The sequence below is a fragment of the Alkanindiges hydrocarboniclasticus genome (assembly GCF_001982605.1).
Taxonomy (GTDB): domain Bacteria; phylum Pseudomonadota; class Gammaproteobacteria; order Pseudomonadales; family Moraxellaceae; genus Alkanindiges; species Alkanindiges hydrocarboniclasticus.
The window spans coordinates 1-57,671 of the sequence record NZ_MLCN01000034.1; the positions used below are offsets into that span (position 1 = coordinate 1).

General features: G+C 46.8%; 47 protein-coding genes, 1 other RNA gene and 1 pseudogene (1 of these 49 running past the window's edge). 14 read left to right on the top strand and 35 right to left on the bottom strand.

Features of this window, described 5'->3' with window-relative positions:
* Nucleotides 1-133: 133 nt before the first annotated feature.
* From BKE30_RS12630 to BKE30_RS12655, 6 genes are all read right to left on the bottom strand, one after another.
* Nucleotides 134-3,181, bottom strand: a complete 3,048-nt coding sequence (locus BKE30_RS12630) for a TnsA endonuclease N-terminal domain-containing protein (protein ID WP_083698574.1) — start codon at nucleotides 3,179-3,181, stop codon at nucleotides 134-136.
* The gene (locus tag BKE30_RS12635; protein ID WP_264754308.1) at nucleotides 3,182-4,579 is read right to left on the bottom strand and encodes a PD-(D/E)XK nuclease family protein; all 1,398 of its coding nucleotides are present in this window, start codon (nucleotides 4,577-4,579) and stop codon (nucleotides 3,182-3,184) included.
* Complete coding sequence (locus BKE30_RS16495) at nucleotides 4,534-5,517, bottom strand: GmrSD restriction endonuclease domain-containing protein (RefSeq protein ID WP_076878952.1); 984 nt, start codon at nucleotides 5,515-5,517, stop codon at nucleotides 4,534-4,536. Before BKE30_RS16495 ends, BKE30_RS12635 begins: the two co-directional genes overlap by 46 nt.
* 120 nt (nucleotides 5,518-5,637) lie before the next feature.
* Nucleotides 5,638-6,678, bottom strand: a complete 1,041-nt coding sequence (locus BKE30_RS12645) for a YqaJ viral recombinase family nuclease (protein WP_076878953.1) — start codon at nucleotides 6,676-6,678, stop codon at nucleotides 5,638-5,640.
* A gap of 154 nt (nucleotides 6,679-6,832) precedes the next feature.
* Nucleotides 6,833-7,876 (bottom strand): DUF932 domain-containing protein, encoded by a 1,044-nt coding sequence (locus BKE30_RS12650; RefSeq protein ID WP_076878954.1) that lies wholly within the window; start codon nucleotides 7,874-7,876, stop codon nucleotides 6,833-6,835.
* Between the two features lie 71 nt (nucleotides 7,877-7,947).
* A complete protein-coding gene (locus BKE30_RS12655) occupies nucleotides 7,948-8,235 on the bottom strand; it encodes a hypothetical protein (RefSeq protein ID WP_076878955.1) in 288 nt (95 codons plus the stop codon).
* Nucleotides 8,236-8,609: 374 nt separating this feature from the next.
* Between BKE30_RS12655 and BKE30_RS12660 the strand changes: the two genes are divergently transcribed.
* Nucleotides 8,610-8,927: a hypothetical protein gene (locus BKE30_RS12660; RefSeq protein ID WP_076878956.1), complete on the top strand. Its 318-nt coding sequence runs from the start codon at nucleotides 8,610-8,612 to the stop codon at nucleotides 8,925-8,927.
* A 23-nt stretch (nucleotides 8,928-8,950) separates the two neighbouring features.
* Nucleotides 8,951-9,592: a hypothetical protein gene (locus BKE30_RS12665; protein ID WP_076878957.1), complete on the top strand. Its 642-nt coding sequence runs from the start codon at nucleotides 8,951-8,953 to the stop codon at nucleotides 9,590-9,592.
* 63 nt (nucleotides 9,593-9,655) lie between these two features.
* Here BKE30_RS12665 and BKE30_RS12670 read toward each other — a convergent pair.
* The 3 genes and pseudogenes from BKE30_RS12670 to ssrA form a co-directional block, all read right to left on the bottom strand.
* Nucleotides 9,656-9,931, bottom strand: a pseudogene (locus BKE30_RS12670) (YagK/YfjJ domain-containing protein); the annotation flags it as partial.
* On the bottom strand, nucleotides 9,882-10,988 hold the full coding sequence (locus BKE30_RS12675) for a tyrosine-type recombinase/integrase (RefSeq protein WP_076878958.1): 1,107 nt from the start codon (nucleotides 10,986-10,988) through the stop codon (nucleotides 9,882-9,884). The pseudogene BKE30_RS12670 and the gene BKE30_RS12675, both read right to left, overlap by 50 nt.
* 181 nt (nucleotides 10,989-11,169) lie before the next feature.
* Nucleotides 11,170-11,527: a transfer-messenger RNA gene (gene ssrA, locus BKE30_RS12680) on the bottom strand.
* A gap of 137 nt (nucleotides 11,528-11,664) precedes the next feature.
* Here ssrA and glpK point away from each other — a divergent pair.
* Entirely contained in the window at nucleotides 11,665-13,152 is a 1,488-nt protein-coding gene (gene glpK / locus BKE30_RS12685) for a glycerol kinase GlpK (protein WP_076878959.1), read from the top strand.
* Between the two features lie 147 nt (nucleotides 13,153-13,299).
* Here glpK and BKE30_RS12690 read toward each other — a convergent pair whose 3' ends face one another.
* Both BKE30_RS12690 and BKE30_RS12695 read right to left on the bottom strand, forming a co-directional pair.
* Nucleotides 13,300-13,758, bottom strand: coding sequence for a hypothetical protein (locus BKE30_RS12690; protein WP_076878960.1), 459 nt, complete (start codon nucleotides 13,756-13,758; stop codon nucleotides 13,300-13,302).
* 249 nt (nucleotides 13,759-14,007) lie between these two features.
* Nucleotides 14,008-14,595, bottom strand: coding sequence for a hypothetical protein (locus BKE30_RS12695; RefSeq protein WP_076878961.1), 588 nt, complete (start codon nucleotides 14,593-14,595; stop codon nucleotides 14,008-14,010).
* A 408-nt stretch (nucleotides 14,596-15,003) separates the two neighbouring features.
* Between BKE30_RS12695 and carA the strand changes: the two genes are divergently transcribed.
* From carA to dapA, 4 genes are all read left to right on the top strand, one after another.
* On the top strand, nucleotides 15,004-16,176 hold the full coding sequence (gene carA / locus BKE30_RS12700; RefSeq protein ID WP_076878962.1) for a glutamine-hydrolyzing carbamoyl-phosphate synthase small subunit: 1,173 nt from the start codon (nucleotides 15,004-15,006) through the stop codon (nucleotides 16,174-16,176).
* A gap of 14 nt (nucleotides 16,177-16,190) precedes the next feature.
* Nucleotides 16,191-19,421, top strand: coding sequence for a carbamoyl-phosphate synthase large subunit (gene carB / locus BKE30_RS12705; protein WP_076878963.1), 3,231 nt, complete (start codon nucleotides 16,191-16,193; stop codon nucleotides 19,419-19,421).
* 108 nt (nucleotides 19,422-19,529) lie between these two features.
* Complete coding sequence (gene greA, locus BKE30_RS12710) at nucleotides 19,530-20,009, top strand: transcription elongation factor GreA (RefSeq protein WP_076878964.1); 480 nt, start codon at nucleotides 19,530-19,532, stop codon at nucleotides 20,007-20,009.
* Nucleotides 20,010-20,412: 403 nt separating this feature from the next.
* Nucleotides 20,413-21,306, top strand: a complete 894-nt coding sequence (gene dapA / locus BKE30_RS12720; RefSeq protein ID WP_076878966.1) for a 4-hydroxy-tetrahydrodipicolinate synthase — start codon at nucleotides 20,413-20,415, stop codon at nucleotides 21,304-21,306.
* Between the two features lie 160 nt (nucleotides 21,307-21,466).
* Here dapA and BKE30_RS12725 read toward each other — a convergent pair whose 3' ends face one another.
* From BKE30_RS12725 to BKE30_RS12755, 7 genes are all read right to left on the bottom strand, one after another.
* Complete coding sequence (locus tag BKE30_RS12725) at nucleotides 21,467-22,051, bottom strand: TMEM175 family protein (protein ID WP_076878967.1); 585 nt, start codon at nucleotides 22,049-22,051, stop codon at nucleotides 21,467-21,469.
* A gap of 193 nt (nucleotides 22,052-22,244) precedes the next feature.
* Nucleotides 22,245-22,943 carry a hypothetical protein gene (locus tag BKE30_RS12730; protein ID WP_143253733.1) on the bottom strand — a complete coding sequence of 233 codons (699 nt, stop codon included), beginning with the start codon at nucleotides 22,941-22,943 and terminating at the stop codon, nucleotides 22,245-22,247.
* A gap of 120 nt (nucleotides 22,944-23,063) precedes the next feature.
* Complete coding sequence (locus BKE30_RS12735) at nucleotides 23,064-24,272, bottom strand: MFS transporter (protein ID WP_076878969.1); 1,209 nt, start codon at nucleotides 24,270-24,272, stop codon at nucleotides 23,064-23,066.
* A 289-nt stretch (nucleotides 24,273-24,561) separates the two neighbouring features.
* Nucleotides 24,562-24,882 carry a hypothetical protein gene (locus tag BKE30_RS12740; RefSeq protein ID WP_076878970.1) on the bottom strand — a complete coding sequence of 107 codons (321 nt, stop codon included), beginning with the start codon at nucleotides 24,880-24,882 and terminating at the stop codon, nucleotides 24,562-24,564.
* A 111-nt stretch (nucleotides 24,883-24,993) separates the two neighbouring features.
* Nucleotides 24,994-25,935, bottom strand: coding sequence for a KPN_02809 family neutral zinc metallopeptidase (ypfJ, locus tag BKE30_RS12745; RefSeq protein ID WP_076878971.1), 942 nt, complete (start codon nucleotides 25,933-25,935; stop codon nucleotides 24,994-24,996).
* Between the two features lie 146 nt (nucleotides 25,936-26,081).
* Nucleotides 26,082-27,017, bottom strand: a complete 936-nt coding sequence (locus BKE30_RS12750) for a DUF808 domain-containing protein (RefSeq protein WP_076878972.1) — start codon at nucleotides 27,015-27,017, stop codon at nucleotides 26,082-26,084.
* Between the two features lie 205 nt (nucleotides 27,018-27,222).
* Complete coding sequence (locus BKE30_RS12755; protein WP_076878973.1) at nucleotides 27,223-27,831, bottom strand: hypothetical protein; 609 nt, start codon at nucleotides 27,829-27,831, stop codon at nucleotides 27,223-27,225.
* A 255-nt stretch (nucleotides 27,832-28,086) separates the two neighbouring features.
* On the opposite strand from BKE30_RS12755, the gene trpS reads away from it, so the two are divergent.
* Both trpS and ykgO read left to right on the top strand, forming a co-directional pair.
* Nucleotides 28,087-29,103: a tryptophan--tRNA ligase gene (trpS, locus tag BKE30_RS12760; protein WP_076878974.1), complete on the top strand. Its 1,017-nt coding sequence runs from the start codon at nucleotides 28,087-28,089 to the stop codon at nucleotides 29,101-29,103.
* A 165-nt stretch (nucleotides 29,104-29,268) separates the two neighbouring features.
* The gene (ykgO, locus tag BKE30_RS12765) at nucleotides 29,269-29,394 is read left to right on the top strand and encodes a type B 50S ribosomal protein L36 (protein WP_076878975.1); all 126 of its coding nucleotides are present in this window, start codon (nucleotides 29,269-29,271) and stop codon (nucleotides 29,392-29,394) included.
* 81 nt (nucleotides 29,395-29,475) lie between these two features.
* On the opposite strand, the gene BKE30_RS12770 is transcribed toward ykgO, so the two are convergent.
* Nucleotides 29,476-30,702: an MFS transporter gene (locus BKE30_RS12770; protein ID WP_076878976.1), complete on the bottom strand. Its 1,227-nt coding sequence runs from the start codon at nucleotides 30,700-30,702 to the stop codon at nucleotides 29,476-29,478.
* 164 nt (nucleotides 30,703-30,866) lie between these two features.
* Entirely contained in the window at nucleotides 30,867-31,052 is a 186-nt protein-coding gene (locus BKE30_RS12775) for a hypothetical protein (protein WP_076878977.1), read from the bottom strand.
* Nucleotides 31,053-31,131: 79 nt separating this feature from the next.
* On the opposite strand from BKE30_RS12775, the gene pgaB reads away from it, so the two are divergent.
* Entirely contained in the window at nucleotides 31,132-33,132 is a 2,001-nt protein-coding gene (pgaB, locus tag BKE30_RS12780; RefSeq protein WP_083698575.1) for a poly-beta-1,6-N-acetyl-D-glucosamine N-deacetylase PgaB, read from the top strand.
* Nucleotides 33,133-33,371: 239 nt separating this feature from the next.
* On the opposite strand, the gene pgaD is transcribed toward pgaB, so the two are convergent.
* From pgaD to sdhC, 12 genes are all read right to left on the bottom strand, one after another.
* Nucleotides 33,372-33,893 (bottom strand): poly-beta-1,6-N-acetyl-D-glucosamine biosynthesis protein PgaD, encoded by a 522-nt coding sequence (gene pgaD, locus BKE30_RS12785; protein ID WP_076878978.1) that lies wholly within the window; start codon nucleotides 33,891-33,893, stop codon nucleotides 33,372-33,374.
* Nucleotides 33,894-33,977: 84 nt separating this feature from the next.
* The gene (gene pgaC / locus BKE30_RS12790; RefSeq protein WP_076878979.1) at nucleotides 33,978-35,255 is read right to left on the bottom strand and encodes a poly-beta-1,6-N-acetyl-D-glucosamine synthase; all 1,278 of its coding nucleotides are present in this window, start codon (nucleotides 35,253-35,255) and stop codon (nucleotides 33,978-33,980) included.
* A gap of 39 nt (nucleotides 35,256-35,294) precedes the next feature.
* Complete coding sequence (gene pgaA, locus BKE30_RS12795; protein WP_076878980.1) at nucleotides 35,295-38,405, bottom strand: poly-beta-1,6 N-acetyl-D-glucosamine export porin PgaA; 3,111 nt, start codon at nucleotides 38,403-38,405, stop codon at nucleotides 35,295-35,297.
* 331 nt (nucleotides 38,406-38,736) lie between these two features.
* A complete protein-coding gene (gene sucD / locus BKE30_RS12800) occupies nucleotides 38,737-39,627 on the bottom strand; it encodes a succinate--CoA ligase subunit alpha (RefSeq protein ID WP_076878981.1) in 891 nt (296 codons plus the stop codon).
* 11 nt (nucleotides 39,628-39,638) lie between these two features.
* Complete coding sequence (gene sucC / locus BKE30_RS12805; RefSeq protein WP_076878982.1) at nucleotides 39,639-40,802, bottom strand: ADP-forming succinate--CoA ligase subunit beta; 1,164 nt, start codon at nucleotides 40,800-40,802, stop codon at nucleotides 39,639-39,641.
* A gap of 177 nt (nucleotides 40,803-40,979) precedes the next feature.
* Entirely contained in the window at nucleotides 40,980-42,431 is a 1,452-nt protein-coding gene (gene lpdA, locus BKE30_RS12810; protein ID WP_076878983.1) for a dihydrolipoyl dehydrogenase, read from the bottom strand.
* 128 nt (nucleotides 42,432-42,559) lie between these two features.
* Complete coding sequence (odhB, locus tag BKE30_RS12815; RefSeq protein ID WP_076878984.1) at nucleotides 42,560-43,825, bottom strand: 2-oxoglutarate dehydrogenase complex dihydrolipoyllysine-residue succinyltransferase; 1,266 nt, start codon at nucleotides 43,823-43,825, stop codon at nucleotides 42,560-42,562.
* Between the two features lie 2 nt (nucleotides 43,826-43,827).
* Entirely contained in the window at nucleotides 43,828-46,683 is a 2,856-nt protein-coding gene (locus BKE30_RS12820) for a 2-oxoglutarate dehydrogenase E1 component (RefSeq protein ID WP_076878985.1), read from the bottom strand.
* Between the two features lie 703 nt (nucleotides 46,684-47,386).
* The gene (locus BKE30_RS12825) at nucleotides 47,387-48,097 is read right to left on the bottom strand and encodes a succinate dehydrogenase iron-sulfur subunit (protein ID WP_076878986.1); all 711 of its coding nucleotides are present in this window, start codon (nucleotides 48,095-48,097) and stop codon (nucleotides 47,387-47,389) included.
* A gap of 13 nt (nucleotides 48,098-48,110) precedes the next feature.
* Complete coding sequence (gene sdhA / locus BKE30_RS12830; RefSeq protein WP_076878987.1) at nucleotides 48,111-49,955, bottom strand: succinate dehydrogenase flavoprotein subunit; 1,845 nt, start codon at nucleotides 49,953-49,955, stop codon at nucleotides 48,111-48,113.
* 12 nt (nucleotides 49,956-49,967) lie between these two features.
* On the bottom strand, nucleotides 49,968-50,333 hold the full coding sequence (gene sdhD / locus BKE30_RS12835; RefSeq protein WP_076878988.1) for a succinate dehydrogenase, hydrophobic membrane anchor protein: 366 nt from the start codon (nucleotides 50,331-50,333) through the stop codon (nucleotides 49,968-49,970).
* Entirely contained in the window at nucleotides 50,333-50,737 is a 405-nt protein-coding gene (sdhC, locus tag BKE30_RS12840) for a succinate dehydrogenase, cytochrome b556 subunit (protein WP_083698576.1), read from the bottom strand. The genes sdhD and sdhC overlap by 1 nt, the downstream gene beginning before the upstream one ends.
* An 818-nt stretch (nucleotides 50,738-51,555) precedes the next feature.
* Between sdhC and gltA the strand changes: the two genes are divergently transcribed.
* Complete coding sequence (gene gltA / locus BKE30_RS12845; protein WP_076878989.1) at nucleotides 51,556-52,842, top strand: citrate synthase; 1,287 nt, start codon at nucleotides 51,556-51,558, stop codon at nucleotides 52,840-52,842.
* 315 nt (nucleotides 52,843-53,157) lie between these two features.
* Here the strand turns inward: gltA and BKE30_RS12850 are convergent, their stop codons facing one another.
* From BKE30_RS12850 to BKE30_RS12860, 3 genes are read right to left on the bottom strand one after another with little or no spacing between them, the layout of a single operon-like run.
* Complete coding sequence (locus BKE30_RS12850; RefSeq protein WP_076878990.1) at nucleotides 53,158-53,571, bottom strand: ExbD/TolR family protein; 414 nt, start codon at nucleotides 53,569-53,571, stop codon at nucleotides 53,158-53,160.
* Entirely contained in the window at nucleotides 53,572-54,198 is a 627-nt protein-coding gene (locus BKE30_RS12855; protein WP_076878991.1) for a MotA/TolQ/ExbB proton channel family protein, read from the bottom strand. It abuts the gene before it with no gap.
* 16 nt (nucleotides 54,199-54,214) lie between these two features.
* Complete coding sequence (locus BKE30_RS12860; protein ID WP_143253734.1) at nucleotides 54,215-54,961, bottom strand: energy transducer TonB; 747 nt, start codon at nucleotides 54,959-54,961, stop codon at nucleotides 54,215-54,217.
* Between the two features lie 514 nt (nucleotides 54,962-55,475).
* Between BKE30_RS12860 and BKE30_RS12865 the strand changes: the two genes are divergently transcribed.
* The 3 genes from BKE30_RS12865 to BKE30_RS12875 all read left to right on the top strand — a co-directional run.
* Entirely contained in the window at nucleotides 55,476-56,402 is a 927-nt protein-coding gene (locus tag BKE30_RS12865; protein ID WP_076878993.1) for a patatin-like phospholipase family protein, read from the top strand.
* Nucleotides 56,403-56,564: 162 nt separating this feature from the next.
* Nucleotides 56,565-57,017, top strand: coding sequence for an NfeD family protein (locus BKE30_RS12870; protein ID WP_076878994.1), 453 nt, complete (start codon nucleotides 56,565-56,567; stop codon nucleotides 57,015-57,017).
* 34 nt (nucleotides 57,018-57,051) lie between these two features.
* A protein-coding gene (locus BKE30_RS12875) for an SPFH domain-containing protein (RefSeq protein WP_076878995.1) crosses the window boundary here: on the top strand, nucleotides 57,052-57,671 show its 5' portion. The gene runs 232 nt beyond the window's last position; the window shows 620 of its 852 coding nt (coding positions 1-620); its start codon is at nucleotides 57,052-57,054; the stop codon falls past the right edge of the window.

Sequence of the window (57,671 nt, forward strand, 5' to 3'; positions counted from 1 at the left end):
GATGGAGATGGTGACAGTTTACCTAAGTATTTAAATATCTAAATTATATTATTTTTTAAAAACTGAGTTACCCAAATTTACCCTATCAAAATAAAAGAGACCGTGGCTAAAGCCACGGTCTCTTTTATTACTTTTAATTTAGGAGATTTCCTGCTTTCTCCGCAACCGTTCCACCAGCTATCAAATGCTGATACAAGTGTGCTACAGCATCTGTACCTTTAATCATTCGATATTCAATATCACTCATACTCGCGTACTCCTTTGCTGCTTTAGCTTTAGCCAATACAGTAGGGTCTTCATATTGATGATCCCCTTTCACTTCCACAATGACGTATTGACCATTTTTCAATTGCACCAAGAAATCAGGATAGTAGTTTCTAAGAGCATAAGAATCTGGATCAATATATTGGAAGTAAAACTCCGTTTTTGATTTATCAGTAAACATACCCGTAAAGTAAATTTTCTCTACACCTTCATCCTTTAATAAATCCCAAAATAATGCGTATTCTGGATTCGAATCGAAACTATAAGTATCGAGATTGAAGCTTTTATCTCTCAATTCTGCTTGAGTATTTGCATAAAAAGCTATACCACCTTTACCTTCAGAGATTTCATAGAAAGATAAACCGCCGACTGTAGGAGGTATGATCAGCTGAACCTCTTTCTCGATCGTCTCTTTCTCAACTTCCGTATCGTAAATAGCATTGAATAGTCTTGGGATCACAACGTCATATAACAGCTCATTGAACGCATTTACACATTCTAGAATTTGCTTTAAACCTTCTTTAGTTTGATCAAGCATAATCTCGATACGAATGGGACTAATGTTCAAGTAACGTGATATCTCAGCAACTAGCGTCAAAGCCGAATATTCAACTTTAGTCTTCTCACTCGTCCGATCTGTCGTCTTACTATATTGAGCTGAATTAAAGTCTCTGGCTTCGAGGTTTGTCGTAGTCACTTGGATGATTTTGTAATCTTTAGTTAACTCATTCCAAGCATCTGTATTTGATGGATCAAGCTCAAGAGCAGTGCCTTTTACAAACTCTTTCTCTTTTAGCTTAATGGTTTGCTTAACATGCTTAAGTTTGATTTTGACATCTTCCCGAACATGAACATTAAGCATATTCTTGGTCTTAGGCTGAGGATCATTAAACTCTGAAGCCGTCATTCTAAAGTTAGCCTGAAGCTCAGCATCAAGGATGTCATAGTTCTCTTTGCTTAGGTAAATCGAACCCGTATATTGTTGTTTGCCAATAGAACGCAAGCAACGCATCGTTGCCTGAAGCACAAAAACTTTAGACTTTGGTGAACGATACATTGCTACGCCAAACAAAGAGCGACAGTTCCATCCTTCTCGGCCTTTGTTCACCAATAAGATGAATTGCTTCTCTGCTCCTTCCGTACCTACAACATCGAGATTATTGAAGTTACGAATATCATCCGACTTGGTAATTTTGTCATCACCAACGTTCACCAAAATCTTATCAGCTGATATACCATGTTCTGCCAACTGACGTTCTAACTCAGGCTTCAACTCTTCTGTAAGTTCTTCAACTGTTGACGCAAAGAAAGCTAGCTTCGGCAATAACCCTTCAGGCTTGATATCTTTTGTCGCATCTAAGAAATCTTTAACAGCGATCTTTACAAACTCTTCAGTACGTGTCGTTGTATAAGAGTGTACTGCTGGGCTTTTTAGATAATGTTCCTGAATCGCATTTTTTAAGTTAAATGCATAGACCACTTCAGGAAGGACATCCTTACCTACATATGGTGTACCCGTATAGTTGAAACATGCAACAACCCGAGTGCCAGCTTCATTCAAATTCTTAGCAAGCTCATCGATCGTTCGACGTAAACTATTATCCGTCTTTGTCGTACCACCCATCATGTCTTTTTTCAAAGCTTGACCAAAGGAGTGGTGCGCTTCATCGACAAAAATACCGAGCTGAGGCAGGCGTGATAGTTTCTCAAAACGTTGGTTTGTCTTTAGGTCATCTTCATTGGCTGGGAGACCTAGATCACCATAAAGCTCTGCGAACGCGCCGTAATCAGGTTGGCTGTTTTCAAATAGTTGCTGTGTCGCTGTCTTTTCAGCATGTTGACGCTTCAAAATAATTTTTTGCGTATTCGATACAATCAAATTGAACTTAGAGCCATCCATCGTACTAAGCGAAGTACCAGCTTCATCAAGGAAGTGAAATTTTAAGTTCGCATCAAAAATACCCACATACTCTTTTGGCACAACTTTTGAAATATCAAAGGATTCAATTTCTCGAAGAGACTGTAATACGGTTTTGTCAGGCGCAAAGATCAAAGCGTTATGACAGTATTTTTCATCCTTTGGCCATTTATTTGCTAATAGGAATTCATAGAAAATACACGTCGCCATGAGTAAGGTCTTACCCGTACCCATGGTCAATGCAAAGATATAGTTAGGATAATCACGGCTATTGGATTTCATAGCCTTTAAGATTTTTTCGTAGTTGATAACAGTATTATCAACTTCGGTCTGATCTAAACCTAAACTACCCTGAATCGAATCTTGATCAGTGACATTTGAAACCTTACGCCCTTCAAATTTATTTTGGCCTTTGTACCAATCTTCAAAGAGTTTTTCGACTTTGTCATTGCCCAAAAACTCTTTTAAAAAGATGTAAATTTCTAGGGCTTCAAACTGAGGACGACGTAGAAAAGCATCCCGTCTATTCGCTGGATGGTTATAGTCTAAGAACTTCTTGGTTAATAGCTCTCGACAAAGTAACAATCTTTCATACATAAATTGTAAATAATCATCATTTGCCCAAATATCCGTATACTGTTTTTCTTCAAAAACAGATTGATCATTTTCTGCTTTACCAGCCCTTAAACTTACTTTTTTCTTATAATCAGCTTTAGAGTCAAACGGTGGGTCAATATAAATCAAATCCACTTTGCCACGGAATTCACGTAGCAAGTGTGACATGACCTGAAGGTTATCTCCCCAAAAAATCTTATTCAGCCAACCATTAACCGCTTCACCATGTTGTTCTTTTAATTGTGCTGGGTAATAGCGAGTTGAAGTAAAAGGGCGCTTCCCTTTCCAGTTCAACATCGGGAAGCCTTTAATTGGCTCAAACTTAAATACACCCTCTTGAGGGTTTTCTTCAGGCAAATCTAAAGTATTATTTTCAGTTGTCATTTAAAGACTTTCCTTCACAAAATTCCAATTTTTACGGTCACAGTAAAAACGCATGTCACAGTTGGGGCAAAGCTTATCAGGTCTACATGTCATCCCATAATCTTTCGCTTCAATACGAGACACTACTTGATCAAACTGTTTCACCGTTCTCTCAATCTGTTCTATTTTTTTATCAAAACTGACATACGGAGAGCCATCTGATTCACCCGTATAGTACAAGTGCATACGGCTTACGGTCTGTCCTGTCTTCTCTTCCAACAAGTGCGCATAAAGCTGAAGCTGACGTTGATACGTTTCCAATCTAGATTTCTCTTTCTCTAAATCAGGCTTACGCTCAGATTTAAAATCAATAATCTCAACTGTTCCATCTTCCCCTCGGATTAAATCAATACTACCCTTCAAGATGTATTGATCTTTCACCAAGGAAATCTCAACTTCAGCTTCCTGCAATCGATGTAACTGCTGTTTCTCACGATCGTAGTAGTTAAGCACATGCTTCTCAATGGCCTTGATGGTACTAGGCGCCAAGAACTGTCGCTCTTTTTTTGATAAATAAATGTAGTTTGTATTTAACCAACTTTGAATCTGCTCGTGAGTCACGAGATGACTTTCGTTACGCAATACTGCCTTATGAATATCTTCAATCGTTTGATGCACGAGCGTACCAAAGATCTGAGCACCCGCTCGAACAGGATGAAACTCAAGCTCTTTAAAGAATCTATACTGCTCAGGACATGCTTCAAATAAGAGAATATGTGAAGTAAAAGCGTACTCGCGCTTCAAATTCATCTCTTTGACTTGAGCAAATTGAATTTGTGATAAATCAAGCTCAGGATGTCTCCAGTTCACGAGGCCATCTACAATTGGCTTAAAATATTTGGATGGTGAAGCTCCATGACCCGTTTTAATTTCAGCAGATAAAACTAATAAATTTTGTGCCCGAGAAAATGCCGTGTAGTACAAACGCCAAAAATCAAAGTTCTTGATTAAGTCGAATGGCTCATAGGGTGGCTTATTAAAATAATTATTCTCTAGGGTCTCATCGAGCTGGCTATGACTCTTACGAGGCACACCTTCTAAACTACAAGTGATCACTACGGGATATTCCAATCCCTTCGATTGGTGAATTGTCAGGAAGGATACACAGCCACTTGGTGCATATTCAGAGTCATCTTCATACTCACCAATACCACCATCCTTCAGGAATCTGAAGTATTGATTAAATAAGTCTGTTAAATTTTTATCGATAAACTCTTTTGAAATGACTGTTACATAGTGCAAATATTCAAACTTAGCTAATAGCGATGAAAACTTAGATAAGTTCCGCGCAGCACGACCTTTATCCAGACCATTTAAAGCATCATCAGAAAAATATTTGCTAAATAATGGAAATTGCAAGGCTTGATAAAATAAGGCTGTAAACCCATAGATGAGTTAGCAGAAATAGAATCAATCACTAAATTTCCAATCCTGTGAGTCGCAACTTCGTAAAAGTGTTTAGGTTCACCCTCATCCCACTCGACCACAATTTCACTGATAGGATTTTTTCTTGCTGCAATATGTTCTAAACTCAATTTGGTCGCATTATCCTTAGGCTTTAAATAGTGTTTCCAGGAAAGATGCTCTACTTTACGGCCGGTTTGTGAACGTAAATAATTTTCATAACGCCAAAGAATATACGTAGCATCAATACGGTTTTGATTATAGAAAGTAGGACTTTCTATACTATTACTAAATCTATTTTCCATATCCCACCACGAGGACATCGAGAATAATAAAGCTTGCAATTCCATATAGTTACCATCGAAATCTCTTGCCTTAGCATACAGTGTTGATAAACCAGCATCTGAGCGAATACCACTTAAAGCATATCCTCTCACTGCAAACACTTCCATTAAACGCGCAGCTAAACAAAATTGATCTTTCTTAGCTGTTCTATCCAACACAAATGTTTTAATCACAAGAGGCCAGAATACCGCCATCTTTTTGACCATCAGCAGGTGTGTGAATTCAGTATAGGTATCAAGACTATTGAATAGTTTTGTGAAAACTTTGTATGTTTCTTCAAGGTTCGATACAAACTCTATTACCCAATCTTGAATGAGTTCAGGCTCCATCTTTTGAATAATTTTTTTGATTAATTCTTTAGGGTGTCGCCATTCATCCGAATGCCAATTCAAATAACTTACAGCGTGATATGAAAGAATTGAGTCTTCACTCGGAATAAGCTTATTTTCCAACTGTCTTTCAATGTGGCGATAAATATTAGAAAAATGGGTTTGTACGACAGACAGACTATCATTCGGGTTTTTAGCATGCAGGTAAACTAAATGCATTAGATAGCTTTTAAGCGCTTCTAAATCAGTTACCGCTCCTTCGGGAAGCGGTAGATCGGAGGTGGTTTTTTGCGCTTTTAGTAAGATTGGATATTTCGTGGAAATATCGATGTGATGGATTCAGTCATCGGTATAGATCTGAAAACGTCGTGTGCCTGCTTTGCTTTGCGGAAACTGCTCAAGCATTTCTGGGTGAAGTTTAAGTAAGGCTTTACTGTCTAAACTGATTGAATCTTTGGATTTCTTCCACGTTACTGAACCATTGGCAAAGGTTGCTCGTTCAGCATCCCTCATCAACAGCTGGATTTGATGTTTGGTTTCGTCAAACTTGTTTTGATGTTTTTCAATCTGAAGTTTTTCTTGGATCAGCTGGGTAAACAATTGGTTGGCTTGCTCGTGATGACTTAGGTCTTCAACAGTTAGTGGCACATGCTGCGGATAGAGTTGCTGCAAGGCTTTAGCTGCCGATTCACTGGCATCCACATCAGGCGGTGTATCTTTTTCTACGCAGTTCCAGAAATAACGTTCAGCATTGATGATGTGCTGTATGACCGATTCAGAGCGTGTCACTTTAAAGATTCTGGTTTCATGTCCACAGATCAGCACGCAGATATGGGCTGCCTGATGGCCTGTTACAGCCAGTTGATGCTGCACCTGACATAACACATATAACGGCACACCATCTCGCCAAAGTTTTGCGCCGTACTCTCCTGCTGTTTTGCATTCCAGAATTTGGACTTCATCACTGCCCACAACGGAGTAATCCAGATTGGCAAGCATAAAATGCTTATCAGGATCTGGATGCTGAAGCACTGCATTGATTCTGCGTACCTTGTTATTGGTATGCATGCTGTAGTACTCAGCCACCAATGGCTCTAGTTGCTTGCCCCAATAGAGTGGAGAGACACCTGAACCTTCATCTTCAATCGATTGTTTGACTCGTCCTGTCTTGATCATCCAAAGTTCGAGCATCGACATATAGGGATTCAATCCACAGGCTGCTGCACAATCACTACTGCCAATACCTTGGCGACGAACTTCAAGCCAGTCAGATTGAGTCATATTTTTAGTATTGACCAAGCGTTTTGCTGTAAACAGTTTTGGGGTATTAAAGGGTTTGCTGGCTTGTTGAATGGATGGGTTTAATATTGCTGTATTCATAGCTTGCTTCCTCATTTTATATGGATGGTGGCAAATAAAGGGCATAAAAAAACCACACCCGAAGATGTGGTTTAATTATTTTTAAAATGTAAATTTATCTTTAAAATCTAAATGATAGATCTAACTTTCTATTGAAAAAACTTAACCTTTTACACTATGACACCATGCGTAAAGCCTGTTCTAGTCCACGTTGCTTGATCGCTGCTCCTGCACCAAACCAAGCTGAATCGAGTCGATGATCTGTACTCATGGCACGACGCTCGTGATCGATAAATTCTGTAATTGAACAGAGTAATCCGTAAGTCGTGTCCTTAGATGATGAAAGTGTTGCACCACGTCCCTGACCGTTAAACATGTCCATTGCTTTAGTCATCGCCTTGGCATTTGGCTCAGCTTTTTCCTTGGCATTTGCCTGTGCTGCCTGAGTTGCAACATCACGGTAGAACTGAATAATATTTTCTTCCTGATCTGCAATGCTCATTGTGGTGTTATTAAATACCGCATCAAAGTAGGCTGCGGCTTCAGACTGGGTGACTTTACGCTGACTGAGCTGCTTCATTTCATACATGTGTTCATCCCATGCACGAACTGAAATACCCAATTGCTGTTTGACCTTATCTGCATCAAACTTGGTGCTATGCGGAACTTTCACTACACCTGCACTACTGTTCTGACCACGTAAAGCAATCGCCAAGGTGTTGTTGCAGACGACACGGATGGAAGTAAATTGTGCTGTTGTGGCAAGCGTACCGTCACATGCAGTTGCAAGAAGAATATAGCCATTACTGACATCCTTTCCCTTGAGTGCTGAACTTTGTCCTGTCCGTGCCAATGCCCAAAACTTCTTACCGCCTTTAAGTACGCCTGCTGTTTCCAGTTCAAAACCAGACTGTTCTGTTAGATCACGATAAAACTCTAAGATCTCTCGAGGCTGGACTTCCTGAAAACGTTGACTGACGACTGACAAGGGCGCATGGGTATCAGAACGGTAAAGTACACGCTGTTCTTCATAGGGCATGATGATGCTTTGCCCACGTTCATTCTGTGCCATATAACTGACATCGGATGACTTGATACACCAGTCCATGCCTGCCTGCTGTGCCCAGATTTCAATCGGTTGGTTTTGACTTAAGTGATTGCCAAGTCCATGCCAAGGGGTTTCACCGACATAAGCCATTTGTTCAAGTTGATGTGCCATAGTTTTATTCCTTTTAAATTAAACTGAAATTTGAATGTGTATGAATATGAAATTACTTTGCTTTAGTACGTTTAATGCAAAAAATGGGTTGGAAACTTCTGATAGCAGTTGTGGCAAAAGTACAAACTTTGATGCCGTGGTGTGCTTTGTTCTGTCAATGAATTAAACAAACCACCTAATACTGTTCCTGCAATTCCGCCGACAATTGGTGGGAGGTTGAAAGACTTCGCTACCGTGCTTCCCAAGGCAGCTAATGTCGCTGGTGTTCCAAGGCTAGATAAGGCTGTATTTGCTTGTGATGTACTTGCTTCAATCAACATGATGTTTGTTGATTGACAAAATGGACAGTTCAAGCTCATAGCTCGACTCCTAAATTTGGGGCATAAAAAAGCCTGCTCGATGGCAGGCTTGATATTCATTTTCATGTGTACTCAAAAGAGCTTCATGATTCTCATTAGGATGTTATGTACTTGAAATAATTTAGAATAAGATTGATCTAATCCTCTTTGATTCATTAGATGAAATCTGTATGATAATAAAAAATACAACAGTGAATTTAAAAGGAGGAGACAGATAACCGTTGCAGAATTTTATTTAAAATATAAATCAGATATACCTTTTAGAAAGGCAAATCGCATCATAGTTTAATGAATTAAAATTATTTAAATTTATGATTTCATTAAAAAGCAAACTATAGATAATCAATACTCTTCTTCAATTTAAGGCATTTACAATGGCAAACTTAGAACATGCTATTAACAACTACAAACCTCAATCTGAACTATATGTTCAATATTTTCTAAATCAATATTCAGATAGAGTTCAACTACAATTTGTCAGTGCTCTATATCATGGAAGAACTCATCTTGGTCAAACATCTTTTTGTATTGAAGGAGAACATCCTGCACAAGTAGGAACCCTAAATGCAGACCATATTTCAAAAAATGAATATGCACGTCTTATCTCAGAAAAAGGAAATAATGTAGTTACCTACCTAAATACATTTAGAGAATGTGCTTACAATTCCGATTTTGATATTAATAACCTCTAATTTTTTGGCAAAGGAATACCACATTGAAAGCCATTTTATCCACTGTAATAATTTCCACTTTCTTAATAGCTTGTAGTCAGAACAATCAAACTATTCCTGAAAATACAGATCAGACATCCAACAGCTCTGCTCATAATGCACAATCCAAATATGATCCGTACAGCAAAGAAGACGTTGAAGCCAAAATTCAAGCCTTGACCCAAATCGTAGAAAATGACACAGAGTATTTGCCCGCAGCAGTCAAACAAGCACAATCATTTCTCGACAACTGGGATAAGCATCCTGAAGCACTGACCGCTATGATGGAATCTGATCTTGCTCCCGACAATCCTGAATATAGCAATAATATTCCGATGGAAATGGAGCAACAAGAGGTATCTGTTCGTGCCAGAATAAACAGTCGTGAATCTCAATCAGCATTTAATGTACCTGGAGCAATTGAGTACATTTTAGAAATCCAGTCTACCACTGATCAACCCTTTACTTTAGAGGGACTAAATATTAACCGTGGTCGCTGTGGTTTTTATACAGGTGATTTCTATAGCAAAATTCCTGTTCAAATGAATTATAGTTCTACTGTTTCTTATCTACTGAAATGTCGTGGTGATCAGGTCATTGAAGCTGAAATAATTACAGATCAAGGCAATGTAAATTTGTCATTTTGATATCAGATTGCACAACATAGAGAACACCGCTGATAGTCGTGCTCTCTATTGAAAAATCAATATTTATAAACCTCTTCGGTTTTTCGAATCGAATACACCTTTACCAAAGCTATGCATATAGGCTGAATCTTTCACTCGGGGATGCTGCTGTTCTTTTTCAGCATTCGCCAGATAAGGAACAACGTAATTCAGAAAATTGTGAACTTGCTGATCATCAGTACGATGGATCATACCGATTCCTAAAGTCCCCTTCGCTTCAAATTTCGCCATATAGTCGGAATGGTTACAGTTAAAAGTATGACCATATCCATGTGTAATCTGCTTCCAACACTTCTCTATAGGCCGAACGAATTCTATTCTGGGGAACATGAGCAAGCTGGCGCTCAATGGCATCTGGATTAAACAGATTAGATTCGTTTACGACTGTACTGAATAGAGATCTAAAACCATGTGTGGTCATCCGACCAGCATAGCCCGAACGTTTGATCACAGCTAAAATAGACTCGCTACGCATAGATTCTTTGTTATTTAAACGATGTGGAAAAAGCAGTTCCTGATTATGAGTAAGTCTCAATGCCTGAAGCTCAGCAATCATCATTTCCGTCAACGGTACACGATGCGGAAGTCTGTTCTTCATTCGTTCTTCAGGGATATCCCACTTACGCCCTTCCAGATCAAATTCTTCCCAGCGCGCTTGCAGCAACTCACTAACCCGAACGCCTGTCAGCATGATCAGAATAATGGCATGATGTGTTTGAGCATCACTTGGATATGCTCTTATCTTCCTTAAAAATTCAGGCATTTCAGAGGCAGTAAGCGAAGCCAGGTTTTTGACTCTTTTGTTCTTGAGAGCATAAACAAGATCACCTGCCGGATTATCATAGCGGTATCCATGGGCAATGGCATACTTCATGACCATGCCACAGCGAGACAAGGTACGTTTTGCAATTTCAAGCGAACCTCTTGCCTCAATCTTCTTAATGATTTGCAGAATCTCAGGAGCCTGAATCTGATTAATACGCTTATTAGCAAGAGCAATATAAAGCTCATCCAATGAAGCTCGTACATTACTGATATGTTTGGATGACCAGGTTTCTTTTTGATTATTAAACCAATCTTCTGCAACTTCTTTGAAATAGGGCTTTAAGTCTTCATGCAATACTGAACGTGAGTATCTATGCTTAAGCTCATATGCAAGCTCCCTTGCCTTTTTTAAGCTTAAATCTGGATATGGGCCAAGCGACTCAGACTTACGTTCACCATGGACAGTGACTCGCACATTCCAATATTTTTGACCTTTGGTGGTAATGATAAGGGATAAACCATGTGAATCCGAAAGACGATACTGTTTGTCTTTCGGCTGTGCTTTTCTGCATTCAGTATCTGTAAGTGGCATGCCGATTACCCATAATTGATGTATTAATGTCTGGGTAAATTTTCCCAATATTTACCCACAAAGAGCAAATATGGGGTCAAATGGGATCAGACAATATCGGACAAACAGGCATAAAAAAAGCCTTTAAACATTGAGTTTAAAGGCTTTTTTAGATTCCGATGGATTGCTTCGGAAAGAATTTTGGTGGAGATGGCGGGATTTGAACCCGCGTCCGCCAGCACTACGCCCACGAATCTACATGCTTAGTTATCGTCTATTGCTTTAACCGCTAACAGCCCAACGAACAGGACGTTAGAAGCGATTCCCTAAGTTTGACACCATGTCACGGGACATTACACGGTGCGGATCTGTGTGCGTGCGCTTCGGTCGGCCTCACCAACCACAGATATTTGGTTCGGCGGACAAGCAGCCCTTAGGCTGCTAGAGCGTAAGTTTCGTCGTTTGCGACTATAAAAATGCAAGATTGATTTACGAGAGATAATGCGCTCTCGGCATGCATCATTGAGTTTCATCACCAGCGTCGAAGCCAGAACATCCCCAATGCGAACGCTTACTATAACAGGTTATGCAACTGGACGCTATGTGCTTCACCAATTCATAACATTCCTGTTTAAAGCAAGGTTATGTATATAATGGTATCAATCACAAAAATTTCAAGCAGGAAGTGAACAACAAAATGGATTATTTACTGGCCCTTGATCAAGGCACAACATCCAGCCGTGCCATTATTTTTGACAGCAAAGGCCAGATTAAGGCCAGTGCGCAACGTGAAATTACCATTCGTACCCCACATCCAGGCTGGGTAGAACAGGATGCGCAGGAACTCTGGAATACCCAGATTGGGGTAGCCCAGCAAGCCATGGCCGCAGCGGGTTTGCTGGCACAGGATATTGCAGCCATCGGCCTGACTAACCAGCGTGAAACCACTGTGGTGTGGCATAAAAAAACCGGTAAGCCTGTAGCACCAGCAATTGTCTGGCAGGATCGACGTACTGCCGAATGGTGTGAACAGCAGCGCAAGCTGATGGATGAACATAAGCTATGCAAAAAAACCGGTCTGCGGCTTGATCCGTACTTTAGCGCAGGAAAGTTGGTCTGGATACTGGAAAACCTGCCTGAAGCACGCAGTCTGGCCAATGAAGGCAACCTTGCATTTGGTACGGTAGATAGCTGGTTGATCTGGAACCTGACCCGTGGCGAGCAACATGTGATTGACATGAGTAATGCCTCACGCACCTTGCTGATGAATATTCAAACGCAGACTTGGGATAAAGAATTGCTGGATTATTTTAATATTCCAGCCAGTATATTGCCTACTATTGTGCCTTCTGGTGGACTGATTGGTTACACCGCGGATGGTTTGCTGGGCCGTAAAGTACCCATTTGTGCCGCCATTGGTGACCAGCAGGCCGCCCTGTTTGGACAAGGCTGTTTTAGTGCTGGCCTGGCCAAGAATACTTATGGCACGGGCTGCTTTATGCTGATGAATACAGGTAATGAGCTGAAATACAGCCAGCATCAGTTACTGTCCACACTGGCATGGCAAACGCCACAGCAGCAACCACAGTACGCGCTGGAAGGCAGCGTGTTTATGGCTGGTGCCATTGTGCAGTGGCTACGCGATGGGCTTGGCATTATCCGGCAAAGTAGTGAAGTAGAAACGCTGGCCCGGCAGGTTAAGGATACCGATGGCGTGGTGCTGGTTCCTGCATTTACCGGTCTGGGTGCACCCTACTGGGATAGTGAGGCCCGTGCCATGCTCACTGGCATGACCCGTGGCACCAACCGCTGCCATATTGCCCGTGCTGCACTGGAATCCATTGCCTTTCAGGTGGCAGATGTGCTGGTGGCCATGCAACAGGATGCACCGGCTCCCCTAACAGAGTTGCGCGTTGATGGTGGGGCCTGCTGCAATGATACGCTCATGCAATTTCAGGCTGACCTGCTGGGTGTACCGGTGTTACGGCCAAAACTTCAGGAAACCACTGCATTGGGTGCGGCGCTTATGGCTGGTCTGGGTGTTGGCTTATTTAGCTGTACCCATGATATTGAGCACCTGTGGCAGCTGGATCGCAGCTTTGAACCCAGCATGAATAATGACGAACGCCAGCAGCATTTGTACCAATGGCATCAGGCGGTGAGCAAGGCACGTACTAATAGTTAAAGCATCTGAAGCATGACTTAAGATGGATCATACCGGGCTGGGGCTTTTTTAGCTTTCCACCACAATGCAAAAGCAGGCGGTCATTCCTGACAGCCTGCTTTGCTATAGGGTATCTTTAAGTGACCTAAACCTATAACAGGTTTCTGATTAGCCCTTAAATTTCTGCCATGCATCAAGTGTGGTTTTCTTGCTGTCATCCAGCTTTACCAGTGCGTCGTCCTTGGCTTTGTTTAGCACGTCTTTTACTTCACCAATCGTACCTTGCGCGTCATTCAACAGCTCATTAAAGGTTTCAGTAATTTCATCCTTTAAGGTATTAAACAGTTCAGTGATGTTCTGGCGCGTGGTGTTTAAATGTTCTTTGGCAAAGCTGACGCGTGTATGAACTTCGTCCTGCAAGCCTGCAACATTTTTCTGAATCGTTTCAGAGGCTGCTTCAGCTTGTCCTTCAAAACGGTCCAGTGCACTGGCTGTCACTTGCTTAACTTCATTTAAGGTAGCGCTGGCATTTTCTTTTAGCTGGTCAATTTGCTGAGTCACCTGTTCAGTAGGTGTAGCTGTGCTTTTATTTGCAGTGCTTTTGGCAGCTGTATTTTTGCTAGTCATGGTTGTGCTCCATTAAAGTTGAATCATGTTGCCTCAATATGACACAACGCAAAATTTTAAAAAGCCAAACTGTCGGACAATTATTTGTTTTAGATTAACGGTTTGTTAAACACAACTTAAGAAAATAAATTCTTAATAAAAGACAATGCAAAAATCCGAACAAACATAAAAAAGTACTGCCAGCTTTAAGCTAACAGTACTTTTTTAAACAGCATTAAACCTATTAAAGCCTTTAATTAATGGCAATTACTAGCTTTTAATTTTTTCCAGTGTTTCCTTGGCCTTGGTCTTGATTTCTTCAAGCTTGTCCAGGGCCTGCGCTTTGAGGTCATCAACATTAATGTTATTTTCCTCAAGCTTCTCAAGGGCCTTGGTTTTTAATTCCTCATATTTATCCAGCGCCTGAGTTTTTAGATCTTCCACATGAATATTGTTTTCTTCAAGTTTGCCAACAGCAAGGTTTTTTAGCTCGTCCAGCTTTTCCATGGCCTGAGTTTTTAGTTCAGCCAGTTTATCGCTATTGTTGTCCAGTGTTTCAGTCGCTTGATCTTTCAGGTGAGTAGCCTGCTCTGTCACTTTCTCGGTAACCTGATCTTTTAACTCAGTTGCCTTATCTTTTAACGTATTGACTTGATCGGTAGCACCGGTTTTCAGGCTATCCAGCTTTTCGCTTGCTTGATCGCCTAAGTCACTGGCTTTGCTTTTCACCTGATCTACAATACCCTTGTCTGCTTCGGCCTCTTGCTGTGCTTCTTCACGCTTCTTGGCATTTTCCAGCGCAGCCTCTACCAGATTTTTAGTATGCTCTTGAAATTCGTTTGCGTTGTTATTCGCCATGGTGTTCTCCAAAAGATTAAATATTGAAAATAAAAAAAGCCACAATTTCAATTTAATATATAAACTGCCTTGCCCAATGACTAAGCATTTCTTGTGATGTTTTTATACAGCGATTATCTAATGTGACACTTGTGTAATTAGGCTCCGGCTGTGGTTTGTAATCTGTAGCAAACTGGCAAATGATGCAGTCAAAACCAGCGAAACAGGCAATAAATGTAAAGCAGCCCGCTTTTGTAGGAAAACTGCTCGCTTTACATAGACTTTTAAAACACAAATCCGTACAATATGCGGTTAATTCAAGCGAGAAGACTCAAGGAGACCGTGTTACCTCAACACTGTCTATCATTTGGCACGTCTACTCGCTTTTTTACAGCCCCAATTTTCTGGTTCAAGCTCAGGAGCTCAGTTTTGCGCACCCCTGCCATTTTAGCCCTCGCCGACGGAACGATCTTTCATGGTACTTCTATCGGAGCCACGGGTAGTACGACCGGTGAAGTCGTTTTCAATACTGCCATGACAGGTTATCAGGAAATTCTAACTGACCCCAGTTATGCCAAACAGATCGTTACCCTTACCTATCCGCATATTGGTAATACCGGCACCAATGATGAAGACCATGAATCCGGCCGGGCCAGCCGCGTGTGGGCCAGTGGTCTGGTGATTCGTGACCTGCCGCTGCTTGCCAGTAATTTCCGCTCCTCCAAGCCGCTGGATCAATATTTAAAAGAACAAAATATTGTGGCAATTGCCGATATTGATACCCGCAAGCTGACCCGTATCCTGCGTGATAAGGGTTCGCAAAATGGCTGTATTCTGGCAGGCAATGACATTACCGAACAACAGGCGCTGGAAGCGGCACGGGCATTTGGTGGGCTGGACGGACTGGACTTAGCCAAGGAATGCTGCGACCCGGAAGGCTATGAGTGGACTGCTGGTTCATGGCAACTCAACAAGGGCTTTAGCCAGCCAGAAGAAAAATTCCATGTGGTTGCTTATGACTATGGCTTTAAGACCAATATCCTGCGCATGCTGGCGGATCGTGGCTGCCGCTTAACTGTCGTGCCGGCCCAAACCCCGGCAGAAACAGTACTGGCGATGAACCCGGATGGTATTTTCCTGTCTAATGGCCCGGGTGACCCGGCTGCGTGCGACTATGCCATCGAAGCCGTAAAAAATATTGTCGACAATACTGAAATTCCAGTATTTGGTATTTGTCTGGGCCACCAGATTCTGGCGCTGGCCTCTGGTGCCAAAACCGTAAAAATGCCACATGGCCACCATGGTGCCAACCATCCGGTCAAGAATCTGGACGATGGTACGGTGATGATTACCAGCCAGAACCACGGTTTTGCGGTGGATGAAAGCACCCTGCCTGCATTCTTGCGGGTGACCCATCGCTCGCTGTTTGATGGCACCAATCAGGGCATTCACCGTACCGACAAGCCGGCATTCAGCTTTCAGGGGCACCCTGAGGCCAGCCCCGGCCCGCATGACTGTGCGCCGCTGTTTGACCATTTTGTCGAATTGATGCAGCAGGCCAAGCAGGACGAAACCCTGCAAAACAAATCTCAACAGTCATAATCAGGAGTTTATCAATGCCTAAACGTACAGACATAAAAAGCATCCTGATTATTGGTGCTGGCCCGATTGTGATTGGTCAGGCCTGCGAGTTTGACTATTCCGGTGCGCAAGCCTGCAAAGCGCTGCGTGAAGAAGGCTACCGGGTTATTCTGGTGAACTCCAACCCGGCCACCATCATGACCGACCCCAGCATGGCCGACTCAACCTACATTGAGCCGATCACCTGGCAGACGGTTGCCCAGATTATTGAAAAAGAACGTCCTGATGCGGTATTGCCCACCATGGGCGGCCAGACTGCACTGAACTGTGCGCTGGCACTGGATGCCAATGGTGTACTGGAAAAATACAATGTCGAGCTGATTGGCGCGAGTAAAGAAGCCATTGAAATGGCTGAAGACCGCAAGCTGTTCGATCAGGCCATGCGCCGTATTGGTCTGGAATGTCCGCGTGCGGCCGTGGCCAGCAACATGGAAGAAGCCTTTGAAATTCAGGCGCAACTGGGTTTCCCAGCCATTATTCGCCCGTCATTTACCATGGGTGGTTCGGGTGGCGGGATTGCCTACAACCGTGAAGAATTCATTGAAATTTGTGAGCGCGGTTTCGATCTGTCGCCCACCAAGCAATTATTGATTGATGAATCATTAATTGGCTGGAAAGAATACGAAATGGAAGTGGTGCGTGATAAAAACGACAACTGCATTATCGTGTGTTCCATCGAAAACTTTGACCCCATGGGTGTGCATACTGGTGACTCCATTACCGTGGCCCCAGCGCAAACCCTGACCGATAAAGAATACCAGTTGATGCGTAATGCATCGGTTGCGGTACTGCGTGAAATTGGCGTGGAAACCGGTGGTTCCAACGTGCAGTTCGGGATTAACCCCAAAGATGGCCGCATGGTGGTCATTGAAATGAACCCGCGTGTGTCGCGTTCATCGGCGCTGGCCTCCAAAGCAACCGGTTTCCCGATTGCCAAAATTGCCGCCAAGCTAGCCGTGGGCTATACACTGGATGAGCTAAAAAATGACATTACCGGCGGTGCAACCCCGGCCTCGTTTGAGCCATCCATCGACTATGTCGTAACCAAGATTCCACGTTTTAACTTTGAAAAATTCCCGCAGGCCGAACCTATCCTGACCACCCAGATGAAGTCTGTGGGTGAAGTCATGGCGATTGGCCGCAGCTTTCAGGAATCCATGCATAAAGCCTTGCGTGGTCTGGAAGTGGGTGCGTCAGGTTTTGATGAAAAAATTCCGGTCGGTGCCGAAGGGGCTGAAGACAAGCTGCGCCTTGAACTCAAAGTGCCCGGCCCAGACCGGATCTGGTACGTGGCTGATGCGTTCCGTCATGGCATGAGCATGGAACAGGTGTTTGAATACACCGCCATTGATCCATGGTTCTTGGTACAGATTGAAGACATTGTTAAAACCGAAGAACAGGTTAAACAATTGGGCTTTGCTGGCTTAACCTATGATGTCATGCGCAGCTTAAAGCGTAAGGGCCTGTCTGACTTGCGTATTGCCAATCTATTGGGAATACGCCAGAAACAATTGCGCAAGCGTCGCTGGGATCTGGGCATTCATCCGGTATATAAGCGCGTTGATACCTGTGCTGCTGAGTTTGCTACCAGCACGGCTTATATGTATTCCACCTATGAAGATGAGTGTGAAGCCAACCCAAGCAACCGTGACAAAATCATGGTACTGGGCGGCGGGCCAAACCGGATTGGTCAGGGCATTGAGTTTGACTATTGCTGTGTGCATGCGGCCCTTGCCATGCGTGAAGATGGTTATGAAACCATTATGGTCAACTGTAACCCGGAAACCGTATCAACCGACTATGACACTTCCGATCGCTTGTTCTTTGAACCAGTCACTCTGGAAGATGTACTGGAAATTATCCGCCTTGAAAAACCCAAGGGCGTGATTGTGCAGTACGGTGGCCAGACGCCACTGAAACTGGCCCGTGCCTTGGAAGAAGCAGGTGCGCCCATTATTGGGACATCGCCAGATGCGATTGACCGTGCGGAAGACCGTGAACGCTTCCAGCAAATGATTGAGCGCTTAAACCTGCGCCAGCCGCCAAACCGCATTATTCGCAGTGCTGAAGAAGGCATTGTGGAAGCCGAAAAAGTGGGTTATCCGCTGGTGGTGCGTCCATCCTATGTACTGGGTGGCCGCGCCATGGAAATCGTGTATAACGTGGATGAACTCAAGCGTTATTTACGTGAAGCCGTACAGGCATCAAACGAAGCGCCGGTATTATTGGATCGTTTCCTTGATGACGCCATTGAAGTGGACGTGGACTGTGTGTCTGACGGCACCACAGTAGTGATTGGCGGCATCATGCAGCACATTGAACAGGCTGGCGTTCACTCTGGTGACTCTGCCTGTTCATTGCCACCATACTCATTGTCTGATGAGATTCAGAACGTGATGCGTGAGCAAACCGTTGCCATGGCCAAAGAATTGGGCGTGGTTGGCCTGATGAATGTGCAATTTGCGGTCAAAGGCAACGATGTTTATATTCTGGAAGTCAATCCACGTGCCTCACGTACCGTGCCGTTTGTGTCCAAGTGTATTGGTGTCAGCCTCGCCAAGATTGCCGCGCGCTGCATGGCCGGTAAAACACTGGTCGAGCAGGACTTTACCACGGAAATCGTGCCTACGTTCTTTGCAGTGAAAGAAGCAGTGTTCCCGTTTGCCAAGTTCCCCGGTGTTGACCCGATCCTTGGGCCGGAAATGAAATCTACCGGCGAAGTGATGGGCGTGGGCAAAACCTTTGGTGAAGCCTTCTACAAAGCGGTGCTGGGCAGTAATGACCGCCTGCCGGGCAAGCCAGCCGAGGGCGAAATCAAGCGTGCTTTCCTGTCGGTGCGTGATAGCGACAAGCCACACATTGCCGCCGTTGCGACAAAGCTGAGTGACCTTGGCTTTAAGCTGGTGGCAACTGGTGGGACTTACCGCATGCTGCGTGATCAAGGCATTGAATGTGAGCGTGTGAACAAGGTGACAGAAGGCCGTCCGCACATTGTAGACCGCTTGAAAAATGGCGAGATTCACCTCATTATCAATACCACTGAAGGTAAACAGGCACAGCAGGATTCATTCTCAATCCGCCGTAGTGCCCTGCAAGGCAAGGTGTATTACACCACCACCTTGAGCGGTGCTGATGCGGTGTGTCAGGCCGTGAATATTCAACTGCCAATGGACGTTTACCGTTTGCAAGATTTGCAAAACATCTAACAGCGTCTAAAGGGTTCCGCTACTGTTTAGTGGCGGAGCTTTTTTTTTAGCGCAGTATTTATTTTTTATGCTGAACACAGGTGCTGTACCATTTAAAAGGACATGATTATGCAACGCTATCCCATGACCCCACAGGGTGAACAAGCCCTGAAAGACGAGCTACAACGTTTAAAATCCGAAGATCGTCCACGTATTATTGCGGCAATTGCTGAAGCACGGGCGCATGGCGACCTGAAGGAAAATGCGGAATACCATGCGGCCAAGGAACAGCAGGGTTTTTGTGAAGGCCGGATTCAGGAAATTGAAGCCAAGCTGGGTGCCGCTGACGTGATTGAAGTCAGCAAGTTGCAACAGGATGGCCGGGTGGTATTTGGCGTGACGGTTGAAATTGAAAATCTGGATACCGAAGAACGCCGCAGTTATCAGCTGGTGGGTGATGATGAAGCCGACTATAAGATCAATAAAATTTCGATTAACTCCCCGATTGCGCGTGGCCTGATTGGCAAGCGCGAAGGCGATGAAGTGAAGATTCAGACACCTAAGGGTGAAGTTGAATATGAAATCATGAGTGTGAAGTATCTGGGCTAATCGCCAAGAAATTTGAATGCTCACACAAAGGCTGCCAGTAGGTGGCCTTTTGTTTTTACAAAATGTTGTGCTTAAAATTAGGCCTGAAATAAAAATTAAATCACTGGTTGGTTTAACCAATAAAAATAGTGTTCAAAAACCGGTTGTCCTTTTTTCAGGAAAATCCTATATTCAACCCATGGCTAATTTAATATTTTGCGAGCTGACTGTTTTTGACCACGTACAATGCCGTGGCGAACAGGCTTGCCTGCACATGAGCCAGCCTAAACCCAAGAAACAGTTGCTGATCTGATCGGGGCAACTGTTCCGTCAGATGAGTGACGGAACAGTGCGATGCCCTGCTGTAACAACCCCCACCCATCTGATGTTTCCTAAGCCGGTCAGTATTGCTTAGAGAACACTCATGACTTTTGATTTTTCCGGGATCTGGATCCCTCTGATTACTCCATTGCAAGCGGATGATGCAAGTATGGATGCAGGTGTAGACCATTCTGCCCTGACGCGACTGGTTGAACAGTATCGAAGCAGCGGCATCCGTGGTTTTGCCAGCTTAAGCACCACCGGTGAAGCATCGTTACTGTGCTATGAGGAACAGGATGCAATCCTTGGCATAACCTTAAAGGCAGCCCAAGGCTTGCCAGTAATTGCCGGGCTGACTGCCAACACGTTTGTGCAAGCCTGCGAGCGTATCGCTCAGCTTAGCCAGTATGACATTGCAGGCATTATGCTAAGTTCGCCCAGCTATATCCGGCCCTCGCAACAAGGGCTGGTTGAGTATTTTATCCGGTTGGCTGATCTTAGCGAAAAACCACTGGTGATTTATGAAATTCCTTACCGTACGGGTGTGCGGCTGGAGTTGCCATCCTTACTCGCTTTGGCGCGGCATCCCAACATTCAGGCCATCAAGGATTGTGCTGGTTCACTGGCAATCACGCAGGCACTGATTGAAGATGGCAATTTGCAGGTATTGGCTGGTGAAGATTTTAATATTTTTAATACCCTATGCATGGGTGGACATGGTGCCATTGCAGCCGCAACCCATATCAGGCCGGACTTGTATATCAGCATGATGCATGCCATTCAGGCGGGCGAGCTGAACAAAGCGCGGCAGATTTTTGCCAGTGTTAGTCCGTTAATGCAGCAATTGTTTGCCGAGCCTAATCCTGCACCGCTCAAAGGATTACTGGCACAACAGGGGCACATTGCCAATCAGTTGCGCTTTCCCCTACTACCCCCCTCTACAGCGTTGGTTGAACAATTAAGCAGTCTGGCTCAACAGCTTATCCCGAAAACCTGATTTATCCTGAACAAAGCAAACCGATTTAACCGTTCGGATTAAACCAAACGCTTAAATAAACACTTTAAACTAGAACATCCTGAACTGGCGTATTGCAGCCAGTTCATATTTAAACTTCATACCTCATTCAATAATATAAGCTGCATCTTGTGGCAATATTCTAGGCTGGAATTTTGGGCACATTTTTTTCAATCCGGCTATCGGGAATCACCCACACTAGCGCCATCGCCAGATAAATTAGCTGAGAAATCCACTCGTGGTAAAACGCCAGCGGGACTGCCAGACAGTAACAGGCCACCGACAGCATGCCTTTATAGTCACGGCCAATGGCAAAGCGCAAGGTGTTGTTTTCTTCATCGGCACAGGTAATGGTATGTACCAGCAGCCAGTAAGCCACCGCACAAGCCGCCAGATTGATGCCATAAATTGCAGTGGGCAATGCATTAAAATGATTTTCGCCCATCCATCCCGTGCTAAACGGCAATAGTGATAGCCAGAACAGCAAATGCAGGTTGGCCCATAGCACACGGCCATTGATATGACGGGTGGCGTGTAACAGGTGATGATGGTTATTCCAGTAAATCCCAATGTATAAAAAGCTGAGGATATAGCTTAAAAACACTGGAATTAATGGGGTAAGTGCATGCAGGTCTGAGCCATGCGGGACTTTAAGTTCCAGCACCATAATGGTAATGACAATGGCCAGTACGCCATCACTAAATGCTTCAAGCCGATTTTTTTGCATCGTTTTTCCATTTATTTTAAACAATGTTGTCTAATCTTTTATCCATTGTTTCAAGAGTTAGGGTTTAGCCAGCAATCCCCAATCTACCAATATCAGTGACAATGCCTTGCCAATTATGAGCTTCTGGACTGCTATTGCATGGCATCATTTAATGATACTGGATTTGTTGCATTGAATATTGCAACTTTCAGGTTCAATCCAGATGGGTGATATCAGGCAATGGAAAAGTCATTTTAAAATCGGTCATTTTAAAAGCCGCCAGCACTTTGGCAGCACTTAAATCAGGGAAATAAGCGGGGTCAAACCACCAGTCTTTTACCTTGGCAATACAGGCATGGCCGCTGGCTGCGGGGGCTGTATAAAACCGTTTGCCCTGCCAGTCCTGTACCAGCGTTCTTAACCGTGCAGGAATAACTGCTGTGCTTACCGGAAATTTAAACCGGCTACGCTGAAATGTAATTCGGGCAATGGGCTGCTGGTCTGGTGTGTTGACCTTGATAGACTCAGCCTGCAATTTTGTTGCCGGGTGATAGTCAAACACCGCCAATTGCTTGGGAATACCCCAGTTGTTCTGGCCATTAATGACTGATGCCATGGTTGACACATAAATTTTATCAATGGAAGGATAGCCTTCTACTACCCCGCGGCTTAGCTGTGGAATATGCAGCAGCTCATCATAAGGCCCTGCATCACTTTGGGTATAATGCGCAAAAATCAGCAACTGAATACGGCCACGCGGCCACAGCTTGCCTAGCTTTGTAGCTGTATTTTTTATAGGTGCATTATCGTCAGGCATCCAGACAGCCACCACATAACCCTCACCAGTTAATTGCCATGGTGCAGGTACAGGCAGTATGGGGTTTTCTGGTTGACTTGTACTTTGAGTTGGCATGGGCGGCTCCGTTTTAATCATTGGTTTATTCATAGCCTATCAACACCAAAAACACGATATCTCAATAGCTTAACTTTTATGGATAAAATAGTTAATGCTGCTTCAAGCTTAACAATACCATCAGGCAGTTTGCTCATGGCGACGTATGCCCAACCAGACAGCAAGCGCCATGCCACTAAGGATAAATCCAAGGCCAGAAACACCTGCCCACGCATAATGCTGGTACATCCATGCCGAGGCCAGTGAACCAAATGCCCCACCAATAAAATAACTGAGCATATAGCCCGCATTCAGGCGGTTTCGGGCTTCCGGCTTGATCTGATAAATAATATTCTGGTTGACCACATGCACCAGTTGCACGCATAAATCGAGCACAATAATGCCAACAATTAGAGCAATCACCGAATGCCCGCCAAAGTACACCGGTATCCACGACAGCATCAGCAAAATACAGCCCAGCGTGGTGGTTTGTGTGGATTTGCCCTGATCAACCATTTTACCGGCCTTGGTGGCGGCCAGCGCGCCAGCCACACCAGCCAGACCAAACAGTCCAATCATAAAGTCTGAAAAGCCAAAGGGAGCTTCGGACAATAAAAAAGCCAGTGGTGTCCATAACACACTAAAGCAGGCAAAAATCAGCCCGCCAATAATGGAGCGCCATAGGAAAACCTTTTCAGTTTTAAAAAAGGTAAAAATAGAAGCCAGCAACTGCAGATAGCTTAATCCGGCACTTTGATGGCGTGCTGGCAAGTTGCGGTACAGTACCACGGTGGTGAGGAGCAGCATGGCAGCCGCACACCAGTAAATGGTACGCCAGTTGCCAAGGTCAGATAAAAAGCCCGCGACCGTGCGGGCCAGCAATATACCAAGCAACAGGCCGCTCATGATGGTGCCCACCACCTGCCCGCGCTGATGCGGATTGGCCAGTGCAGACCCTAATGGGACAATCACCTGTGCCACCACCGAAAAAAAACTGGTAATACTGGTGCCAATAAACAGCATCCAGATATTCGTAGATAGCGCACTCAGCAGTAAGCCACTGGTTGATAACAGCAACATGCTGATAATCAGGCGACGCTGCTCGAACAAATCACCCAGCGGCACCAGCAACACCAGTCCTAAGGCATAGGACAACTGGGCCACGGTTACTATAATTCCGGCACTGGCATAAGAAAGCTGAAAATAATCGGCAATGCTATGCAGCAGCGGCTGGGCATAATAATTGCTCGCCACTGCAATGCCAGTGGTAAAGGCCATCAGCATGACCATGCCACGACTTAACGTAGCTTCTGGAGTGGAACGGTCAGGTATGGGTCTGGATGCAGGCATCGGATGTTTTAATAATAGTGCAAAAAAATTTACAGCAAATTATGCCCGAATTTAATGACAGGACTGTAATTAAACGTGCTAAATCAATTTAATGGCAATGAAACTAAATAGCGATGAAACGGCGATGAAAACTGGCACTTTTGCTTCGTTAATAGCTTAGCATTACCCCATGCTTTAAGCCTTATCACGGTATTAATATTGAGCATTTAAAAATAAAGGCACAAAAAAAGCACTCATGAAAAGTGCTTTTTTAATCTACCATTAATTGGCCCTTGCCACAGGAGGCGTCCTACTTGAACGCCACTGCTGAATTACACAAGGCCATGCGATTGGAGTTTTTGGAGGGTGACCAGTCTGTGCCTGCATTGGATTTAAAATAACCCAGTGGCCCAACCTGTTTAGCCAGCGCCTGACAGGCTTTCATATCAGCATCACTGCCGTCAGCTCCACCGCTAGCCTTGCAGCTGCCACTATTGCAACGCCAGTCCATGCCATTGCCCTGAACATTGCCCTGATGTGCGCTACCTGCGCTGTATTCGACAGGTGCAGCCCACGCCTGGGACATGCCCAATACCAAAAGCCCCATACCCAACACATGTTTGATTTTCATCAAACCACTCCTCTATAAAGGACCGGCATCACACACGGTCCATTGTTTATCTTATACGCTGTTTTTCATTTTATTTCAGTAGTAAATCATTATCCCAGCATACATGATTTGTTACAACTGCTGCACATTAAACGTATCACACTGATTTATATCACCTGTTTTTAGGCCCGTATTAAACCAGCGTGTCCGCTGCTCACTGGTGCCATGCGTAAAGCTGTCTGGTACCACATGACCACTTGCCTGTTTTTGCAGGTAGTCATCACCAATTTTATGCGCTGCATCCATGGCTTCCTGTACATCACCGGGCTGTAAAAACTGGGTGCGCTGCTGGTTACGGTTAGCCCATACCCCAGCAAAACAATCAGCCTGTAATTCCTGCCGAACCGACAAGGCATTACCCTTGCTTTCACTGGCTTGCTGACGCGCTTGCTGCACTTCGCTGGAAATGCCCAGCAGGTTTTGCACATGATGGCCCACTTCATGCGCAATCACGTAGGCTTCGGCAAAGTCGCCGGCCTGATTGCTATTCGGGTTTTCCGCACTGTTTTGCTGGTCACCGCTAATGCCCATTTGCTGACGCATTTGCTGGAAAAACGACAGGTCAATATACACTTTCTGGTCTGCCGGGCAATAAAATGGCCCCATGGCAGACTGTGCTGCACCACAACCGGACTGCACCCCATTACGGAACAACACCAGTGTTGGCTTTTGATACTGCTTGCCGGAACTGCTAAAAATTTGTTGCCAGACGTCTTCAGTATCAGCCAGAATGACACTGACCATTTGCCGGGTTTGTGCATCTTCCGGGCTTTCCTGATAAGGCTGCGATACCTGCTGGGTTGCAGTTTGACCACCCAGCATGGTAAGCGGGTTAATGCCAAACACTTTCCAGACAATCAGGCCCAGAATTACCACCACTATGGTGCCTTTGACACCCAGCCGGGAAAAAATTGCCATCAGAGCAAGCGGGCTGGCACCACCACCGCCAAAACTGCCGCCACTCGCACGTTGGTCATCAACCTGATTACTTTCACGACGTCCTTTCCAGCGCATGATGCACCCCTTGTCTATGGATGATTTTCAAAAAACCATTTTGCAAATTTTGTTTAAGGATCGTTTTTACACAGGCTGGCTATTTAGTATGAATAGCCAGCCTGTAAATGGCGTATACATAACCGGGCAGTCTGGCAAACCCAAACTTAAGATCTAACCGACGACCAGACTTTCTGGCCTAGCGTTACAATGATTAAAACAGCAATACCTGCCACAATGCCTATCAGGCCATTTAGCACAGTGGGTAGCAAGGCTTCAAATAACTGGCCAAATCCCGGAATGCCACCAGCCTGCTGGGCACGGTTTTCAATCCAGTGATGAAACAACGGTACGCCATGCGCAATAATGCCACCACCCACCAGAAACATGGCAGCAGTACCAACAATAGACAGGGTTTTCATTAAATAAGGTGCAAAAATCAGCAAGCCACGGCCAATGCTTCTAGCCAGTTGGCTACGCTTTTTCATCAGGTAGAAACCGGCATCATCCAGCTTGACAATGCCAGCCACCAGTCCATATACCCCGACGGTCATTAAAATAGCGATTACACTCAGCACCAAGAGCTGATCCAGTAAAGGGGCATCGGCCACGGTTCCCAGACTAATGACAATAATTTCTGCCGATAAAATGAAATCGGTACGGATAGCGCCCCTGGTTTTTTCTTTTTCAAACTGGGCCAGATTTTCAATATCCAGCTCTATCTTCTTTTCGGCTTCCGCTGTACCGGATACTGCTTTCTCCTTGCGGTGAAAAAAACTGTGCGCCAGCTTTTCTACCCCTTCATAACACAGGTACAAACCACCCAGCATGAGCAGCAACAGCACGCCCTGCTCCCAGAATGCGCTAATTAGCAGCGCCAGTGGCACTAAAATGACTTTGTTAATAAAAGACCCTTTAGCCACCGACCATACAATTGGTAATTCACGTTCGGCCTTGAATCCGGTCAATTGCTGGGCATTAAGCGCCAGATCATCGCCCAGTACCCCGGCGGTTTTTTTGGCCGCCATTTTGCTCATTAAAGCCACATCATCCAGAATTGTGGAGATGTCATCCAGTAAAGTCAGTAAACTAGCCCCAGCCATCTTGTTCTACTCAATTGGTTAATTAGCGCTAACATAAGGAATTTTAAATTTTTGTTCTATCCATAAATTGCTGTAAAAAGATTATTTTTTGCAAATCCTGCTTAAAGATTTTTCTGGTTAGACCTTCACATTTGGCCTGTAATCCGGCTGGATGCTTAGTGCTCAGGTCAGGTTATTGCAAAATATAGAGGATAAAAGCGCGATGCTATTGACCAAAATCTGCTTTGTCAGTCCATTGCTTGGCCCGATTTTCGGTATCCTGTGGGTCCATCGTAACGCGACTAACCGGGGGATAATAGCGGCGTGCAGGGTGATAAGGCGCTGAACTGGAAGGATATAAATAATAAGTATCCTGGTTAAAATACACATCACTGGTGGCGTTTTGTGGGGCAATGACCTCAACGCGCCGGTTAATCACTGTGGTGCTGGGGGCTTGATAATAAAAGCGTGCAGCAATTTCTGGCCGCTGCCCGCTTGCCCGGTCACTGCGGCGGTGCGTGCTGTAGCGATGATAGCCCGGTGATTCACTAATCACCTGACGGTAGTGCGGTGGTGCTGGCGGCTCAGGCTTGACCCGTCCCCTGTAAATGGCATGGGGCTTTTGCGGTGACTGTTGCACAGCCGAAATACCAGACATCCCAACCAGTGTACTGGCCGCTAGCGCAGGCAAGCTGGTGCAGGCTGCGAAACTGACAACCATTGCAATCAAAGCTGGTTTGTTCAATATTGCACGGGTTTGCATTCTTTTAGCCCATTGCATGTTTTCGGCAGTTTTCAGGGCTGCAATACGTGTGGTTGCTATAATAAGTTTCATGTCAGGTTCGCAGTTATTTTGTAGTGAAAATGGACTATTGTATGCTGTGCTGCTTTAACGCTATTTTTAACTCGGAATTTGCTACCTCATCGGCCTGAGCGCTTAAAGCCATCTTCAATTTAAATTAATTTGGCAAAAGGCACAATTCGCTCAAATTATATACAACAAAAATGGTATGAAGCCTCTACAATACCCGCATATTTGCAGCCTTGGCCTGCCACAATCACCCATTATTATGAAAGCGGAACTGGATTTATGAGCAGTACTACCGACAAGCGTCCCGTTGTTTTAACCGGTGACCGAACCACGGGGCAACTTCATCTTGGACATTATGCTGGCTCATTAAAAACCCGTACTACCTTGCAGGATAGCCATCATCAGTTCTTGCTGCTGGCAGATGCACAGGCCCTCACTGATAACTTTGATAACCCGGAAAAAGTGCAGCGCAACGTATTGGAAGTGGCGCTGGATTATCTGGCAGTGGGCATAGACCCAACCAAAACCACTATTTTTGTGCAATCCTGCGTGCCTGCGCTGTCTGAGCTAACCATGCTGTACCTGAACTTTGTGACGGTAGCCCGGCTGGAACGCAACCCGACCATCAAGCAGGAAATTGTGCTACGCGGATTTGAGCGTGATATTCCGGCTGGCTTTTTGTGTTATCCGGTGGCACAGGCGGCGGATATTACCGCATTTAAAGCCACGCTGGTGCCCGTGGGTGAAGACCAGATTCCGATGATTGAACAAACCAATGAAATTGCACGCCGCATTAACCGTCAAGCGGGACAGGACATTTTGCCGGAATGCAAGGCCATGCTGTCTACTGTCGCGCGCCTGCCCGGTTTTGATGGCAAGGCCAAAATGAGCAAATCACTGGGTAACACCATCGTGCTAAACGCCAGTGATGATGACATTAAAAAGGCCGTCAACAAAATGTATACCGACCCCAATCACCTCAAAGTGAGCGATCCCGGTCAGGTGGAAGGTAACGTCGTGTTTACCTATCTGGATGCCTTTGATGAGTTTCCGGAAGAAATTGCCGAGCTAAAAGCCCATTACCAGCGTGGCGGTTTAGGCGATTCTGTTCTGAAAAAACGTCTGTATGAACGTCTGGTGGCGATGATTGCACCCATTCGTGAACGCCGTAACCAGTTTGCCCAAGACCCGGCTTATGTAATGGATGTGCTGCGCGAAGGCACCCAGAAGGCACAGGTAGTTACTCAGCAAACGCTGGATGAGGTGAAAAATGCACTGGGCCTGTTCCGTTTTTAATTGGCCGGCATTGTTCTAATAAAATGCCTTAAGTGTATTGCTTAAGGCTTTTTTATTTGTTTTATTGCCTGCCTTGATGCACTGGCCCAACGGAAATACGCATAACTATACAATCCATTATTGTTATGTTATAACATAATTATTAAATTAATTCGGGTTTCAGTTATGCAGGTTTTATCATCATTAAAAAGCGCCAAAAAACGCCATGCAGATTGTCAGGTGATTCGTCGCCGTGGCAAGCTGTATGTAATTTGCAAAAGCAACCCGCGCTTTAAGGCCCGGCAGGGTTAAATGGCAATGTGCTGCCAGCATGTGAATTCTGGCAGCTTTAAGGCCTAAACATAGAAAAATGAATGCAAACAGGTTTAAGGCTTAATGGGCAGGCTGCTTGTCCAGCGGCTGTTGATCGAGCTTCAGCGAAATCATTAGCATTACCAAACCACCAATACTTAAACCTACACCCACCCAGATGGGTGCAATCCAGCCATAGCCAGCGCTAATCACTAGACTGCCCAGCCATGCCCCTTGTGCATTGGCAATGTTAAATGCCGAATGATTAAGCGACGCGGCCAGTGTTTGTGCCTGACCTGCCACATCCATTAGGCGGGTTTGCAGGGCTGGCCCCAGCGCCATACCGGTTGCGCCCATTAAAAACAGTGCCACCAGTGCGGTATAAAAATTTTGCATCAGGAACGGGGCAATACTAAAGGCTGCAATCATGCTAAATACAATGCTGTACAGGGCTTTTTTCATGCCACGGTCGGCCAGCCAGCCTCCGACCAGACCACCACTGACCATTCCCAGCCCCCACACGGCCAGCGCCAGCGGCACATAGCGAATACTCACCTGCGTATAATGGGTGAGTAAGGGCGACACAAAGGTATAAACCGAAAATAGCCCGCCAAACCCAATGGCAGCAATGCCCAGCGTGAGCCACATCTGGCGGTTTTTTAGGCCAGCCAGTTCGGTTTGGATGCTGGCACTGGCCGCCATGGCAATTTTAGGCAAAACCAGTGCAATCGCCAGCATGGTGACCGCGCCAATTCCTGCTGCAAAAATAAAACCACTGCGCCAGCCCAGATGCTGGCCCAGCCACGTGGCAAATGGCACACCAATGACCGTGGCAATGGTTAAGCCCAGCATTACATGCGCTACCGCTTGTGCGCGTTTGGCAGGCCCGGCCAGCGTGGCTGCAACCAGTGCAGCCACACCAAAATAAGCACCATGTGGCAAGCCGGCAATAAAGCGCGAAATGACCAGACTGTGAAAATCTGGTGCAAAAGCAGTGGCCGCATTGCCCACGGTGAAAAATAGCATCAGTGCCAGCAACAAGCCCTTGCGTGGTACACGGGCACACAAAATGGCAATGACTGGCGCACCAACCACCACCCCCAGTGCATAAGCGCTAATCATATAACCCGCCACTGGCACGCTGACACCCACACCCTGTGCAATTTCCTGAATCAGGCCCATGGCCACAAACTCGGTGGTGCCAATTCCAAAGCCCCCCAGCGCTAGCGCCACAATAACCCAGAACAATGAATAGGCAGGACTAGACCCAGCAGGATTAACCCGGTGGGGAGAATTTAAGCTCGACATAGGATAGTCAACAGCTTAGGTTCGACATCAGACGAATAAGAACAGACAGATCACCCGGCAGTCGTATTATCCCAATGGGGATTACAGCCAGAAATTGAATTGAAATGTGATTATAGGTGAAGTTTCAGCCTGAAATAGCAGTATTGTTTAACCAAACTAAATTTTTATAAATTCAGATAAAAAGTAGTTAACAATGAAATTAATTTCCCCCTGTTCAAGCCCTTAGCCCAGCATGGAAAATTACCATAACCCATTGGTTTCTTCAGAAATTCATCACTATAGTGCTGCACAGGGTTACATGATACCTGCCTTGATGCTGTGATTTTTCCAGCAGCCAAGCCAGCAGGCATTACCCTGAATCCTTTTATTTTTATGTCAGCTGTATTGTTTGTTGCAGCGTGTTGTTTCTGATTTTTTCGAGTGTGTCTTATGACGCGGCTTTTATCCCTGCTGTCTGTACTGCTGTGTTTTACAGTTGTCCAGCCCGGCCATGCCAAACCTGTTTCTTCCGCTAACCAGTCATCTGCCAGGATGCCTGCCGAGCTGACCATTATTGGCTACCATGAAATTGCAGCCCCACAGCAGGCTTTAATTCCTGACTATACGGTTGAACCGCAACGGTTTGAACAGCAAATTCTGTGGCTGAAAAACTATGGCTTTCATTTTGTCAGTATGGATGATGTGCTGGCCGCGCGTGCCGGAAAAAAAGCACTGCCGCCCAAGGCTGTACTGCTAAGCTTTGATGATGGCTATGTGTCGTTTTATAACCATGCCTTTCCACTGGTCAAAAAATACAAGATTCCAGTGGTAGTGGCGCTGGTGGGCAACTGGTTGACACCCGAAGACAATCAGCTAGTGGATTTTGATGGCAAGACCATTACACGCAACAACATGGTTAGCTGGGCACAATTGCAGGAAATGAGTGATAGCGGTTTGGTGGAAATTGCCAGCCACACCTATGATTTGCATGACGGTATTCTGGCTAATCCACAGGGCAACATGCAGCCGGCCCTCACAGCACGCCTGTATGACGCAGCCACTCAAACCTACGAATCCGATCAGGATTACCGGACGCGTCTGTATAATGATTTTAAGCGCAATAATGATATGTTTATCAGACATGGCCTCAAGCGCCCCAGAATTATGGTATGGCCATATGGTCGCTATAATTCTGTTGCACAGGAGATTGCCAGCCAGCTGGGCATGACAATTGCCTTTACGCTGGATGATGGGCCAAACCTGCCGTCTACCCCACTGTCTGCCCTGCGCCGCATTCTGGTCGACCACAGCATGACGCCTGCCGATCTGGGCTATGAAATCAGCGTTCGAGAGCGGCAATTTACAGACCATAACCGTGCCCAGAAAATCATGCATGTGGATCTGGACTATATTTATGACCCAGACCCGGAACAGCAGGAACGTAATCTGGGCCATTTGCTGGACCGCATTGTAGCCATGCAGGTCAATACTGTTTATTTGCAGGCATTTTCTGACCCGGACGCCAATGGCTCTGCCAACATGGTGTATTTTCCCAACCAGCATGTGCCAATGCGCGCTGACCTGTTTAACCGGGTGACATGGCAAATTCGTACCCGCACGCAGGTCAACCGGGTATACGCCTGGATGCCTTTGCTGGCCTGGGAGCTACCGGACAGTGACCCCGCCTCTACCGATATTGTGGTGGCTGAACCGCACAACAACAGCCAGCATTTGAATATGGGTTACCATCGCCTGTCGCCATTTTCGGCACTGGCACGCCAGACCATTACCGGGATTTATCAGGATCTGGCCAAGTCGGTGCCGTTTGACGGCATCCTGTTTCATGACGATGTGACCCTGTCGGACTATGAAGATGCCAGCCCCAAGGCCAGGGCCCAGTACGAAGCATGGGGGCTGCCGCGTGATTTAAACATCATTCGGAATGATGATACCCTACTGCAAAAATGGACTTCGCTTAAAACCCAGACACTGGATGAATTTGCACTGGGACTGGCAGCAGAAGTCCGCAAGCAGCAACCCAATCTGCTGACTGCGCGCAACCTGTATGCGCAGGTGGCCCTCAAAGCCTATGCAGAAAACTGGTATGCGCAGTCGCTGGAAAATTCGCTACGTGATTATGACTTTACCGCCATTATGGCCATGCCTTACATGGAACAGGCCAAAGACCCGGACGCGTTTTATGCCAATATTGTCAAGCGGGTCAAAAGCTATCCGGAAGGCCTGAAAAAAACCGTGTTTGAGTTACAGGCTACTGACTGGCGCACCAGCACACCCGTGCCTTCTGAGGAAATGGCCAATACCATCAGCAAACTGTATTTACAGGGTGTGCGACATGTGGGTTATTACCCGGACGACCCCATTAAGGGCCATCCCGACCCAGCTATGTTACGGGGTGTATTTGACAGTAAATCCAGTGCAGCCCTGCCATAACTGGTGGGGTCACCCGCTTAATTACCCGAAACTTTCATAGCAACTGCTGCCGGGTTTTGGGTTTTAGTATCTGCTGCTGATGGTTTAACGCCGCATGAGGTGCTGGCTTAGCCCAGATGATGATGTGTAGCCAGCTCAGTAAAGCGGGGAAGCTAGCACTCTCCGCTTTACTTCAACGCAAAGCTTCAAGCATTCCTTGCTCATCTAGCGCCCCTTTTTTCATTTCAGGTTCATGATATTCAGGCTTTTTGCTCAGGCTCTGGCACTTGTGGTAATGCCGGAAAAGCCATATTGACAATTTTGCCATGGCGGTCATAAAAAAACAGGTTAACCTGCGAAGCCTGTGCCTGCTCAACCGCGCTGGTTTCCAGCTCATAAAAATGTGCCATATCACCAGCCTGTACATCCGGCATGGCATGCCGACGCTCATTGTTATAAAAGCGCAGAATATTATAGGATGCCCACCCCAGTAGCATCAGGCCCAAAACCATAACAACAGCCACCAGTACAGCCAGATGCTGGGTAAAACCCTGCTGGTAATCATGAACAATATACTGGTCAAACCGGTGCCAGCCAAACCACCAGGCCAGCAGGCTAAGCAACGGCACAAACAGGTAAAACCACAGGGTTAAGCCTGCTACGGCAATCAGGCCAAATACCCCGCGTTGCGACCAGCTTTGCAAATCCGGGCGGTGAATAAATGCAGGCAAAATCACCTGCTCATCCTTAAAATTTTTATCCATAATGGTTTCAATTGGCATATTTTTCTCTCTAAAACGGGCGAATAAAAAAGTGGCTACCCAGTATCACGGTATAGGTAGCCACCTATATTTAAGTTTTCCTATTTATACCCGCAGGCCACGGTCAGGACTTTCCCAGCGGGCCCGTTTTTTCGAGCGCTTGAGCAGGGCTTTGGGTAAGGCCACCACGGTGGTGAGCATTGATAAAATCCAGTACAACAGCGGATACCAGATAACCCAGATATAGTTGCGTAATACCCGGCCCTGATCGTAGCGACGATCCATCCATAGGCTGACCAAAAACTGCACCAGACAGGTTAAGCCTAAAAAAAGCCCATATACTTGCGGTAGAATACTGGCGACATACCATTTTTCAGGCAAATCAAACAGTAAGCCTGCAAAATACAATATAAAAATAATCAGCATGGCATAAGACCAGCCGACGCTAAGCAGGTATTCAAACGCCACGCCCCAAAAGCGGCGCGACTTCCAGTGAAACAGGGCCTTGCCATATTTAAGCAGGACTTCCACCCCACCCTGTGCCCAGCGCAGTCGCTGGCTCCACAGGCCTTTTAAGGTTTCCGGCATATACAGGTAACACAAGGCTTGTGCCTCATAGCGGATATCCCAGTGATCCAGTTGCAGGCGCCATGAAATATCAATGTCCTCGGTGACAATGTTTTCACTCCAGTAGCCTACCCGGTGCAAGGCGGTTTTACGAAATCCGGCAATCGCGCCCGACACCGTAAAAATACGGCCATAGGTACGCTGCGCCCGCTTGATCAGCCCAATAATGGAAGAAAACTCACCCACCTGAATCTTGCCCAGCAAGCTTGAGCGATTAATAATGCGTGGATTCCCGGTTACTGCGCCTACCCGCGGGCCACTGAGCAAATGATCCATCATCCAGTGTACGGTATAAGGATGCAGCAAGGCATCGCCATCAATACACACCAGATATTCGTACTTGCTTACCAGCGCCCCCGCCCGTAATGCAAAGGCCTTGCCCTGATTGTTGGCCAGATGCACGATGCGAATGCGGGAATCCTGTTTTGCCAATTCCTCGACAATCTGTTCCGTCTGGTCGGTACTGCCATCATTAATCACAATCACTTCAATATTGGGATAACGGGTAGCCAGTGCAAAACGGATGGTGTCAGTAACATGCTGTTCTTCGTTATAGCAGGGAATTAAAATGCTACAGCCGGGTGCTGTATGGTCAAAAGCGGGCAAGGCTGGCCGGTGCCATTCACGGCGCAGGTAAAACCAGATTCCGCCAATAATCCATAGCCATGCCATCAGCAAGGGATAATAAAACGCAAAGGCAAACAGCGCATTGCGCACCGATAGATTTTGCAGCCAGTTCAGGGCATCAATAAACATACGCTATACTCGATAAATGGTTTTTATTGTGGTTATTCATCAAAATGCACCGCTCAGGCTTAGCACCCCATAGGTACGCTGCTCGCGATTGCCGTCATACACCTGACTGCCCCAGCCAACGCCATAGTTGATTTGCCAGGTACGGCTCAGTTGCCACTCATGCTGATATAGGGCATTCACATAATTTTCACCCGAAAAGCCAGCCTGTTTGCTTATGCCAGTACCCAGCTCAAAATGCTGGTTGAATGACTGCTGGTCTTCACCGCGCCAGGTTAGCCAGTCATGATCCAGATTCACGCCGTAACTGGTGCTATGCTCAGGATTAAAATAATTGCCACCGGGCTGGCTGTTTTTTTCATAAAAAGCCTCTAAGCCTCCAGTGGTAATGTGTTTTTCATTGGCAAACAAGCGCTGATTAACTGCACCAAAAAATGACTGCCGCAGGTTGCCATCGCTAATATCCAATGCCTGATAGCCAAAAGAAGCACTGCGTGATTCATGCTGGCGCCAGTCCACACCCGCCTGATAGCCCTTGGCATCCAGTCCGGCTTCCAGCGCACGCAATGGAATTTGCGCAGAGTTATGCTCATAACCTAGCCGGTAACGCCAATGGTCATTGAGCCAGTGACCCCAGCCGACACTAACGCCGGTTTTCTCATCTTTAGTTTTCTGGTTGGCTGCATTCTGGCTGTCCAGTTGCTGATTTACCAACAGCCATGCACTTTTGCGTTCCTGTTGCCACTCTGCACCCAGACCCAGACGCTGGTCACGCTGACTGGTGGGCTCAAAGTCGGCCCAGCGATCCTGATAATCGGCAAACATGCGCCAATTGCCAATCATCTGACTGTCCAGCCAGGGACTATTAATGCGGGTGTGCCATTCACGGTCACGGCTGCCATTTAGCTGGTTTAAGGTTTGTTCATCTGCTTCACTGTGGCCAATCCTGACATCACTTTGTACAGTAACGCGCTGGCGATCCTGCCACTCCTGCTGACCTTTAAGCACGCCACTATTTTGTGGGGTTTTTTCTCCAGCCTTTTCCAGTGCCTCCTGCCAGCGTGGGTAATCCTGCAAGTCGCGGGCATTGCTGGCATGGGTTAAATCCAGCGCAACACTATGCGGGGCTTTGGCATAGGCTTGCTGTACCACCTGATCAGAAGCCTGTGGCAGGCCACGCCAGTTCAAAATAGTGGCATAGTCATTGGCAAGGCTGGTATTGTCCGGATTTTGCTGCACCAGTTGCTGTAACCTGGCTGCGGCAATGTCCAGCCGGTTACGGTAAGCTGCATCCAGTGCCAGCACCTGTTCTACCCGCACCCGGGCTTTTCTGGTTTCATCATCCACACCAGCAAAGCTTGCCCCTGAAAACTGCTCATCCAGCCTGGCCAGTAATACACTGGCTTGCGTGTATTTTTCCTGTTCAATAAGTGCATAGTAGTCGGCAATAAACAGCTCAGCATCCGGCTGCGGCAAATTGTCCAGCAAATACTGGTAAATCTCATGGGCCTGTTGCGGCTGCTTGAGCGCCAGATAAGCATCAGCCACCGCACGCTTGGCATACGGCTGTAGCTGGAACTGCTCACTCACTGACAGCTTCTGGTACAGGTCTATCAGCTCCGGCATGCGCTCACGCACCCGCAAGGTATACAGGTAATCATTCAACAGCGGTAAATATTCATTCTGGCGTTTATCCAGCTGATCCAGTGCCTGCCGCAGTGCCAGCAGATTCCGGTCTATGAGCTGAGCGGCCTGCTGGTACTGGCCCTGTGCTTCAAGCTTATCCTTTTGTTGTAATGCCGTTTGCAGGTTCAGGCTCAGCCAGTCTGCCTTAACAGGCCAAACCGTATTTGCCTGAAAAATATCTGGATACTGAAGCGCCAGTTGATAAGCCTCGTCAATCCGGTTCAGGTTTTTCAGGGCAACAAGCTGTTGCTCCAGTGCCAGCCGGTGCCTGGGTTTTAAGGCCAGTGCCTGCTGGCTCGCGGCAATCGCCTGTACTGGAAAACCTGCCAGACGCTGTATATAGGCCAGTCGTGCATACTGGTCTGCATTAAGCGGCCCTGATTGTTGTGTATTGCTCAGCACCCGGACCAGTTGCTGCACCACTTGGGTTTGTCCTGCTTCGGCAGCCAGTGTGGCGTAATACCACTGGTCAAATGGCAGCGTCCCCATGGGCTGCGGCTGTCTATACATTTGCCGGGCAAGCTCAAATGCAGCCTGTGACTGGCGCTGGTCTCGCAAGGCATCCAGCCATGATTTATAGGCATAAGAAGGGATTTGCCTGACCCGTGCATTTAGTTTTTCCTGTCGGCTCAGCTGCACAATATCGGCATTACGGGCAGCCAGCCGAAGCACCACGATTAAATCGGCAGTAATACCCATATCGGCCGGGTCTTGCTGATGCAGTTGCCTAAGCTGGGTAATTGCGGGTTCAAACTGCCCCTGACTGGCCAGCCTAACCGCCTGCTGGCGTGCCAACAGCCGCTGTTGGGTCAGTGCCAGTGTATGCGCAGGCTGTAGGGCCAGTGCCTGCGCTGCGCTCGCCAAACCCTGAGTGTCATTACCTGTAAGGCGGTGAATATAAGCCAGTTGTGCGTACTGATCCGCTGTGTGCAGGCTTGCCGGATCAATGCGCTTGACCATGGCATCGGCACTGCTGGCCTGACCGGCCTCTGCGGCCAGCGTGGCATAATACAGCGGCTCAAGCGGCGGTACTGCCCCTTGCCGTACAAGCTGGTGCGCCACCTGATAAGCAAGCCCCGGTTGCTGGCTATCACGCAAACCGCCAATCCATGCCACTCTGGCATACGCTGGCAGTTGCAAGGCCCGCTGATGCAGTTGGGTACTTTGGGTCAGCCTTGCAATATCCTGATTTTTTCCGGCCTGCCGTAAGACTACAATCAGGTCGGCTGCTACTTTCAGGTCTTTAGGAGATTGCCGCTGCAACTGCTGTAACGTAGTAATGGCTTGCTTGAGCTTGCCCTGCCTCGCCCGTTGAACCGCCTGTTCACGCTGCTGATTGATATTCATTGCAGCATTTGGCGGCTTGGCATGTAACCTGGAAGATAAAGTAAAACAGCCTATTTCCAGAAAAAATAAACAGCCCAGATAAAGTTTGTTTTTTAATGGATCAGGGTAAGATGTCCCCATAATTTTCTCAAAATTGAATAAATAAATAGTAAAGCTGGCTTTTAAAATCGCTGGCTTCTTTTGCTGTTTATTGTGCTGTTTTATAATTAAGGTTCAGTGATTGTGTTGCCACTTATTGACGGGTTCGCGTAAGCAGCGCCTTAAAAACGTAACTCTATAGAGATTTTAGTATAATTTAAAATAATTTATTTGCTTTTATGTAATCATAAGCTGACAGCAATAAGCGCCAATTTCCTACAAGATTATTTTCATCACCTTAAAACTTTGGCATTAAAAAGAGCGCCGAAGCGCCCTTTTAAACCATTAATCAAACTACAAATTTAAGCAGGGATCACACCATGCCTTTATCTTTAAGTACCTGATACATAGTTGAACCCAGCTCGGCTGGGCTACGGGTGTAGGCCATGCCTGCACGCTCAAAGGCCGCAAATTTTTCCTCAGCCGTGCCTTTCCCACCAGAGATAATTGCACCCGCATGACCCATGCGCTTGCCTTTCGGTGCAGTTACGCCAGCAATGTAACCCACCACAGGCTTGGTCACGTTGGACTGAATATATTCAGCAGCTTCTTCTTCAGCAGTACCACCAATTTCACCAATCATAATGATGGCATCAGTATCCGGATCATCCTGAAACAGTTTCAAGGCATCAATCTGGTTCATGCCCGGAATCGGGTCACCACCGATACCAATACAGGTCGACTGACCCAGACCCAGCTTGGTGGTTTGAGCCACAGCTTCATACGTTAATGTACCGGAACGGGAAATAATCCCAATACGGCCCGGCAGATGAATATGACCCGGCATAATGCCAATCTTGCACTCGCCCGGTGTAATTACACCCGGACAGTTCGGGCCAACCAGACGCGTACCATTACCATTGGTTTCCAGATAGCGCTTGGCTTCCAGCATGTCGATGGTAGGTACGCCTTCGGTAATGACCACAATCAGGCCAACACCAGAATCGACTGCTTCAATAATGGAATCCAGTACAAACGGCGCAGGCACATAAATAACGGTTGCATCAGCCTGAGTCTGGTCAACCGCTTCACGCATGGTGTTAAATACCGGCAAATCCAGATGGGTTGAACCACCTTTGCCCGGCGTTACACCGCCCACTACCTTGGTGCCGTATGCAATGGCCTGTTCAGAATGGAATGTACCGTTCTTGCCCGTAAAGCCCTGTACCAGAACCTTGGTGTCTTTATTAATTAATACGCTCATGCTAATGCTCCTTAGGCTTTCACGGCTGCAACAATTTTTTCCGCTGCATCGGCCAAGCCCTGCGCTGGAATAAGTTTAAGACCTGATTGCTCCAGAATCTGGGTACCAAGCTCGGCATTGTTACCTTCCAGTCGGACTACCACAGGAACAGTTACATTGACTTCTTTTACAGCGGCAATAATTGCTTCGGCAATCATGTCGCAACGTACAATACCACCAAAAATATTAATCAAAACGCCTTGTACCGAGGTATCAGCCAGAATTAGTTTAAAGGCTTCAATCACGCGCTCTTTGGTTGCACCGCCGCCTACATCAAGGAAGTTGGCTGGCTGGCCACCGTACAGCTTGATAATATCCATGGTCGCCATGGCAAGGCCGGCACCATTCACCATACAGCCGATATTGCCTTCCAGCGCCACGTAGTTCAGCTCGAACTCTGAGGCTTTCAGCTCACGCTCGTTTTCCTGTGACTTATCCCGTGCAGCAGCCAGTTCAGGCAAACGGTATAGCGCATTGGAGTCAATACCGACTTTGGCATCCACGCACAGGATTTCGCCATTTTCACGCACAGACAGCGGGTTAATTTCAAACAGGGCAAAGTCATTTTCAATAAAGGCACGATATGCACCTGTCATCACCTTTACGAACTGGTTGATTTGCTTGTCTTTTAAGCCCAGTTGGAACGCGACATCACGCGCTTCAAAAGGTTGCAAGCCCACTAAGGGATCAACGGTTACCTTAATGATTTTTTCCGGGGTTTCTTCGGCTACTTTTTCAATGTCTACGCCGCCTTCGGTAGACGCCATAAAGGTTACGCGGCGGGTTGAACGGTCAATTACCGCACCCAGATACAGCTCACGCTCAACCGGATAAACATCCTGACAAACCAGTACGCTATTTACCGGCTGACCATTGGCATCAGTTTGATAAGTCACCAGACGTGTACCAATCAGATCACGGGCAATTTGTGCCGCTTCTTCTTTGCTTTTGGCAATCTTTACGCCACCAGCCTTACCACGGCCACCAGCATGCACCTGAGCCTTGATGACGGCAAAGTTACCAATCTTCTCAAACGCTTCAGCTGCTTCTTCTGGCGTAGTTGCCAAGATGCCTTCCTGTACCGGCATACCGTATTGCTTAAGCAACGCTTTTGCTTGATATTCATGTAAATTCATTGATAGACCTAACCGTATTGTCGTTGGTTAATTTAAATACTGCATCGCCTGTCATCTTCATTGATAATCAGGCAACGCCTTCGTATTCCAGACACAAAGCCACTTTCCATACTTAAAAAGCCTGAAAAGTAATCCTGCTTACTTCATTTCAAATTTCTTTAAGCCGTGCGCAGTCCATTACTTGCGTTTATGCTGAATGGCATGAATAGCCCGCCCATCTACAGACAGCGCTGCTTCATGTACCGCTTCAGACAAGGTTGGATGTGCAAATGTCATCAACTGCAAGTCTTCCACGCTAGACACAAACTCCAGCGCAATCATGCCCTGATGCACCATGTCACCTGCATTGCTGCCCAGCACGTGCATACCCAGCAAGCGGTCAGTTTTGGCATCGGCCACAAACTTGACAAAGCCTGCTGGTTCGCCAGCAGCCAGCGCACGACCGTTCACTGCAAATGGAAACTGGCCGGTTTTCACCTCAATGCCTTTTTCCTTGGCCGCTTCTTCACTTAACCCCACCCACGCTACTTCAGGGAAGGTATAAATGACACTGATAATAGTGTCATAGTTCACCTGTGCGGCATGGCCATGAATACGCTCGACGGCCATTACCCCTTCTTCCATGGCTTTATGCGCCAGCATTGGGCCACGCACCAGATCGCCAATGGCATAAACGCCATCAATCGATGTTTTGCACTGGTCATCCACTTCCACAAAGCCACGTTCAGTCAGCTTGATGCCAGAATCTTCACTCAGCAGACCTTCGGCATAAGGCTTACGGCCTACGCACACAATCAGCTTGTCAAAGGTTTGTTCCTTGTCTTCACCAGCCTGATTGTATTTGACCACCACCTTGCCATCTTTTACTTCAGTGGCAGTGACCTTGGCATTTAAGCGAATATCAAGGCCCTGCTTGGTCAGCACTTTCTGGGTTTCCTTGGCCAGTGCTTTATCCGCCATGGGCAGGAAACTGTCCAGCGCTTCAAAAATGACCACCTGGCTACCCAGACGGCGCCATACTGAACCCAGCTCAAGGCCAATCACGCCGGCACCAATGACGCCCAGTGTGGCAGGCACCTGATCAAACGCCAGCGCACCCGTAGAATCTACAATCACTGCTTTATCGCCAAGCGTTTCATCAACAGGCGCAACCGGAATATTAACCGGTACTGAACCCGACGCCAGAATCACATATTTTGGCTCAAGGGTTTGCGCTTCTCCACCATCAAGTGATACGAATTCCACTTTCTTGCCAGCCAGCAGTTTTCCTGTGCCTTGCAGCCAGTCAATGCCATTGCCTTTTAACAACTGGGCCACACCACCGGTTAACTGTTCAACCACTTTGGTTTTACGGGCCTGCATGGTACCAATATCAATGCTGACATCACCGGTGCTAATGCCGTGCGCTTGCAGGTCATGCTGGGTAGATTCATAGCGATGTGATGAATCCAGCAGGGCTTTGGACGGAATACAACCCACGTTCAGGCAGGTGCCGCCCATGGAAGGCTTGCCGTTATGGACGCGTTTTTCAATACAGGCAACTTTATAGCCCAGTTGGGCTGCACGAATGGCCGCTTCATAGCCACCCGGGCCACCGCCAATGACGACAAGGTCATACTGTTGTGCCATGTTTTTACTCCTTAACTTGCAAAAAAACAGACTTCTGCAAGTGGCTTAATTTTTTAAAATGGGCAAATAACCACAACGCAATGCCTGCCAGATGGGTGACAAGCACTGCTTTACAGATCACGCCAGACTTACAGGTCGAGCAGTAAGGATGCCGGATCTTCAATAAACTGTTTAATGGCAACCAGGAAACCCACGGCTTCCTTACCATCAATCATGCGGTGATCGTAGGACAAGGCCAGATACATCATCGGCAGGATCACCACCTGACCATCAACAGCCATTGGGCGTTCCTGAATCTTGTGCATGCCCAGAATGGCTGTTTGCGGCGGGTTCAAAATCGGTGTGGACAGCAATGAACCGAAAGTACCACCATTGGAAATGGTAAAGGTACCACCAGTCATGTCTTCAATGGATAGCTTGCCATCACGGGCTTTCTTGCCATAATCAATGATGTTCTTTTCCACTTCGGCATGGTTGAGGCGGTCGGTATCACGCAGGACAGGAACCACCAGGCCACGGTCAGAAGATACCGCCACGCCAATGTCATAGTAGCCATGATAAACAATATCATCGCCATCAATAGAGGCATTAACGGCTGGATAGCGCTTCAGGGCTTCGGTCGCTGCTTTGACAAAAAATGACATAAAGCCCAGACGGGTACCATGACGTTTTTCAAAACGGTCCTGATACAGCTTGCGCATGTCCATAATGGGTTTCATGTTGACTTCATTAAAGGTCGTCAGCATGGCAGTTTGCTGAGTGGCAGACAATAAACGCTCAGCCACGCGCTTGCGCAAACGGGTCATTGGCACGCGTTTTTCTACACGCTCGCCTACCGCCTGACTTAATGCCGTCGGTGCTTGTGTAGCCGCTGCTGGCTGGCTTGATGTTTGAGCTGCAGCTTTAGGCGCGCTGACATGATTGCTCACGTCTTCTTTCGTTACGCGGCCACCACGGCCAGTGCCAGAAATATCCTTGATATCCAGACCCTGCTCAGACACCGCCTTGCGTACTGCCGGGCTTTGATCTGTAGAGGATTCAGCAGGCTGCTGCACATTGCTACCAGCTTGCGGGTCATCCCGTTTTACAATGGGGGTCGCACCGGCTTCAATTTTTTCAACATTCTTGGCAACATCACCTTCACTAACAGAACCAACGCCTGCTTCAAAGGTTGCAATCACTTCGCCAGAAAGTACCGTTTCACCTTCCTGCTTGGCAATATTGCTTAAAGTACCATCGGAAGGTGCCACAACTTCCAGCACGACTTTATCGGTTTCAATATCGGCAATCACTTCGTCCCGCGAAACAGGCTCGCCCACTTTTTTGTGCCAGGTGGCAATGGTGCCGTCGGCAACTGACTCTGGAAAGACAGGGGCTTTAATTTCGGTTGCCATAATTAGGATTCTCCTTGTTGATCAGGCTTACTTGTAGAGTCAAGACCCAGGGCATCGATAACCAGAGTAGCTTGCTGTTTTGCATGTAAATAAGGTGAGCCGCTGGCAGGGGCTGCCGAGGCAGGACGACCGGCATAATTCACCGGAATCAACTGGTCGGGGCGCAGGCTGGCCACATCGCTATAAATCAGGTGAGCAATAAACAGCCATGCACCCTGATTTTGTGGTTCTTCCTGTGCCCACATCACGCGCTCCAGATTAGGATATTGCGCCAGCACCTCGCGCACGCGGGTTTGCGGATACGGGTACAACTGTTCAATGCGCACAATCGCCACATCTTTCAGTTCTTCTTCGCGACGTTTTTCCAGTAAGTCGTAATAAACTTTGCCACCACACAGCACCACACGCTTAACGGCGTTGTTGTCAAGGTTATCCACATCATCAATCACAGTTTCAAAGTAGCCATTGGCCAGCTCGTCCAGTGTTGAGACAGCCAGCTTATGACGCAGCAGGCTCTTGGGCGACATAATCACCAGCGGTTTACGGGTTGGCCGTACTACCTGACGACGTAACAAGTGAAAAATTTGTGCTGGCGTAGTGGGTGTACACACCTGCATGTTGTCTTCGGCACACAATTGCAGGAAACGTTCCAGACGGGCACTGGAATGTTCCGGACCCTGCCCCTCATAGCCATGCGGCAACAGTAGCGTCAAGCCACACAGACGCTCCCACTTGGTTTCACCAGAGCTAATAAACTGGTCAATAACCACCTGTGCACCATTGGCAAAGTCACCAAACTGGGCTTCCCACACAATCAGGCTGTTTGGGATGGTAGTGGCATAGCCATACTCAAACGCCAGCACGGCTTCTTCAGACAACAGGGAGTCATAGAGCGCAAAGCGCGGCTGGTTTTCCTTGATATTACACAGCGGAATGTACTGGCTGCCATCAGTCTGGTTTAGCAATTTGGCATGACGGTGTGAGAAAGTACCACGGCCGACATCCTGACCCGTTAGGCGCACCAGATAACCTTCATCCAGAATACTGGCATAGGCCAGCGTTTCAGCAGCGCCCCAGTTCAATGGTAGGTTACCAGTCTGCATTTTCAGGCGGTCATCAATAACTTTTTGCACCTGTTTTTGCAGCACAAACCCTTGCGGGAGCTGTGCCATTTTCTGGCCTAGCTCTTTTAAGCGGTCAAGTGAAACACCTGTATTCCAGCTATCTTCCAGTTGATGGCCCACATAAGGCGACCAGTCTACATACAGTTTCTTGTTAGGTTCACGCACCAGTGCATTGGCCACATGCTGGCCAGCTTCCAGTGCCGAACGATAGCTTTCAATCATGTTGTCTGCTGCGCTACGGCTTATCACCTCTTCCTTGATCAGCTTGTCAGCATACAGGGTCCGCGTGGTTGGCAGCTTGGCAATAACCTGATACATCAGGGGCTGGGTAGCGGAAGGCTCATCGGCTTCGTTATGACCACGACGGCGATAGCAGAACAGGTCAAGCACCACATCCTTACGAAATTCCTGACGGAAATCCAGAGCCAGCTGGGTAATGAAAACCACCGCTTCGGGATCATCACCATTCACGTGGAAAATCGGCGCCTGTACCATTTTGGCAATGTCAGTACAATATTCGGTTGAACGCGCGTCTTCCTGATTGCTGGTAGTAAATCCAACCTGATTATTAATAATCACATGCATGGTGCCGCCCACGGTATAACCACGGGTTTGTGACATCTGGAAAGTTTCCATCACCACGCCCTGCCCGGCAAAAGCAGCGTCACCATGCACAATAATTGGTAGCACATCGTCACCACCAATATCCTGACGGCGCACTTGACGGGCACGTACCGACCCTTCAACCACAGGGCCTACAATTTCAAGATGGGATGGGTTAAACGCCAGCGCCAGATGAATTTCGCCACCGGGCGTCATCACATTACTGGAGAAGCCCTGATGGTATTTCACATCACCAGAACCTTTCTTGTTAAAGGTCTTGCCTTCAAACTCACCAAACAGCTCAGCCGGATTTTTACCCAGAATATTAACCAGCATATTCAGGCGACCACGGTGTGCCATGCCAATGACCACTTCCTTGGTTCCTGCCTTACCGGAACGCTGGATCATTTCATTAATCATGGCAATAAAGCTTTCGCCACCTTCGAGGCCAAAGCGCTTGGCACCGACATAACGGCTACCCAGATACTTTTCCAGGCCTTCGGCAGCCGTCAAGCGCTCCAGAATGGCCGCTTTTTGCTCACTGCTGAAATTAAACTGGCCACGTGCCCCTTCAAGACGCTGCTGAATCCAGCGTTTTTCGCGGGTATCCACAATGTGCATGTATTCAGAGCCAATGGAACCACAATAAATGGCTTCCATCGCATCAACCATTTCACCCAGCGTTGTTTCAACCTTGCCAATAGCCAGATTACCGGTTTGAAACACAGTATCCAGATCGGAACGTGAAAGACCATGCGCAGCCAAGTCCAGATCAGGTACCTGCTCGCGTCTGGCCAGATGTAATGGATCAAGATTGGCTTTTTGGTGACCCCGGTTACGGTAGGCTGCAATCAGTTGCAGCACACCCACCTGACGGCGCTCATGTTCAGTACTCACTGAACTTTGCGGCATCGGCTGCACACGGGTGCTATTGCGGGCAAGTAATAGAAATTGTTCTTTGATATTGCGATGCGGCTGATCCCCTTTGGGGAATTGATCAAAATAGGCCCGCCAATCGTCTCCTACTGTGTCTGGTGCAGTGAGGTAACATTCATAAAGTTCTTCAATATATGCCGCATTTTCTGCGGATAATTCTGTGTCTAGACGCTGTGCGTCAACAACTTCTTGCATGAGACGACCCATTTTTCAATTGCAAAAATAATAGCTTGCCGGATAAACAAGCCACTTTACATTAAGGCTTTGGATACAAAACATTAATGCTGCATAAATCGCCCAGCTCATAAAGCGCGGGCTATTTACACACGACGACAACACAACCAAGCCAGGTTAACTGGCAAACGCATGCTTCCAGAACAGTCAGTAAAACAGGTTTTCGCGTCAGACACGTTACCCTGTTTTACTGGCTAATCCAGCCGTACACCGTACCCGTAGCAAGACGGGCAATTTTTGCAAATCGAATTGGCCAAGACAAAGGACTTATTACCCTTAATCTTTTGGCTTGGCGAATGCGACTTAATCCATTCTCTTAAAATCTGTCCAGCATATCAGGCAAGATATTCAAATACAGACAAAAAGCATTATCAATAATGGCTATTATTATGACCTTTCATCATCTGTTTTTCATGTGACAAATCGTATCATGAGTTACATAACCATCTGGATTTTTTTATTCAATAGCTAATATTAAGCCGTGAAATAATCCTGCTGATAATGAATAGCATACGTGATTCTTGCACTATGTTCAGCCCAAATAAGACCAAAGTTGGAGCACGTCTGCCCTAAAAAGAAACATATTGGTTTTTTACAGTTGTTTCGTGTGTAAAAAATAAAAAACGCGTCTCAGGGACGCGTTTTTTATCAGAACAAATCAGGCTTAGCCTGCTTGCTCCAGCAACAGATTACGGATATGACCAATCGCCTTGGTTGGGTTAAGGCCCTTTGGACAAACCGAAATACAGTTCATGATGCCACGGCAACGGAACAGGCTAAATGGATCGTCCATGCGAGCCAGACGTTCAGCCTGTGCCGTATCACGTGAATCAATAATGAAACGATAGGCCTGAATCAGTGCAGATGGTCCCAGGAACTTGTCGGGATTCCACCAGAATGATGGACATGAGGTTGAACAGCAGGCGCACAGGATACATTCGTACAGGCCGTTCAGCTTTTCACGGTCTTCCTGCGACTGCAAACGTTCTTTTGGCGGTGCCGGCTGGTCATTCAACAGATACGGACGAACCTTTTCATACTGAACATAGAACTGGTTCATGTCGACCACCAGATCACGGATTACCGGCAGGCCCGGCAATGGACGAATGACCATTTTGGCAGGCAGTTCGTTCAAGTTCATCAAACAGGCCAGACCATTTTTGCCATTGATGTTCATGCCATCAGAACCACAGATTCCTTCACGGCAAGAACGACGGAAGGTCAGGGTTTCATCCTGCTTTTTCAACTCAAGCAATGCATCCAGTAACATACGGTGGCTATCATTCAGCTCCAGCGTATAAGTCTGCATGTAGGGTGCTTTATCCTTATCAGGATCATAGCGATAAATTTCGAAAGTACGAGTACCTCTGCTCATCTTGAACTCCTGATTAGAATGTACGTGGCTTAGGTGGAATTTCATCCACCGTGAGTGGCTTCTGACGCACAGGTTTGTATTCAAGACGGTTGTCAACAGAATACCAAAGCGTATGCTTCATCCATTCGTCATCACGGCGACCATTAGCATATGTCGGGTGATCACCTGGCAACTCATAGTCAACCACTGTATGTGCACCACGGCACTCGGTACGTGCCGCTGCAGAAATCATGGTTGCCTTGGCAACTTCATACAGGTTTTCAACTTCCAGTGCTTCAATGCGGGCCGTATTGAATACCTTGGATTTGTCTTTCAGATGCAGGTTCTTAACCCGTGGGGCCAGCGCAAGAATCTGTTTGACACCTTCATCCATCAGCTTCTGTGTACGGAACACACCGGCATGTTGCTGCATGACTTCACGGATTGCATCCGCAACGTCCTGTGCATTTTCACCCGCTGCTGAATTTTGCAGGGCATTTAAGCGACGGTTGGTGTTTTCAAGCACTGCATTTGGTAGTGGCGCATAGTCATCACCATGATGCTTGGTCACATAATCAATGATATGTTCACCCGCAGCTTTACCAAACACCACCAGATCCAGCAGTGAGTTCGTACCCAGACGGTTTGCACCGTGGACACTCACACAGGAACACTCACCAATGGCATAGAAACCTTTGACAATTTCAGTTGGATTGTCACCTTTAGGGACAACCACCTGACCATGAATGTTGGTTGGAATACCGCCCATCTGATAGTGAATGGTGGGTACAACCGGAATTGGCTCTTTGGTACAGTCCACGTTCGCGAACTTCTTGCCAATCTCAAATACCGATGGCAGACGTTTCATGATGGTATCTGCACCCAAATGCGTCAGATCCAGCACCACATAATCGCCATTCGGCCCACAGCCACGGCCTTCCTTAATTTCCTGATCCATAGAACGGGAAACAAAGTCACGCGGTGCAAGGTCTTTTAGGGTTGGCGCATAACGTTCCATGAACGGCTCGCCGCTCTTGTTACGCAGCACACCGCCTTCACCACGGCAGCCTTCAGTCAACAGGACACCGGCACCGGCCACACCCGTTGGATGGAATTGCCAGAATTCCATATCCTGCAATGGAATGCCCGCGCGGGATGCCATGCCTAGGCCATCACCAGTATTGATATAGGCATTGGTAGAAGCACGGAAAATACGGCCCGCGCCACCAGTTGCAAACAGGGTTGCCTTAGCCTGGAATACCGCCACATTGCCAGTTTCCTGATCAATGGCAGTTACACCCAGAACATCACCCGCTTCGTTACGAATCAGGTCAAGCGCAATCCATTCCACAAAGAACTGGGTACCCAGCTCAAGGTTTTTCTGGTACAGCGTATGCAGCAGCGCATGGCCAGTACGGTCAGCAGCTGCACAGGCACGTGGCACTGCTTTTTCACCATAGTTGGCAGAGTGACCACCAAACGGACGCTGATAAATGGTGCCATCTTCATTACGGTCAAACGGCATGCCCATATGCTCAAGCTCATACACCACTTTGGGTGCTTCACGGCACATGAACTCAATCGCATCCTGATCACCTAACCAGTCGCCACCTTTTACAGTGTCATAAAAATGGTAGTGCCAGTTGTCTTCCTGCATGTTCCCTAAAGACGCACCAATACCACCCTGGGCGGCAACAGTGTGAGAACGGGTTGGGAATACCTTGGTCAATACAGCAACCTTCAAGCCAGCCTCAGCCAGCTGCAAAGATGCACGCATCCCAGAACCACCGCCGCCCACAATAACGGCATCGAAGTTCAGGATTTCAATATTGGTAAAATCTTGATTAGGGGTTGATTTGTTAAGATCAGTTGCTGCCATGATATGTTCCTATCAATGTGCCCAGAAAATCTGGATGCCCCAGACCATAAACACAATTACTGCAATAATCGTTGTACATTGCAGAATCAGACGATACGCACTTGCTGAAGGACCTACCTGAGTTGGGGTAATATAGTCAGTAAATACTGTCCACATACCAACCCACGCATGACCTACCAGAGATAAAATAGCCAGCAGGCTAAAAATCTTCATGGGCAGGGTCATCATAAAGCCATACCAGGCTGTGTAATCAAAACCGGGATGGAGCAAAATCCAGCCCAGAATCAGAATGGTATATACCGCCAGAATGACAGCACTGAGACGCTGTACAATCCAGTCACGGGAACCTGAACCGGTTAAACCTGTTGCACTTCTCATTACAGCACCACCAACCAGATAAATGACGCCACAATACCAATGGCAGAAAGTACCAGTGCAGTAGTCGCAGCAGCACGGCCACTTTGCAGGCCCTCAGCGAAACCGATGTCGCCAAGCAAGTGCTTGATGCCCATAATCAAATGGTAGATCAGACCAGCCACAAATGCCCACACCACCAAACGGACAAGCAGGTTGCCGAAAATCTGGTCATGCACATAGGCAAAACGTTCTGGAGAAGCCAAAGAACCCTGTAAGAGCCAGAGCAATACAGGAATAAGTAAAAAAATGATGATTCCAGACACGCGGTGTAGAATCGAAGCAATAGCCACGGGAGAGCGCAAATTTACCGCTAACACTTGGCCCATGGACAAATTGACAGGTCTGTTGCTTTTCACAGCGGGCATCCTGTAGGTAAAAACTCCCATTGGAGTTTGTATTAATTCGAAGGAAAGCTGGCGAAACAGGCGCTAAGCCTGTTAAAAACGACACGAAATTATAGTGCTGTTATGATTTAATTACAAACTGGCAGCGAAAATGAATTCGGCTTTTTTTGAAGCGCAAATGAGAATTGCTTCCTTAAATGTGATCAATTTTCACATTTATTGGCCTCTTGACCTAGTATAATCCCAGAGGGGATCACGCTATAAGGCAGATACTGCAAGTGTTGCACGATGATGGCCCAATTGGGTTTTAGATCATGATTGCCTCATGAACAGGCCTAATAAAAAATCTTTTGATTAGGTCAAGTAAAATTTATGCGGCTAAAGTCTAAGAATAGTTTTAGGGCAATGCACTAAAAAGTGGCATGTTGCACAGGGTTAGAATAGTGAGATAATTTATGTGGTTAGCAAAAATTATTATTTAGATTGTCTTATTTTTTGATCAAAACCAGCAATTCACGCATTTTTTTACAAATCTGCTTACAAATAGGATTGTCAAAAACAACTTTGGCATATTGTATGCTATGTGACTTTGACTAATCCGCTGCTATTTCTCAATATGTCAGCAAATTAGCAAAGCAATCAACCAAAGTCGTATTCGTGATGACTTTTTTTGATTAAATTGGCATTTTAGCTTGAAGTATGATTGACAAAATTTTAGTTCAAACTAAGCTTATAGCGCATTTTTTTACATGGCGTTAACGGAATTTAACAATTGGTCATCTTGCAATTGATTTTCCGCACAATCGCATCCTATAACACCAGGACAGGAGAGTTTTTGAATGTCTGACGCAACTGGCAAAAAAGCCGTTCTTTCGCTTGATGGCAAACAAATTGATCTACCAATTTACAGCGGCACACTCGGGCCAGACGTTATTGATGTAAAGGATGTGTTAGCCCAAGGACACTTCACCTTTGATCCTGGTTTTATGGCAACTGCTGCCTGTGAATCCAAAATTACATTTATCGATGGTGATAAGGGCGTTTTATTACACCGCGGCTATCCAATTGATCAACTGGCTGAAAAAGCAGATTATCTGGAAGTTTGCTACCTGTTGTTGCACGGCGAGCTACCAAATGCCGAGCAAAAAGACGAGTTTGATAAACTGGTTCGCAACCACACCATGTTGCATGATCAGGTTCAGCGTTTCTTTAACGGTTTCCGCCGTGACGCGCACCCGATGGCAGTCATGTGTGGTGTGGTGGGTGCGCTGTCTGCGTTCTACCATGACGGACTGGATGTTGAAAATCCAAAGCACCGTGAAATCACTGCAATCCGTCTGGTTGCCAAGATTCCAACCATCGCGGCTTGGAGCTACAAGTACACCATCGGCCAGCCATTCATGTACCCGCGTAATGACCTGAACTACGCTGAAAACTTCCTGTACATGATGTTTGCCACCCCTGCTGATGTGGACTATAAGGTTAATCCGGTACTGGCTAAAGCCATGGACCGTATTTTTACCCTGCATGCTGACCACGAGCAAAATGCCTCAACTTCTACTGTGCGCATGGCAGGCTCTACTGGTGCCAACCCGTATGCCTGTATTGCTGCCGGTATTGCTGCCCTGTGGGGCCCTGCGCATGGTGGCGCCAACGAAGCTGTGCTGAAAATGCTGGACGAAATTGGCAGCGTTGAGAACGTGGCTGAGTTCATGGAAAAAGTGAAGCGCAAGGAAGTAAAGCTGATGGGCTTTGGTCACCGCGTTTACAAAAACTTTGACCCACGCGCCAAAGTGATGAAGCAAACCTGTGACGAAGTGCTGGCTGCGCTGGGTATCAATGATCCTCAGCTGGCTCTGGCAATGGAACTGGAAAAAATTGCGCTGAGTGATGAATACTTCATCAAGCGTAACCTGTATCCAAACGTTGACTTCTACTCTGGCATTATCCTAAAAGCCATTGGCATTCCAACTGCAATGTTTACCGTAATCTTTGCACTGGCACGTACCGTCGGCTGGATTAGCCACTGGCTGGAAATGCACAGCGCCTCTTATAAGATCGCCCGTCCACGTCAGTTATATACTGGCGCGACCCAGCGTGATTTTGTAAAGGTAGACCAGCGCTAATTTAGTAAATTAATGCTGCAATGCAAAAGACTCCCGAAAGGGAGTTTTTTGTTGGGCGTTGAAATTGTAACGATAGTGGTTACAGTGACAGTGGTTATGCTTAATTTGTCTGCTAGCTACTTTAAGGTTTAATCCACCGGGCAATTGCATTTACCAACAAATACTTTGCTATAAATCAAATGGCTTGGCGAATGACTAGTAAACGCTCATCAAAAATCCAAAACCTTTAAAACAAAAAGACGCGACCTGAAAAATGATGATCAGGCCGCGTTTTGCAAATATATCGTTTTATTTTTTTGGTAACGTCATGGGCTATCAGGAAGCAGGTGCCTCACTGACAAACGCCAGATCACTCAAACCAGCTTTGCTGGCCCGCGCCATCACTTGCGCCACAGTGTCATAACGGGCTTCTTTATCAGCGCGAATCTGCAATGAGGGCTTTTGCGCCTGTTGGGCAGCACCGTTCATGCGTTCAGCCAGTTGCTCAAGGCTAACCGCATCCTGATTCCAGTACACCTGTCCCTGTGCATTAATGTTTACCGACACAATTTCAGGGGGTTGCGGCGGTGTTGAGGCATCCGTTTTGGGCAATGTCAGCGGAATACTGGGATTCATGACAGTGGCCGTTACCAGAAAGATAATCATGAGCACCAGCATAATATCAATCAGGGGAATGAGGTTCATCTCATTCATGCCCTGCTCGTTTTCTTCTCCCAGATTAAAGGACATTTAGGCCTGCCCTCCGACCAGTGAGCTGGCTGGTGCTTTATGCTGCTGTACAGTGTCCTGACTGGTTACACCCGGCAGCAGGTTTTCAATCAGTACGCTATGCGCCTTGTCATGTAGCTCATGGATCAGCACACGGTTCATGCGGGTGCAAATGTTGTAGGCCAGTACCGCAGGAATCGCTACAGCCAGACCAAGACCAGTCATGATCAGCGCTTCACCTACCGGTGCGGCAACCTGTGCCAGCCCAGCCTGACCACTGTTACCAATGGCAACCAGTGCATGGAAAATCCCCCAGACCGTACCAAACAGGCCAACAAACGGTGCAATGGAAGCAATGGTGCCCAACACCGGCAATCCACGCTCAATCTCAACCCGGCTGCGAGCCATTTGTTGAAGCAACGCCTGCTCGGCCACCACTTTGCGCTGCTCGGTACTTAATGCAGAAAACTTGCTTTTCAGGTTATCTACCGATTGGGTCAGTGCTAATACGGCAGTATTTTTAGCTTGACGTGTTGCCATCACGCGCAGGATAAAAATGCACCACGTTGCAATCGACATTGCCAGCAGTACAAAATACAGGGTTTTACTGATGGCATCGGCATGTTGCCAGTAGATTGAAAAATTCATGAAGCCTTGCTCCTCATTATTTGGATAAATTCAATACAAAAGGTTGAATGGTATAAACAGGAACGGCAACGCCATCGACCCGGTGTGGGGTAAATGTGGCTCGCTTTAAGGCACGGGATACTTTCTGGTCTAGCGCGGTTAGGCCAGAGCTGCTGACCACCTGCACGTCGTCAACCTTGCCGCTGGCAGAAATGGAAATTCTTAGTTTTACAGTGCGTGATTGCCCTTTAAGGTCAGTATCCGAGATTTCCAGACGTGGTGCGCGAATATATGACACCCCTTCCACCAGTTGCGGCGTAGCAGGTGGGGCTGGCTTTGGCTCAGGCTTGGCAACCGGTGGTGGCACAGGGGCTGGCTCTGGAACCACAGGCTTTATCGGCTCTGGTAAAGGTTCAGGCTGTGGCGCAATTACCGGTTGTGGCCGCTCGGAAACAGTCGGGGTAGCCAGTACCGGCTTGGGTTTGGGCAATGGCTTGGGCTGCTGCTTAACCACCTTAACTTCTTTAGGTTTTGGCTTTGGCTTCGGTTCGGGCTTAGGTGGTTCAGGCTTAGGCGGCTTGGGTTTTGGCTGTTCAAGCTGGATAAAACGCACTTCTACTGGTTTTGGGGTCTCAGGCGGATTAAGCGTCATTGGCTTCATGGTGGCCAGCGCAGCCAGTACTGCCACATGCGCAACCAGTACAATAACCACTGCTCCCAATATACGAGGACTGGCAGGGGGTTTCTTTGCTGGCGTGCTGTCTGCCTGAATCATTGCAGTCATAAACAATTACTCATCCGCGAGGACTTCTCAATAAAATATGCCTGATTTACACCGTCCGTTGAAAATATTGCCTGTTATGCAATATCGAGCTCCCTGCACAGTATGCAAGTTTTGTGAAGTGGTATAATAAATGAGAAGTGTTTTCATTTGCAATGCTGTTTAGTAAAAGTTTTTTTCAAGACGTCATTTTGTAGCTAATTTTTAGGATGCTTTACCAGTTCAACAGGTTTTTCAATTTCTTTTAAAATAAATCTACAACATAGTTCGTTATGCTTATCCGGTTTATCGAAAAACACCAACCTGCTTCAGCGTGCTGTCACTGAACTGATCGACCTGATCGAAGCAAGCGCTTCACTGATGAAACAAGTCTATTCGATTCAGCTAATCTCCTCCTCCCCGTTTTAGCCTGAAGACTTTATGAGGACAATGAGCCGCTGAGTTGACAAAATTGCGCTTGTCTTTACCTGCTAGGCTTTTATGATAATGGCTTTATTTTAAGCACCTGTTTGCCCCTATGCTGTCTTTAAATTCTTATCTAAACCGTTTTTTTCTACTGCTATTAAGCTGTGTGGCGCTGGCTGGCTGTGATAAAAGCAGCAAGACTGTTACGCCCACCACACCCGTGGTGAAAGTACGCGAACCGGTTATTGCACTGGCGCTGGGCGGCGGCGGTGCCAAGGGTTTTGCCCATATTGGTGCCATTAAGGTACTGGAATCCCATGGCATTAAGCCCAAGATTGTTACGGGAACCAGTGCTGGCAGTTTTGTGGGTAGCCTGTATGCCAGCGGCAAAACACCATTTCAACTTCAGGAATTGGCGCTCAAACTTGAAGAAGCCGACATTCGTGATTTAACCTTAAGCAAGCAGGGCTTTATTGCAGGCCAGAAACTTCAGGATTACGTGAATAAGAATGTGGGGAACCGGCCAATCCAGCAGTTCCCTATCCGCTTTGCGGCCATTGCCACCCAGCTGGACAATGGTCAAAAGGTCGCCTTTAACCGTGGCAATGCCGGGCAGGCAGTCCGCGCATCTTGTAGTATTCCCAATGTATTTATTCCGGCCACTATTGCAGGCAAACGTTATGTAGATGGTGGGCTGGTTAGTCCAATTCCAGTACAAACAGCGCGTGACATGGGTGCAGATATTGTGATTGCCATTGATATCTCAGCACGTCCCAAAGCCGGACAGTCAACCAACCTATGGGGCTTACTGGATCAAACCCTGAATATTATGGGCCAGCAAAGCATTAATCAGGAACTGGCACAGGCCGATGTGGTGATTAAGCCTGCTGTAGGCAATCTTGGGGTTATGGACTTAAAATCACGCCATCAGAGCATTTTGGAAGGTGAACGCGCAGCACAAGTACAACTGGCTGCCATTGACCTTAAAATTCAGCAATTTAAGCAGTCTGCTCGTGCCCGGCAATCGGTAGTCCGCTAAATTTCAAGCAGTAACATCAATAAAAATAACCGCTTAAGCCAAGCTGTTTTTTTGGTTTATTTTTCCATAGGGCCGCCCATGTGGTGGCGGCTTGCGGTATGATCACAATAATAAAGCACCCTATCGAATGGCGCCAAGTAAAAAACAGACGGGAGAATAAACATGGATTTAATCCTTCAGCCCTGGTACTGGATGGTTCTGGGACTGGCCCTGATTATTTTTGAGATTTTCCTGCCTTCCTTTACTGCCCTATGGTTTGGGGTTGCCGCCTGTGTGGTAGGTCTCCTGCTCTGGATATTTCCGGGTTTGGGTGTTGAAGTCCAGTTTATCAGTTGGATTATCCTGTCGGTTGCCTTTACGGTATTGTGGTTTAAATTTCTCAAGCCCTTATCACGCGATAAAACCAAGGCAGGGCTTGCCCGTGAAGCCATACTGGGACAGGTAGGCATTATTATTGCGGCACCAGTGGTTGAACATACCGGCGTCGTGCGATTTTCTATTCCACTTCTGGGTGCTGATGAATGGCGCTGTCGTTCGCAGCAGGAGCTGGCTGTGGGTGACCGGGTAACGGTGGTTGAAATTCTGGGTAATGAACTGATCGTTACCAAAAATTAGGCTTTTGTTAAGTCGTTACAACAAGGAGAATAAGATGTCGGGTAGTTTTGTTGTGGTACTCGTACTACTGGTTTTTGCCGCAGTTACCATTGCTAAAGGGGTACGACTGGTACCGCAAGGTTATAAGTGGATTGTACAACGTCTGGGTAAATATCATGGCACCTTGAATCCCGGGCTAAACTTTGTCATTCCCTTTATGGATGAAGTGGCCTATAAAGTGACGACCAAAGATATCGTGCTGGATATTCCTTCGCAGGAAGTGATCACCCGCGATAATGCGGTACTGATTATGAATGCTGTTGCTTATATCAATCTGGTTACTCCCGAAAAAGCCGTGTATGGTATTGAAAACTATACCTGGGCCATTCAAAATCTGGTGCAGACTTCCCTGCGTTCCATTGTGGGCGAGATGGATCTGGATGCTGCGCTGTCTTCGCGTGATCACATTAAAGCCAAATTAAAAGCCGCTATTTCTGAGGATATTGCAGACTGGGGCATTATGCTCAAGACAGTTGAAATTCAGGATATCCGCCCTTCACCAACCATGCAGCAGGCTATGGAATCACAGGCCGCCGCCGAGCGTACCCGTCGTGCTACAGTAACCCGCGCCGATGGTGAAAAACAGGCTGCCATCCTGGAAGCCGAAGGCCGTCT

What these genes read in the sequence shown, in the direction of transcription:
- BKE30_RS12695 (WP_076878961.1), bottom strand. Translation starts at nt 14,595, where the DNA reads ATGGCGAATAACAACGCAAACGAATTTCAAGAGCATACTAAAAATCTG.
- BKE30_RS12850 (WP_076878990.1), bottom strand. Translation starts at nt 53,571, where the DNA reads ATGTCCTTTAATCTGGGAGAAGAAAACGAGCAGGGCATGAATGAGATG.
- ypfJ (WP_076878971.1), bottom strand. Translation starts at nt 25,935, where the DNA reads ATGCGCTGGAAAGGACGTCGTGAAAGTAATCAGGTTGATGACCAACGT.
- sucC (WP_076878982.1), bottom strand. Translation starts at nt 40,802, where the DNA reads ATGAATTTACATGAATATCAAGCAAAAGCGTTGCTTAAGCAATACGGT.
- BKE30_RS12735 (WP_076878969.1), bottom strand. Translation starts at nt 24,272, where the DNA reads ATGCCTGCATCCAGACCCATACCTGACCGTTCCACTCCAGAAGCTACG.
- gltA (WP_076878989.1), top strand. Translation starts at nt 51,556, where the DNA reads ATGTCTGACGCAACTGGCAAAAAAGCCGTTCTTTCGCTTGATGGCAAA.
- sucD (WP_076878981.1), bottom strand. Translation starts at nt 39,627, where the DNA reads ATGAGCGTATTAATTAATAAAGACACCAAGGTTCTGGTACAGGGCTTT.
- BKE30_RS12820 (WP_076878985.1), bottom strand. Translation starts at nt 46,683, where the DNA reads ATGCAAGAAGTTGTTGACGCACAGCGTCTAGACACAGAATTATCCGCA.
- trpS (WP_076878974.1), top strand. Translation starts at nt 28,087, where the DNA reads ATGAGCAGTACTACCGACAAGCGTCCCGTTGTTTTAACCGGTGACCGA.
- BKE30_RS12855 (WP_076878991.1), bottom strand. Translation starts at nt 54,198, where the DNA reads ATGAATTTTTCAATCTACTGGCAACATGCCGATGCCATCAGTAAAACC.
- BKE30_RS12825 (WP_076878986.1), bottom strand. Translation starts at nt 48,097, where the DNA reads ATGAGCAGAGGTACTCGTACTTTCGAAATTTATCGCTATGATCCTGAT.
- BKE30_RS12655 (WP_076878955.1), bottom strand. Translation starts at nt 8,235, where the DNA reads ATGAGCTTGAACTGTCCATTTTGTCAATCAACAAACATCATGTTGATT.
- glpK (WP_076878959.1), top strand. Translation starts at nt 11,665, where the DNA reads ATGGATTATTTACTGGCCCTTGATCAAGGCACAACATCCAGCCGTGCC.
- BKE30_RS12865 (WP_076878993.1), top strand. Translation starts at nt 55,476, where the DNA reads ATGCTGTCTTTAAATTCTTATCTAAACCGTTTTTTTCTACTGCTATTA.
- pgaB (WP_083698575.1), top strand. Translation starts at nt 31,132, where the DNA reads ATGACGCGGCTTTTATCCCTGCTGTCTGTACTGCTGTGTTTTACAGTT.
- BKE30_RS12660 (WP_076878956.1), top strand. Translation starts at nt 8,610, where the DNA reads ATGGCAAACTTAGAACATGCTATTAACAACTACAAACCTCAATCTGAA.
- BKE30_RS12725 (WP_076878967.1), bottom strand. Translation starts at nt 22,051, where the DNA reads ATGCAAAAAAATCGGCTTGAAGCATTTAGTGATGGCGTACTGGCCATT.
- BKE30_RS12675 (WP_076878958.1), bottom strand. Translation starts at nt 10,988, where the DNA reads ATGCCACTTACAGATACTGAATGCAGAAAAGCACAGCCGAAAGACAAA.
- odhB (WP_076878984.1), bottom strand. Translation starts at nt 43,825, where the DNA reads ATGGCAACCGAAATTAAAGCCCCTGTCTTTCCAGAGTCAGTTGCCGAC.
- BKE30_RS12755 (WP_076878973.1), bottom strand. Translation starts at nt 27,831, where the DNA reads ATGAAACTTATTATAGCAACCACACGTATTGCAGCCCTGAAAACTGCC.
- BKE30_RS12860 (WP_143253734.1), bottom strand. Translation starts at nt 54,961, where the DNA reads ATGACTGCAATGATTCAGGCAGACAGCACGCCAGCAAAGAAACCCCCT.
- BKE30_RS16495 (WP_076878952.1), bottom strand. Translation starts at nt 5,517, where the DNA reads ATGCATTTAGTTTACCTGCATGCTAAAAACCCGAATGATAGTCTGTCT.
- BKE30_RS12775 (WP_076878977.1), bottom strand. Translation starts at nt 31,052, where the DNA reads ATGCCTGCTGGCTTGGCTGCTGGAAAAATCACAGCATCAAGGCAGGTA.
- BKE30_RS12730 (WP_143253733.1), bottom strand. Translation starts at nt 22,943, where the DNA reads ATGCCAACTCAAAGTACAAGTCAACCAGAAAACCCCATACTGCCTGTA.
- BKE30_RS12690 (WP_076878960.1), bottom strand. Translation starts at nt 13,758, where the DNA reads ATGACTAGCAAAAATACAGCTGCCAAAAGCACTGCAAATAAAAGCACA.
- BKE30_RS12645 (WP_076878953.1), bottom strand. Translation starts at nt 6,678, where the DNA reads ATGAATACAGCAATATTAAACCCATCCATTCAACAAGCCAGCAAACCC.
- pgaA (WP_076878980.1), bottom strand. Translation starts at nt 38,405, where the DNA reads ATGGGGACATCTTACCCTGATCCATTAAAAAACAAACTTTATCTGGGC.
- pgaC (WP_076878979.1), bottom strand. Translation starts at nt 35,255, where the DNA reads ATGTTTATTGATGCCCTGAACTGGCTGCAAAATCTATCGGTGCGCAAT.
- greA (WP_076878964.1), top strand. Translation starts at nt 19,530, where the DNA reads ATGCAACGCTATCCCATGACCCCACAGGGTGAACAAGCCCTGAAAGAC.
- BKE30_RS12650 (WP_076878954.1), bottom strand. Translation starts at nt 7,876, where the DNA reads ATGGCACATCAACTTGAACAAATGGCTTATGTCGGTGAAACCCCTTGG.
- carB (WP_076878963.1), top strand. Translation starts at nt 16,191, where the DNA reads ATGCCTAAACGTACAGACATAAAAAGCATCCTGATTATTGGTGCTGGC.
- BKE30_RS12770 (WP_076878976.1), bottom strand. Translation starts at nt 30,702, where the DNA reads ATGTCGAGCTTAAATTCTCCCCACCGGGTTAATCCTGCTGGGTCTAGT.
- sdhA (WP_076878987.1), bottom strand. Translation starts at nt 49,955, where the DNA reads ATGGCAGCAACTGATCTTAACAAATCAACCCCTAATCAAGATTTTACC.
- lpdA (WP_076878983.1), bottom strand. Translation starts at nt 42,431, where the DNA reads ATGGCACAACAGTATGACCTTGTCGTCATTGGCGGTGGCCCGGGTGGC.
- pgaD (WP_076878978.1), bottom strand. Translation starts at nt 33,893, where the DNA reads ATGCCAATTGAAACCATTATGGATAAAAATTTTAAGGATGAGCAGGTG.
- BKE30_RS12870 (WP_076878994.1), top strand. Translation starts at nt 56,565, where the DNA reads ATGGATTTAATCCTTCAGCCCTGGTACTGGATGGTTCTGGGACTGGCC.
- sdhC (WP_083698576.1), bottom strand. Translation starts at nt 50,737, where the DNA reads ATGCCCGCTGTGAAAAGCAACAGACCTGTCAATTTGTCCATGGGCCAA.
- BKE30_RS12740 (WP_076878970.1), bottom strand. Translation starts at nt 24,882, where the DNA reads ATGAAAATCAAACATGTGTTGGGTATGGGGCTTTTGGTATTGGGCATG.
- BKE30_RS12630 (WP_083698574.1), bottom strand. Translation starts at nt 3,181, where the DNA reads ATGACAACTGAAAATAATACTTTAGATTTGCCTGAAGAAAACCCTCAA.
- ykgO (WP_076878975.1), top strand. Translation starts at nt 29,269, where the DNA reads ATGCAGGTTTTATCATCATTAAAAAGCGCCAAAAAACGCCATGCAGAT.
- dapA (WP_076878966.1), top strand. Translation starts at nt 20,413, where the DNA reads ATGACTTTTGATTTTTCCGGGATCTGGATCCCTCTGATTACTCCATTG.
- BKE30_RS12750 (WP_076878972.1), bottom strand. Translation starts at nt 27,017, where the DNA reads ATGGCTGGGGCTAGTTTACTGACTTTACTGGATGACATCTCCACAATT.
- sdhD (WP_076878988.1), bottom strand. Translation starts at nt 50,333, where the DNA reads ATGAGAAGTGCAACAGGTTTAACCGGTTCAGGTTCCCGTGACTGGATT.